This window comes from Corynebacterium sp. LK2537, from assembly GCF_040946485.1.
GTDB lineage: Bacteria > Actinomycetota > Actinomycetes > Mycobacteriales > Mycobacteriaceae > Corynebacterium.
Map to the genome: position 1 here is coordinate 1 of NZ_JAYWLQ010000002.1, position 54,707 is coordinate 54,707.

The 54,707-nt window shown below is 67.1% G+C and carries 55 protein-coding genes and 1 tRNA gene (1 of these 56 running past the window's edge); 31 read left to right on the forward strand and 25 right to left on the reverse strand.

What is annotated here, in order from left to right; translation table 11 throughout:
- The first annotated feature begins 109 nt into the window (after positions 1–109).
- From VVS03_RS02920 to VVS03_RS02935, 4 genes are all read left to right on the forward strand, one after another.
- Positions 110–973 (forward strand): aldo/keto reductase, encoded by an 864-nt coding sequence (locus VVS03_RS02920; RefSeq protein WP_368519453.1) that lies wholly within the window; start codon positions 110–112, stop codon positions 971–973.
- 358 nt (positions 974–1,331) lie between these two features.
- Positions 1,332–1,613, forward strand: coding sequence for a DUF485 domain-containing protein (locus tag VVS03_RS02925; RefSeq protein ID WP_368519781.1), 282 nt, complete (start codon positions 1,332–1,334; stop codon positions 1,611–1,613).
- A 15-nt stretch (positions 1,614–1,628) separates the two neighbouring features.
- On the forward strand, positions 1,629–3,263 hold the full coding sequence (locus tag VVS03_RS02930) for a cation acetate symporter (protein ID WP_368519782.1): 1,635 nt from the start codon (positions 1,629–1,631) through the stop codon (positions 3,261–3,263).
- A gap of 75 nt (positions 3,264–3,338) precedes the next feature.
- A complete protein-coding gene (locus VVS03_RS02935; RefSeq protein ID WP_368534595.1) occupies positions 3,339–4,799 on the forward strand; it encodes a hypothetical protein in 1,461 nt (486 codons plus the stop codon).
- 69 nt (positions 4,800–4,868) lie between these two features.
- Here VVS03_RS02935 and VVS03_RS02940 read toward each other — a convergent pair whose 3' ends face one another.
- The 3 genes from VVS03_RS02940 to VVS03_RS02950 all read right to left on the reverse strand — a co-directional run bounded on the left by VVS03_RS02940 (position 4,869) and on the right by VVS03_RS02950 (position 7,006).
- Positions 4,869–5,867, reverse strand: coding sequence for a DUF1906 domain-containing protein (locus VVS03_RS02940; RefSeq protein WP_368519455.1), 999 nt, complete (start codon positions 5,865–5,867; stop codon positions 4,869–4,871).
- Between the two features lie 86 nt (positions 5,868–5,953).
- Positions 5,954–6,859 carry an ornithine cyclodeaminase family protein gene (locus VVS03_RS02945; protein WP_368519456.1) on the reverse strand — a complete coding sequence of 302 codons (906 nt, stop codon included), beginning with the start codon at positions 6,857–6,859 and terminating at the stop codon, positions 5,954–5,956.
- 74 nt (positions 6,860–6,933) lie between these two features.
- Positions 6,934–7,006, reverse strand: a tRNA-Arg gene (locus tag VVS03_RS02950).
- A 59-nt stretch (positions 7,007–7,065) separates the two neighbouring features.
- On the opposite strand from VVS03_RS02950, the gene VVS03_RS02955 reads away from it, so the two are divergent.
- Positions 7,066–7,383 carry a hypothetical protein gene (locus tag VVS03_RS02955; RefSeq protein ID WP_368520956.1) on the forward strand — a complete coding sequence of 106 codons (318 nt, stop codon included), beginning with the start codon at positions 7,066–7,068 and terminating at the stop codon, positions 7,381–7,383.
- A 10-nt stretch (positions 7,384–7,393) separates the two neighbouring features.
- Here the strand turns inward: VVS03_RS02955 and VVS03_RS02960 are convergent, their stop codons facing one another.
- Genes VVS03_RS02960 through VVS03_RS02975 form a run of 4 tightly spaced genes read right to left on the reverse strand, consistent with a single transcriptional unit; the run spans position 7,394 to position 9,794 of the window.
- Entirely contained in the window at positions 7,394–7,681 is a 288-nt protein-coding gene (locus tag VVS03_RS02960) for a glutaredoxin domain-containing protein (RefSeq protein WP_368520957.1), read from the reverse strand.
- A 1-nt stretch (position 7,682) separates the two neighbouring features.
- Positions 7,683–8,228, reverse strand: coding sequence for a dihydrofolate reductase (locus VVS03_RS02965; protein ID WP_368520958.1), 546 nt, complete (start codon positions 8,226–8,228; stop codon positions 7,683–7,685).
- A complete protein-coding gene (locus VVS03_RS02970) occupies positions 8,229–9,026 on the reverse strand; it encodes a thymidylate synthase (RefSeq protein WP_368519460.1) in 798 nt (265 codons plus the stop codon).
- 9 nt (positions 9,027–9,035) lie between these two features.
- Positions 9,036–9,794, reverse strand: a complete 759-nt coding sequence (locus VVS03_RS02975) for a 3'(2'),5'-bisphosphate nucleotidase CysQ (RefSeq protein WP_368519461.1) — start codon at positions 9,792–9,794, stop codon at positions 9,036–9,038.
- 35 nt (positions 9,795–9,829) lie between these two features.
- Between VVS03_RS02975 and VVS03_RS02980 the strand changes: the two genes are divergently transcribed.
- The 3 genes from VVS03_RS02980 to VVS03_RS02990 are packed head-to-tail and all read left to right on the forward strand — an operon-like array spanning position 9,830 to position 15,914.
- A complete protein-coding gene (locus VVS03_RS02980; protein WP_368534143.1) occupies positions 9,830–14,605 on the forward strand; it encodes an ATP-dependent helicase in 4,776 nt (1,591 codons plus the stop codon).
- Between the two features lie 13 nt (positions 14,606–14,618).
- Complete coding sequence (locus VVS03_RS02985; RefSeq protein ID WP_368519463.1) at positions 14,619–15,440, forward strand: DNA-formamidopyrimidine glycosylase family protein; 822 nt, start codon at positions 14,619–14,621, stop codon at positions 15,438–15,440.
- A gap of 60 nt (positions 15,441–15,500) precedes the next feature.
- Positions 15,501–15,914 carry a YccF domain-containing protein gene (locus VVS03_RS02990; RefSeq protein WP_368534142.1) on the forward strand — a complete coding sequence of 138 codons (414 nt, stop codon included), beginning with the start codon at positions 15,501–15,503 and terminating at the stop codon, positions 15,912–15,914.
- Positions 15,915–15,922: 8 nt separating this feature from the next.
- Here the strand turns inward: VVS03_RS02990 and pgi are convergent, their stop codons facing one another.
- The 3 genes from pgi to VVS03_RS03005 form a co-directional block, all read right to left on the reverse strand.
- A complete protein-coding gene (gene pgi / locus VVS03_RS02995) occupies positions 15,923–17,593 on the reverse strand; it encodes a glucose-6-phosphate isomerase (protein ID WP_368534141.1) in 1,671 nt (556 codons plus the stop codon).
- Positions 17,594–17,682: 89 nt separating this feature from the next.
- Positions 17,683–19,035: a Na+/H+ antiporter family protein gene (locus VVS03_RS03000; RefSeq protein ID WP_368534140.1), complete on the reverse strand. Its 1,353-nt coding sequence runs from the start codon at positions 19,033–19,035 to the stop codon at positions 17,683–17,685.
- Positions 19,036–19,087: 52 nt separating this feature from the next.
- Positions 19,088–19,405 (reverse strand): chorismate mutase, encoded by a 318-nt coding sequence (locus VVS03_RS03005; RefSeq protein ID WP_368519467.1) that lies wholly within the window; start codon positions 19,403–19,405, stop codon positions 19,088–19,090.
- Positions 19,406–19,487: 82 nt separating this feature from the next.
- On the opposite strand from VVS03_RS03005, the gene pcrA reads away from it, so the two are divergent.
- Complete coding sequence (gene pcrA / locus VVS03_RS03010; protein ID WP_368534139.1) at positions 19,488–22,019, forward strand: DNA helicase PcrA; 2,532 nt, start codon at positions 19,488–19,490, stop codon at positions 22,017–22,019.
- Here pcrA and VVS03_RS03015 read toward each other — a convergent pair.
- Together VVS03_RS03015 and VVS03_RS03020 are read right to left on the reverse strand one after the other, a co-directional pair.
- Positions 22,016–22,777, reverse strand: a complete 762-nt coding sequence (locus tag VVS03_RS03015; RefSeq protein WP_368534138.1) for a M23 family metallopeptidase — start codon at positions 22,775–22,777, stop codon at positions 22,016–22,018. The two genes, pcrA and VVS03_RS03015, sit on opposite strands and share 4 nt — an antisense overlap.
- A 344-nt stretch (positions 22,778–23,121) precedes the next feature.
- A complete protein-coding gene (locus tag VVS03_RS03020; protein WP_368534137.1) occupies positions 23,122–23,880 on the reverse strand; it encodes a M23 family metallopeptidase in 759 nt (252 codons plus the stop codon).
- 524 nt (positions 23,881–24,404) lie between these two features.
- Between VVS03_RS03020 and VVS03_RS03025 the strand changes: the two genes are divergently transcribed.
- The 7 genes from VVS03_RS03025 (at position 24,405) to VVS03_RS03055 (ending at position 30,992) form a co-directional block, all read left to right on the forward strand.
- Entirely contained in the window at positions 24,405–26,105 is a 1,701-nt protein-coding gene (locus tag VVS03_RS03025) for a DUF6350 family protein (protein WP_368534136.1), read from the forward strand.
- 40 nt (positions 26,106–26,145) lie between these two features.
- Positions 26,146–26,817 (forward strand): phosphoribosylglycinamide formyltransferase, encoded by a 672-nt coding sequence (purN, locus tag VVS03_RS03030; RefSeq protein ID WP_409338390.1) that lies wholly within the window; start codon positions 26,146–26,148, stop codon positions 26,815–26,817.
- A gap of 42 nt (positions 26,818–26,859) precedes the next feature.
- Positions 26,860–28,401: a bifunctional phosphoribosylaminoimidazolecarboxamide formyltransferase/IMP cyclohydrolase gene (gene purH, locus VVS03_RS03035; protein WP_368534135.1), complete on the forward strand. Its 1,542-nt coding sequence runs from the start codon at positions 26,860–26,862 to the stop codon at positions 28,399–28,401.
- Between the two features lie 110 nt (positions 28,402–28,511).
- Positions 28,512–29,195 (forward strand): hypothetical protein, encoded by a 684-nt coding sequence (locus tag VVS03_RS03040; protein WP_368519473.1) that lies wholly within the window; start codon positions 28,512–28,514, stop codon positions 29,193–29,195.
- Positions 29,192–30,049, forward strand: coding sequence for a hypothetical protein (locus VVS03_RS03045; protein WP_368534134.1), 858 nt, complete (start codon positions 29,192–29,194; stop codon positions 30,047–30,049). The genes VVS03_RS03040 and VVS03_RS03045 overlap by 4 nt, the downstream gene beginning before the upstream one ends.
- Positions 30,050–30,136: 87 nt before the next feature.
- Positions 30,137–30,349, forward strand: a complete 213-nt coding sequence (locus VVS03_RS03050) for a hypothetical protein (RefSeq protein ID WP_368534133.1) — start codon at positions 30,137–30,139, stop codon at positions 30,347–30,349.
- 13 nt (positions 30,350–30,362) lie between these two features.
- On the forward strand, positions 30,363–30,992 hold the full coding sequence (locus VVS03_RS03055) for a hypothetical protein (RefSeq protein WP_368534132.1): 630 nt from the start codon (positions 30,363–30,365) through the stop codon (positions 30,990–30,992).
- On the opposite strand, the gene VVS03_RS03060 is transcribed toward VVS03_RS03055, so the two are convergent.
- The 6 genes from VVS03_RS03060 to rpmB all read right to left on the reverse strand — a co-directional run bounded on the left by VVS03_RS03060 (position 30,989) and on the right by rpmB (position 33,792).
- On the reverse strand, positions 30,989–31,714 hold the full coding sequence (locus VVS03_RS03060; protein WP_368519476.1) for a TetR/AcrR family transcriptional regulator: 726 nt from the start codon (positions 31,712–31,714) through the stop codon (positions 30,989–30,991). The genes VVS03_RS03055 and VVS03_RS03060 overlap by 4 nt on opposite strands.
- 87 nt (positions 31,715–31,801) lie before the next feature.
- The gene (locus VVS03_RS03065) at positions 31,802–32,575 is read right to left on the reverse strand and encodes a putative nucleotidyltransferase substrate binding domain-containing protein (protein ID WP_368534131.1); all 774 of its coding nucleotides are present in this window, start codon (positions 32,573–32,575) and stop codon (positions 31,802–31,804) included.
- A gap of 240 nt (positions 32,576–32,815) precedes the next feature.
- Positions 32,816–33,064 carry a 30S ribosomal protein S18 gene (gene rpsR / locus VVS03_RS03070; RefSeq protein WP_368534130.1) on the reverse strand — a complete coding sequence of 83 codons (249 nt, stop codon included), beginning with the start codon at positions 33,062–33,064 and terminating at the stop codon, positions 32,816–32,818.
- 15 nt (positions 33,065–33,079) lie between these two features.
- A complete protein-coding gene (gene rpsN / locus VVS03_RS03075; protein WP_070767893.1) occupies positions 33,080–33,385 on the reverse strand; it encodes a 30S ribosomal protein S14 in 306 nt (101 codons plus the stop codon).
- A gap of 3 nt (positions 33,386–33,388) precedes the next feature.
- Complete coding sequence (gene rpmG, locus VVS03_RS03080) at positions 33,389–33,553, reverse strand: 50S ribosomal protein L33 (RefSeq protein ID WP_005279910.1); 165 nt, start codon at positions 33,551–33,553, stop codon at positions 33,389–33,391.
- 2 nt (positions 33,554–33,555) lie between these two features.
- Positions 33,556–33,792 (reverse strand): 50S ribosomal protein L28, encoded by a 237-nt coding sequence (gene rpmB / locus VVS03_RS03085; RefSeq protein ID WP_070767892.1) that lies wholly within the window; start codon positions 33,790–33,792, stop codon positions 33,556–33,558.
- Between the two features lie 638 nt (positions 33,793–34,430).
- Here rpmB and VVS03_RS03090 point away from each other — a divergent pair.
- The 6 genes from VVS03_RS03090 to VVS03_RS03115 all read left to right on the forward strand — a co-directional run bounded on the left by VVS03_RS03090 (position 34,431) and on the right by VVS03_RS03115 (position 39,560).
- On the forward strand, positions 34,431–34,700 hold the full coding sequence (locus VVS03_RS03090) for a type B 50S ribosomal protein L31 (RefSeq protein WP_290225415.1): 270 nt from the start codon (positions 34,431–34,433) through the stop codon (positions 34,698–34,700).
- 15 nt (positions 34,701–34,715) lie between these two features.
- On the forward strand, positions 34,716–34,889 hold the full coding sequence (gene rpmF, locus VVS03_RS03095; protein WP_368534129.1) for a 50S ribosomal protein L32: 174 nt from the start codon (positions 34,716–34,718) through the stop codon (positions 34,887–34,889).
- 241 nt (positions 34,890–35,130) lie between these two features.
- A complete protein-coding gene (locus tag VVS03_RS03100) occupies positions 35,131–35,829 on the forward strand; it encodes a response regulator transcription factor (protein ID WP_368534128.1) in 699 nt (232 codons plus the stop codon).
- A complete protein-coding gene (locus VVS03_RS03105) occupies positions 35,826–37,376 on the forward strand; it encodes an ATP-binding protein (RefSeq protein WP_368534127.1) in 1,551 nt (516 codons plus the stop codon). The genes VVS03_RS03100 and VVS03_RS03105 overlap by 4 nt, the downstream gene beginning before the upstream one ends.
- Before the next feature lie 179 nt (positions 37,377–37,555).
- Positions 37,556–38,905 carry a S1C family serine protease gene (locus VVS03_RS03110; protein ID WP_368519480.1) on the forward strand — a complete coding sequence of 450 codons (1,350 nt, stop codon included), beginning with the start codon at positions 37,556–37,558 and terminating at the stop codon, positions 38,903–38,905.
- A gap of 37 nt (positions 38,906–38,942) precedes the next feature.
- Positions 38,943–39,560, forward strand: a complete 618-nt coding sequence (locus tag VVS03_RS03115; RefSeq protein WP_368519481.1) for a molybdenum cofactor biosynthesis protein B — start codon at positions 38,943–38,945, stop codon at positions 39,558–39,560.
- 262 nt (positions 39,561–39,822) lie between these two features.
- On the opposite strand, the gene mscL is transcribed toward VVS03_RS03115, so the two are convergent.
- From mscL to VVS03_RS03130, 3 genes are read right to left on the reverse strand one after another with little or no spacing between them, the layout of a single operon-like run.
- A complete protein-coding gene (gene mscL, locus VVS03_RS03120) occupies positions 39,823–40,326 on the reverse strand; it encodes a large-conductance mechanosensitive channel protein MscL (RefSeq protein WP_368519482.1) in 504 nt (167 codons plus the stop codon).
- A gap of 19 nt (positions 40,327–40,345) precedes the next feature.
- A complete protein-coding gene (locus VVS03_RS03125) occupies positions 40,346–41,035 on the reverse strand; it encodes an SAF domain-containing protein (protein WP_368519483.1) in 690 nt (229 codons plus the stop codon).
- Positions 41,036–41,091: 56 nt separating this feature from the next.
- Positions 41,092–41,661, reverse strand: coding sequence for a 5-formyltetrahydrofolate cyclo-ligase (locus VVS03_RS03130; RefSeq protein ID WP_368519484.1), 570 nt, complete (start codon positions 41,659–41,661; stop codon positions 41,092–41,094).
- A gap of 66 nt (positions 41,662–41,727) precedes the next feature.
- Between VVS03_RS03130 and VVS03_RS03135 the strand changes: the two genes are divergently transcribed.
- The 4 genes from VVS03_RS03135 (at position 41,728) to glpR (ending at position 45,857) form a co-directional block, all read left to right on the forward strand.
- Positions 41,728–42,660, forward strand: a complete 933-nt coding sequence (locus tag VVS03_RS03135) for a UTP--glucose-1-phosphate uridylyltransferase (protein WP_368519485.1) — start codon at positions 41,728–41,730, stop codon at positions 42,658–42,660.
- Between the two features lie 23 nt (positions 42,661–42,683).
- Complete coding sequence (gene glp / locus VVS03_RS03140; protein WP_368519486.1) at positions 42,684–43,961, forward strand: gephyrin-like molybdotransferase Glp; 1,278 nt, start codon at positions 42,684–42,686, stop codon at positions 43,959–43,961.
- The gene (locus VVS03_RS03145; protein WP_368519487.1) at positions 43,958–44,674 is read left to right on the forward strand and encodes a GNAT family N-acetyltransferase; all 717 of its coding nucleotides are present in this window, start codon (positions 43,958–43,960) and stop codon (positions 44,672–44,674) included. The genes glp and VVS03_RS03145 overlap by 4 nt, the downstream gene beginning before the upstream one ends.
- 94 nt (positions 44,675–44,768) lie before the next feature.
- Entirely contained in the window at positions 44,769–45,857 is a 1,089-nt protein-coding gene (gene glpR / locus VVS03_RS03150) for a gephyrin-like molybdotransferase receptor GlpR (protein ID WP_368519488.1), read from the forward strand.
- Between the two features lie 61 nt (positions 45,858–45,918).
- On the opposite strand, the gene VVS03_RS03155 is transcribed toward glpR, so the two are convergent.
- Together VVS03_RS03155 and VVS03_RS03160 are read right to left on the reverse strand one after the other, a co-directional pair.
- The gene (locus VVS03_RS03155) at positions 45,919–46,527 is read right to left on the reverse strand and encodes a DNA-3-methyladenine glycosylase I (protein ID WP_368520977.1); all 609 of its coding nucleotides are present in this window, start codon (positions 46,525–46,527) and stop codon (positions 45,919–45,921) included.
- 43 nt (positions 46,528–46,570) lie between these two features.
- The gene (locus VVS03_RS03160; RefSeq protein ID WP_368519490.1) at positions 46,571–47,065 is read right to left on the reverse strand and encodes a methylated-DNA--[protein]-cysteine S-methyltransferase; all 495 of its coding nucleotides are present in this window, start codon (positions 47,063–47,065) and stop codon (positions 46,571–46,573) included.
- A 50-nt stretch (positions 47,066–47,115) separates the two neighbouring features.
- Between VVS03_RS03160 and VVS03_RS03165 the strand changes: the two genes are divergently transcribed.
- Positions 47,116–47,529, forward strand: coding sequence for a DoxX family protein (locus VVS03_RS03165; protein ID WP_368519491.1), 414 nt, complete (start codon positions 47,116–47,118; stop codon positions 47,527–47,529).
- Entirely contained in the window at positions 47,516–48,211 is a 696-nt protein-coding gene (locus VVS03_RS03170; RefSeq protein ID WP_368519492.1) for a zf-HC2 domain-containing protein, read from the forward strand. The genes VVS03_RS03165 and VVS03_RS03170 overlap by 14 nt, the downstream gene beginning before the upstream one ends.
- Before the next feature lie 43 nt (positions 48,212–48,254).
- Here the strand turns inward: VVS03_RS03170 and VVS03_RS03175 are convergent, their stop codons facing one another.
- On the reverse strand, positions 48,255–49,730 hold the full coding sequence (locus VVS03_RS03175) for a dolichyl-phosphate-mannose--protein mannosyltransferase (RefSeq protein WP_368519784.1): 1,476 nt from the start codon (positions 49,728–49,730) through the stop codon (positions 48,255–48,257).
- Between the two features lie 135 nt (positions 49,731–49,865).
- Here VVS03_RS03175 and rsmI point away from each other — a divergent pair, with 135 nt between their 5' ends.
- Both rsmI and VVS03_RS03185 read left to right on the forward strand, forming a co-directional pair.
- The gene (gene rsmI, locus VVS03_RS03180; protein ID WP_368519493.1) at positions 49,866–50,720 is read left to right on the forward strand and encodes a 16S rRNA (cytidine(1402)-2'-O)-methyltransferase; all 855 of its coding nucleotides are present in this window, start codon (positions 49,866–49,868) and stop codon (positions 50,718–50,720) included.
- Between the two features lie 357 nt (positions 50,721–51,077).
- Complete coding sequence (locus VVS03_RS03185; protein WP_368534126.1) at positions 51,078–52,901, forward strand: BCCT family transporter; 1,824 nt, start codon at positions 51,078–51,080, stop codon at positions 52,899–52,901.
- Between the two features lie 218 nt (positions 52,902–53,119).
- Here VVS03_RS03185 and VVS03_RS03190 read toward each other — a convergent pair whose 3' ends face one another.
- Entirely contained in the window at positions 53,120–54,124 is a 1,005-nt protein-coding gene (locus VVS03_RS03190; protein ID WP_368534125.1) for an HNH endonuclease signature motif containing protein, read from the reverse strand.
- Positions 54,125–54,354: 230 nt separating this feature from the next.
- On the opposite strand from VVS03_RS03190, the gene metG reads away from it, so the two are divergent.
- A protein-coding gene (gene metG / locus VVS03_RS03195) for a methionine--tRNA ligase (RefSeq protein WP_368519496.1) crosses the window boundary here: on the forward strand, positions 54,355–54,707 show its 5' end (the start). It continues 1,480 nt past the right edge of the window; 353 of the gene's 1,833 nt are visible here — the first part of the coding sequence; it begins with the start codon at positions 54,355–54,357; its stop codon lies off the right edge, out of view.

A 54,707-nucleotide genomic window follows, 5' to 3' on the forward strand; every position in this document is an offset into this window, starting at 1 on the left:
TTAAGACGCCCGCGGCCTACCGCGTATTCTGTGCATTCCCCCTCCCGGAAATCCGGGAGGGGGAATTTTCTTCTACTTAGCCCACACGGGTGCGGGGTTTCGAGGCACAATGGAGACTATGACAGTTCCATCAGTTAACTTCCACGACGACCGCTCTATGCCGCAGCTGGGCCTGGGCACCTACAAGCTCTACAGCGAGGAGTGCATCTCCGTGGTGCGCGAGGCCATCGAGCTGGGCTACCGTCACTTCGACACCGCCACCCTCTACGAAAACGAAGAAGCGCTGGGCAAGGCGCTCAACGACGCTATCAGCGCTGGCGACGTCACCCGCGATGAGCTGTTCGTGACCTCGAAGGCATGGCACGATCACCACGGCGCGGAGAAGGTGCAGGAGGCTTTTAGTGAGTCGCTGCGGAAGCTGGGCCTGGACTACCTGGACCTGTACATGATCCACTGGCCGTGGCCGCAGGGCGGGCTGTTCGTGGAGACCTTCGAGTCCATTGCCCGCCTGCAGGGCATGGGGCAGATCGCCTCCGTGGGCGTGGCGAACTTCTACGAGGAGCCGCTGCAGGAGATCATCGACCAGACCGGCGTGGTGCCGGTGGTCAACCAGGTGGAGCTGCACCCGGGCTTTACCCAGCCGGAGCTGCGCCGCTTCCACGCCGAGCACGACATCATCACCGAGGCCTGGTCGCCCCTGGCCCGTGGCGTCGTGCTGAGCAACCCGGTCATCGAGGAGGTCGCCCACAAGCACTCCGCCACCCCGGGCCAGGTCGCCTTGGCCTACCTTATGGACAAGGGGATTTCGGTCATCCCGAAGTCGGCGAAGTCCGAGCGTCTCAAGGAGAACCTGGGCACGGTCGACGTCGAGCTGGAGGCGGCAGATGTCGAGGCCATCGATGGCCTGGAGGGCCAGCAGGGCTTCGGCCGCATGTTTAAGGACCCGCGCGAGTTCCCGGGGGAGAACGCTTAAGTCCAAAACCCCTGCCATAACCCCCGTTTGCAACCTTTGCAAGCGGGGGCTTTCGTGTATCTGGGGGTAATTTGCTAAGCAATACTGACGCAGGTCAGGTGGGGGAGTGGGGGTAGCTAATTTCTGCTAAGGCGAAAAACTTGGCCGATTTCACAACCTTGCAGTGTGACTAAGGTAACTTACCTGGCAACGCAGATGTGATGGGTAACTCATTGTCGGTTATCTGTGAAGCGTGTGCGAAATGTTCGCGGCTGCGACCGCGGACGAGGAAGTACGTTTAGTGAAGGAGAAAGCAGTGTCTGAAGTAGGTACTCCGCCGACCCAACGGCGCGAACCCACAGCGGAAGACTTTATAGAGATGCAAAAGTCGCCGCAGTTTTCTGAACTGCGCGGCTCTTACCGGAAGTTCGCCTTCCCCTTGACGGTGGCGTTTTTCGTGTGGTACGTCCTCTATGTGGTGATGGCCGTGTTCATGCCGGACTTTATGGGGCAATCCCTGGGCGGCAACTGGAACGTCGGCCTGGTCTTTGGTCTGTTGCAGTTCGCGACCACGTTCTTGATCACGTGGATTTACGTCAAATACGCAAATAAGAACATCGAGCCGCGTGCGGCCGCGATTCGCAAAGAACTGGAGGGCTAGACCGTGAACTCGACGATGATTGTGGCCCAGGAAACCTCGGCCGGTAATCCGCTCCTCAATATCGCCATCTTCCTCGCCTTCTTGGTGGTGACCATGTGGCTGGTGCTGCGCGCCGGCAAGTCCACCAAGGAAGCCTCCGATTTCTACACCGGCGGCGGCAGCTTCTCTGGGCGCCAGAACGGCCTGGCCATCTCCGGCGACTACCTGTCCGCGGCGTCCTTTTTGGGCATCGTGGGCGCAGTCGCCCTGACCGGCTACGACGGCTTCTTGTACTCCGTCGGCTTCTTCGTGGCCTGGCTGGTGGCCCTGATGCTGGTGGCCGAGCCCCTGCGTAACGTGGGCCGGTTCACCATGGCCGACGTGCTGTCCTTCCGCCTGCGGCAGAAGCCCGTGCGCGTCGCCGCGGCCATCGCGACGCTGTTCGTGTCCCTGTTCTACCTGGTCGCGCAGATGGCCGGCGCCGGCTCCCTGGTGGCCGTGCTCCTGGACATCCACGAATTCGTCTGGCAGGCCGTCGTGGTCGGCGTCGTGGGCATCATCATGATTGTCTACGTCCTGATCGGCGGCATGAAGGGCACGACCTACGTGCAGATGATCAAGGCCGTGCTCCTGGTCGTCGGCGTGGTCATCATGTGCGCGCTGGTGTTCATCTCCATCCGCGGTGGCTTCAACACCCTCTTCCAGGACGCCATCGACATGCACGCCGGCTCGGAGAACCTCGCTAAGGAGGGCTACCAGGCCGAGCAGATCCTGGAGCCGGGCCTGAAGTACGGCGCGACCCTGACCACCAAGCTGGACTTCATCTCCCTGGGTATCTCCCTGGTGCTGGGCGTGGGCGGCCTGCCGCACGTGCTCATGCGCTTCTACACCGTCCCGACCGCCACTGAGGCCCGCCGCTCGGTGACCTGGGCGATCGTCATCATCGGTGCCTTCTATCTGATGACTCTCATCCTGGGCTACGGTGCGGCCGCCCTGGTGGGCCCGGACCGGATCCTCAACGCGCCGGGTGGCGCGAACTCGGCGGCCCCGCTGCTCGCCCTGGAGCTGGGCGGTTCCATCTTCATGGCGATCATCTCCGCGGTGGCGTTCGCGACCGTGCTGGCCGTGGTCGCCGGCCTGGCCATCACGGCCTCGGCTTCCATCGCCCACGACGTCTACGACGCCGTGCTGCGCGACGGCCAGGCCAGCGAGGAAGAGCAGGTGCGCGTCTCCCAGATCACCGTCGTGGTCCTGGGTATTGCCTCCATCATCCTGGGTATTCTGGCCATGACCCAGAACGTGGCCTTCCTGGTCTCCCTGGCGTTCGCGATGGCCGCCTCCGCCAACCTGCCGACCATCCTGTACTCGCTGTACTGGCGCCGCTTCAACACCACCGGCGCGGTGGCATCCATCTACACCGGCGTGGTCTCCTGCCTGGTGCTCATCTTCTTCTCGCCGGCCGTCTCCGGCACTGAGACCTCCATGTTCCCGGGCGCGGACTGGGCCATCTTCCCGCTGAGCTCCCCGGGCTTGGTCTCCATCCCGCTGGCCTTCCTGGCTGGCTACATCGGCACCCTGGTGGGCAAGCCGGATCACCTGGAAGCACTCGCCGCCGAGATGGAAGTTCGCTCCCTGACCGGCGTGGGCGTGGAAGCTCCCGTGGATCACTAAAGATAGGCGGACAACTCGTTAGAAAGAGGCGCCGTGGGCAATACCCCCACGGTGCCTCTTTGTATTATGTAATCCGTGAACCCTAAATCCTCCTCGCGCCACCTGTTGCTGCCTGCCATCGCTGTGCTGGTCATCGCCGCTTTGGCGGCAGCCGCGTGGGGACTCGGGCGCTTCGACGGGCAGAACACGCCCGCCCAGGCCAGCGTTAATAAAGACAAAATCCCGCAGCTGGAAGCCTGGCACGAGACCCGCATCCTCGGCGACAGCGACCGCCCCGACCTCGTCTTCGCCGCAGACTCCGAAACCACCGAGTCCGCGGAGAGCACTGAGGCCGCTACGACCACCGAAGCCACTACAGACAGTAAGAGCAGCAAGGACGGCAAGGACAGCAAAGACTCTCCGCGCTCGAAAGAAAAGCGCTCCGAGACCGCCAAGTCCGCGACCGCAGAATCCACAGCCAGGGACTCCAAGGACTCCAAGGATGTAAAGGGCGAAAAGGACGAAAAAGACAAGGGTAGTGCTGGCAAAGACTCCAGCAAGGCTGAGAGGACCTCGGAGGAGGAGACCTCGACGGAGGAGACCACGACCTCGGGCGCTGCGGGTACCGCAGGCTCCGCCGCCGAGACCTTCCCGGACCAGCCCGGCCAGCTGACCTACGTGCGCCTGAGCGATGGCATGCACATGGCCACCGCCAATGAGCGGGAGTCGCGGCCGGCGCTGAGCCTGATCAAGCTCTACATCGCCGAATACGTGGTGGAAAACGGCAAGCCCGAAGAGCAGTTTGAGGCCCTGGACATGGTGGCCAATTCCTCGGACGAAAGCGCTGAGGAGCTCTACGAGAAATACCCGGACTCCATCGAAGACGTTGCGGAGCGCTACTCCCTCAAGTCCACCCAGCCGGATAAGCGCTGGGGATACTCGACGACCTCGACCTTTGACGTGGCCAGCTTCGTCGCCCAGCTGATGGACAAGGATCCGCTGCACCCGGTGCTGGTGGCGATGTCGCACAGCGACCGCTTTGCCGAGGACGGCTACGCCCAGGACTACGGGACGTCGCAGCTCGACGACGTGGTGGGCACGAAGTTCGGCTGGTCCAACGAGCACGACATGCACTCGACCGTCTCCTTCGGGCACGACTTCGTGGTCGCGGCCAACTACTACGGCGACGCCGACGACCTGACCGATTTTGTCACCGCTCACGTCACCGACGACTACCTGGAGCAAGCCAGCGCCGCCGCCCGGAAGTCCGCGCCGGTGACCGTGACCGAAGACCCGCAGGACGCCGAGCAGCAGTCCGAGTCCACGGCGAAGGACAGTGGCAAGGCGGACAAGGACGACAAGAAGGACCGGAAGAAGGACAAAGAAAAATCCGACAAGTCCGGTGAGTCCAAGTCGCGGGACAAGGAGCCGAAGGACGAGGACTCGAAGGACAAGAAAAGCAGCCGGAGCGAAACGCGCGGCAAGGATGCCAAGTCCGGCGACGACGGCTCCCGGGACAAGGGGAAGAAGGCAAGCGACGATAAGGACGGCAAGTAGGCCGTCTGGGGCCAGGGATAGAAAAAAGGGGCAGAAGGTTTTCTTCTGCCCCTGATTGGCTGGTGAGTTTTAGCGGCCGCTAAAGCGCTTGGCCAGGTCCGCGGCCTGCTGGACTTGGTCCATGGAGATCGAGGAACCGTTGTAGCTGATGCTGTTGCCGTCCACGCGCGGCAGGTTCGGCATGTTCGGCACCGTCTCGTTCAGGCGGGAGCTCAGGTGGTTGATGGCGTCGGTCGTGGAATTGCCTGCCGGGGCCTGCGGCGCCGGGGCAGCGGGGCGGTTCTGGGCAGGCCGCTTGCCGGCCGCCTGGCCCGGGGTCCACTGGCCCCAGTCCTTGGCGTAGACGTGGTTGATGTCCACGACCACGCCGCCGACGGTGCGCTGCTGGGCCTTGGGCAGCTGGTGGATGGTGGTGCGCGGGTGGATCTTTCCGCCCGAGCCCCAGTCGTGCATCCAGAAGAAGCTGCCGATGCCGTCCTTGCTAGCCCAGTCGATCACGTTGTAGTTGCCGTAGACGCCGGTCTGGTAGCCGGCGGCCTTGAGCGCGGCGGAAAAGGCCTGCAGGTAGGGCTTGATCTGGTTGGTGTACTGGGCGCGGGTCGGGTTGTCATCGATGGCGATGTAGATGGGGCGACCGGTCGGCCCGCCGGCCGCCTTGTGCAGGGCGATGGCCTGCGGGGCGTGGGTGGCGGCGCCGGCGGCGCCGGCCAGCCAGTCGGCGTTGCCGGCCCGGCCGAACTGGTAGACCGAGGCGGTGGCCAGCCCGTGGGCGGCGAAGTCCTTGGTTTCCTTCAGGCTGACCGGCTTGCCCAGCATCCAGTTCGCGCCGGGGCGGCGCTGCGAGACGTAGCGCACCGCGCCGAGGTGGCCGGCGGCCTTGACCGCGGCGGCGGAGGGCACGCCGGCGGAATAGTCCAGCACGGTGCCCAGGATGGGGCCCAGGGCCTGGGCCTGCGGGGCGGCCTGCAGGTTGTAGGCGCCGAAAACGCCGAAGGCGGCGGTCAGAGCGCCGGCCTTAAAGAGGCCGCGCCGGGACAGGGAACGGTTGCCGATGGATGGGGTGGACATAGGAGACCTCGCAAGAATTAGAATTGACCACAATAGTCACATCTGTAACAGGGGTACCATATCACGCCCGCCCAGTTCCGTCGAGGCTAACGCGCGCTGGCGACGGCCTCCGCCAGGACCAAATCCTCCCAGGGCATGCCCGTGAACTTGAAGACCACCGGCCGGGTCCTATCCAGGTGCGCCTCGCCGCGCACGACGTCCCGGAAGGTGACCAGGCGCTCGCGCTCGAGGGCGCCTTCGTCCACGGCCTGGATGACGTCGCCGGCCTCCCGGAAGCAGGTATCCGGGTCCTCGATGATGACCTGGGAACGTCCCAGCAGCGCGCCGGGCAGCTCCCGCGCGGACGGGGAGTGGGAGCCGACCGCGACGACGACGGCGTCGTCGCGCACCGCGGAATCGTCCAGCACCGGCTCCGCCGCCGTGGTGGTCGTGATGATGAGCTCCGCGCCGCGAAGCACCATGTCGGCCTGCTCGGTACCGGCCTGGGCCCACGGCTCCAGATCCTCCGGCTGGCTGCGGCTAAGGAAGGTCACCTCGACCTCGCGGCTGGAGTAGACCTCGCGCACCGCCGCGGCGTGGGCGCGCGCCTGCGGTCCGGTACCGAAGATGGCGACGGACAGGGGGCCGGTGGACTCTGGATCTAACACGTCCGCAATACCGGCCAGGGAGACCGCCGGCGTGCGCAGGTTGGTCAGCGCGATGCCGTCGATGGTTGCCTTGGGCGCGAACGTTTGCTGGTCGAAGAGCACGTAGGTGCCCTGGATGCGCGGGTCGTTGCCGCGGGCCTCGGCGTTGACCGACAGCAACTTAATCCCGAACCCGGCCGGGGTGGCCGAGGGCATGAGCAACAACTCCCCACCGGGGACGTCGATGGCCTGGCGTGCGAGATCCTCGGCCGGGTTGAAGCCGTCCTGCAGCGTACCCCGCAAGGCGGCCACCGCAGACGGGTAGTCGAGACGGGCAAAGACGGTGTCATAATCGAGGAAATCCATGCCTCAATGATGGCAAAGAATGGCCTCTGTCGGGGCCTTTATCGCAGCGAAAGCCCTCAGCGCCGCGAAAAGAGTGCCCCAGAGTGGATTCGAACCACCGACACCGGCTTTAGGAGAGCCGTGCTCTATCCCCTGAGCTACTGGGGCCTAGGAAGCTAGGTTACCCGAGGGCGCGTAAGGCGCGGAAATCGGCTAGCGTGGGCGGTATGGAACACCGAGGCAGTGAGGTTGGCGGCGCGCAGCGTAGGGCGGACGCGGAATTCGTGGATGTCCAGCGCCGGGAGATTTTCACCCAGATCATCCAGCGCGATGGGGTGGAGGTCCTCGCCGTGGACAAGGCCATGCCGGGCGGGGAGCGCAAGCGCGTGCTGCTGCTCAATAAGTATGATGCGCAGCGCCTGCGCGCGGTGCTAGAGACCTACCTCAACACCATCTACAGCAAGGAGCTGGCCGGGATGGCCGGCACCTTGTCCCCGGCGGATATGGTGGAGCTCTTCGGGGAGGAAGAGGACGTCGAGGATTAGGCGACGAAGACTAGGCTTCCTCGCCGGTCAGCTCGCGCAGCTTGGCACGCACGGCGGAGGCCTCCGGGTTGGTCTCGTGGGCGCCGTCGGAGTAGAGGACGGTCGGCACGATCCGGTTGCCGTCGTTGACGGACTTGATCCACTCGTTGATGTCCTCGGTGCCCTCGGCCTCCGCGTCGACCAGGGTGTAGGGGGTCTCCGTGCGGTCCAGGCGCTTAATCAGGCGGGAAGAAAACGGGCACCAGTCCGCGTAGAAGATGGTGACGTGATCGTGGGTTTCCGGGGTCTTAACGCTCATGTTAAGCAGCGTCCTTTCTTTCGTAGGTTAAAAAGCGGTACTTCATGGGAAGATCGCTGGGCGGGGTGCCCGGGATGGTCAGCCGGCCCTTGTCGGAGGTGAGCCAGTCGCTGTCGCGGCTGAGCCCGAAGTGGGCAGGCACCGCGGGGGCAAAGACCGCCTCGTCGCCGTAGGTACTACCGATGTTAACGCCCATCAAGGTGATTTCGATGACGTCGACGTCGTCGATCGTGGCGGCGTAGAGCTGCCCGCCGCCCATCACCCAGGCGGTGTCGAGCTCCGGCAGCTTATCGATGCCGGTCAGCACCTCACCGCCGGCGGACCACTCGCCGGGGGCGCGGGAGGAGATGATGAAATTCTCCCGGCCCGGCAGGGGGCGGAACTTCGGGTTCAGCGACTCCCAGGTCTTGCGGCCCATGACCACCGGGCTGCCCAGGGTGGTCTGCTTGAAATGTGCCAGGTCCTCCGGCACGTGCCACGGCATGTCCGTGCCGTCGCCGATGATGCCGTCTAAGGACTGCGCCCAGATGGCGCCCAGGCTAGCCATCTACACCGCCACCGGGGCCTTGATGGTCGGGTGCGGGTCGTAGCCGATGACCTCGAAGTCGTCGAAGTCGTAGTCGAACATGGACGCCGCCTTGTGCAGCTTGAGCTGCGGGTAGTCCCGAGGAGTGCGCGAGAGCTGCTCTTCGACCTGGGCGCGGTGGTTGTCGTAGATGTGGCAATCCCCGCCGGTCCAGACTAGCTCGCCGACCTCGAGACCGGCCTGCTGGGCGAACATGTGGGTCAGGGCGGCGTAGGAGGCCAGGTTGAACGGCACGCCCAGGAACATATCGGCGGAGCGCTGGTAGACCTGCAGCGAGAGCTTGCCATCCGCCACGTAGAGCTGGAAGAGCAGGTGGCAGGGCATCAGCGCCATCTTGTCGAGCTCCGCGACGTTCCAGGCGGAGACCAGGTTGCGGCGCGAATCCGGGTTGGACTTGAGGGTTTCCAGCGCCTGCGAGATCTGGTCGATGTGGGAGCCGTCCGGGGTGGGCCAGGAACGCCACTGCACGCCGTAGACCGGGCCCAGGTCGCCGTTCTCGTCCGCCCACTCGTTCCAGATGCGCACGCGGTTGTCCTGCAGCCACTTCACGTTGGAGTCGCCGCGCAGGAACCACAGCAGCTCACCGATGACCCCGTGGAAATAGACCTTCTTGGTGGTCAGCAGGGGGAAGGACTCGGATAAGTCGTAGCGCAGCTGCCGGCCGAATAACGAGGTCGTGCCCGTGCCGGTGCGGTCGCCCTTGGGGGAGCCGTGGTCGAGGATGTCGCGAAGCAGGTCTTCGTACGGGGTGTATGCCATAGCGCTAGTTTAAAACCCTCCGTTTTCTTTGGCGTAGTCCGCCGCGTGGGCCAGGATATCGTCGGCCAGCTCCGGGCGGCAGACCAGCAGGTCCGGGATGAACGTGTCCTCGTTGTTGAAGGTGATCGGGCTGCCGTCCAGGCGGGAGGCGTGCAGGCCGGCGGCCAGCGCCACGCCCACGGGGGCGGCCTGGTCCCACTCGTACTGCCCGCCGGAGTGGATATAGCCGTCGTAGTCGCCCAGCAGCACGTGCATGGCCTTCGCCCCGGCCGAGCCCACGCCGATGGTCTCGAAGCCCATCTTCTCGGAGATGTAGTCCGCCACCTTCGGCGGGCGGTTGCGAGAGACCACGAACTTGTGGGACAGCGGCCCGGTGACCGCGCGGACGTCGGAGGACTTGAACGTCACGCCCAGGTCCGGCAGGCCCACCGCGGCGTGCGCGGGGCGGCCGTCGATGGTCAGGGCGATGTGCACGGCCCAGTCCTGGCGGCCCGTGGCGAATTCCTTCGTGCCGTCGAGCGGATCGACCACCCAGACGCGGTCCTTGGAGAGGCGATCCGGGTTGTCGGTGGCCTCCTCCGACAAGAATCCGTCGTCGGGGCGGTGCTGGGCCAGCACCCGGGAGATCCACTCCTGGGCGAGCTCGTCGCCGGCGTCGCCCAGGGCGCGGCTGCGCAGCAGGCCTCCCTTGCGGACTCCTTTGAGGATCTCGCCGCAGCCTTCGGCGATCATGTTGGTCAGGCGGGCATCATCTAGCTGGACGGTCATACCCGTAGAGTCTAGCCGCCGCGTTAAAGTAAGGCATGGCCGAAAACATCCTGTCGCGCTTCAGCCCGCCGGTGCGGGACTGGTTTACCGAGGTCTTCGCGCAGCCCACCGAGGTGCAGCAGGAGGCATGGTCGGCTATTTCACAGGGCGACCACGCGCTGGTCGTCGCGCCGACCGGCTCCGGTAAGACCCTAGCGGCGTTCCTCTGGGCGCTCAACGGGCTGGTCGAGCGCGACGGCCAGACCAGCCTGCCCATCGGGCAGGAGGCCAGCCGCACCTCCACCCATGGTGGGGTGAAAGTGCTCTATATTTCCCCGCTCAAGGCCCTCGGCGTGGACGTCGAGCACAACCTGCGCGCGCCACTGGCCGGCATCGCCCGCGTGGCCGAGCGGCTAGGCCTAGACCACCCGGACATCTCCGTGGGCGTGCGCTCCGGGGATACCCCGCAGGCCGAGCGCAACCGCCAGGTCCGCCGCCCGCCGGACATCCTTATCACCACGCCCGAGTCGGCCTACCTCATGCTGACCTCCAAGGCCGCGGGCATCTTGAGCTCGGTCGAGACCGTCGTGGTGGATGAGATCCATGCCCTGGCCGGCTCCAAGCGCGGCGTGCACCTGGCGCTGAGCCTGGAGCGGCTGGCGCTGCTGGCCGGCGACTTCCAGCGCATCGGGCTCTCCGCCACCGTGCGCCCGCTGGAAACCGTGGCGCATTTTTTGGGCGGGTCCCGCCCAGTAGAAATCATCGCCCCGCCGGCCAGCAAGCGCTGGGACCTGGCCGTGCACTGCCCGGTGGAGGACATGGCGGACCTGCCCACCCCGGAGCAGGGCTCGCCCATCGGGGAGCTGACGGTGGATGATTCCATCGGCATTACCAGCGGGGACGACCTGCTGGAAGAATCCGCGCTGCCGACGGCGAAGTCCATCTGGCCGTTTATCGGGCAGGACGTCTACGCCGAGGTCATGGGGCACCGCTCGACCCTGGTCTTCGTCAACTCGCGCCGCACCGCGGAACGGCTGACCAGCCGGCTCAACGAGCTCTACGCGCAGGAGCACGACCCGGAGTCTTTGTCCGCGCCCACGCGCCGGGACCCGGCCCAGCTGATGAAGCAGGTCGACGTCGCGGGCCAGGCCCCGGCGGTTATCGCCCGCGCCCACCACGGCTCCGTGTCCAAGGACGAGCGCGCTATGACCGAGACCATGCTCAAGGAGGGCACGCTCAAGGCGGTGGTGGCGACCAGCTCGCTGGAACTAGGCATCGACATGGGCGCGGTCGACCTGGTCATCCAGGTCGAATCCCCGCCGTCGGTGGCCTCCGGGCTGCAGCGCGTCGGCCGCGCCGGGCACACCGTGGGCGCGGTATCGGCCGGCTCCTTCTACCCGAAGCACCGCGCCGACCTGGTCCAAGCCAGCCTGACCACCAAGCGCATGCGCGAAGGCCTCATCGAGCGCCTGCACACCCCGTCCAACCCCTTGGACGTGCTCGCGCAGCAGACCGTGGCCGCCGTCGCCGCCGCCCCGGACGGGCTCGGGGTGGAGGATTGGTACGACACGGTCCGGCGGGCCTGGCCCTACCGGGACCTGCCGCGCGAGGTCTTCGACGCCGTGCTCGACCTGGTCAGCGGCGTCTACCCCTCGACGGATTTCTCGGAGCTAAAACCCCGGGTGGTCTACGACCGCGTCGGCGGCGTGCTCACCCCGCGCCCGGGCGCGCAGCGCGTGGCGGTGACCAATGCCGGCACCATCCCGGACCGCGGCATGTTCGGTGTCTTTTTGGTCTCCGGCGCCGAAAACCAGGCCCCGCGCCGAGTGGGCGAGCTCGACGAGGAGATGGTCTACGAGTCCCGCGTGGGCGACATCATCACCCTGGGCGCTAGCTCCTGGCGGATCGAGGACATCACCCGGGACCAGGTGCGCGTTAGCCCCGCACCGGGGCACACCGGGCGGTTGCCCTTCTGGAACGGGGACGCCGCCGGCCGCCCCTATGAGCTCGGCCGGGCGCTGGGCGCCTGGCGCCGGGACGTCCACCAGGACCCGGGAATCCTCGCCGACGTCGACGCCCGCGCGCGGGACAATATCGTTTCCTACCTGGGCGAGCAGTACGAGGCCACCGGTCTCATCCCGGATGACACGACCCTGTTGCTCGAGCGCTTCCGCGACGAGCTAGGCGACTGGCGCGTGCTGTTGCACACCCCGTTCGGCCGCGGGGTCAACGCCGCCTGGGCGCTGGCGGTCGGCGCCCGCGTGGCGGAGAACACCGGCATGGACGCCCAGGCCGTGGCCGGCGACGACGGCATCGTCCTGCGCCTGCCGGAGGCCGACCGGGAGCCGGACGCCAGCCTGTTTAACTTCGACGCCGACGAGATCACCGACATCGTCACCGAGCAGGTCGGTGGCTCTGCGCTCTTTGCCTCCCGCTTCCGCGAGTGCGCCGCCCGCGCGCTGCTGCTGCCGCGCCACAACCCCGGCAAGCGCGCCCCGCTCTGGCAGCAGCGCCAGCGCGCCGAGCAGCTGCTGGACGTGGCCCGGAAGTACCCGTCTTTCCCCATCATCCTGGAGACCGTGCGCGAGTGCCTCCAGGACGTCTACGACCTGCCCGCCCTGCAGGAGGTCATGCGGGAGCTGGGCCACCGGCGCATCCGGATCGCCGAAATCACCACGGACAACCCCTCGCCGTTCGCCTCGACCCTGCTGTTCAACTACACCGGCGCCTTCATGTACGAGGGCGACTCGCCGCTGGCGGAAAAGCGCGCCGCGGCGCTGGCCCTGGACCCGTCCCTGCTGGCCAAGCTGTTGGGCACGGTGGAGCTGCGCGAGCTGCTGGATGCCGACATTATCGACCAGGTCCACGCCCAGCTCCAGCGCACCGCCCCCGACCGCCGGGCCCGCACCACCGAGGAGGTCGCCGACCTGCTGCGCACCCTGGGCCCGGTGGCCACCACAGACCTGCCGGCGCACACGGACGTTCCGTTAAGCGCTATCGATGCCGCCCTGGCCGGCCGCGTGATGCGCGTGCGCATCGCCGGGACCGAGCACCTAGCCCAGGTCAACGACGCCGCGCTGCTGCGCGACGGCCTGGGAATCCCGGTCCCGCCCGGGGTGCCGGCCCAGGTGGACACGGTCACCGACGCGTTGCCGCAGCTGCTCAGCCGCTGGGCGCGCACCCGCGGGCCATTCGTCATCAGCGAGGCCGCGGCCGCCTTCGGGCTGTCGGTGTCCGCGGCCTACGGGGTCATCACCGGCCTGGACAAGGTGGTCGAGGGCCACTACCGCGCCGGGGTGGAGGAGACCGAGTACTGTGCGGCTGAGGTCCTCAAGGTAATCCGCAGCCGCTCGCTGGCCGCCGCCCGCGCGGCGACCGAGCCGGTCAGCGCCACCGCCTACGCCCGCTTCCTGCCCGCCTGGCAGCAGGTCGCCCCGGCCGGCACCCGCCCGGCGCTGCGCGGGGCCGACGGGGTGCTGGCGGTCATCGAGCAGCTCGCTGGCGTCAAGGCCCCCGCCTCGGCCTGGGAGAGCCTCATCCTGCCCGCCCGGGTGGGGGATTATTCGCCCGCCCACCTGGACGAGCTCACACTGTCCGGCGAGGTCCTCATCGTCGGCGCGGGCAAGGCCGGCTCGGCAGATCCCTGGATCATGCTGCTGCCGGCGGACTACGCCGCCCAGCTGCTGCCGCAGACCGAGCCGGAGGGCTATTCCATCCTCGAGCGTGCGCTCCTGGAGCACCTGGGCACGGGCGGGGCCTTCCACTTCGGGGAGCTGGCCGCCGACGCGCCGGGCACCGAGGAAGAGGTCCGCCAGGCGCTGTGGCAGCTGGTGGAGGCCGGCGCGGTCTCCCCGGATTCCTTCGCCCCGGTGCGCGCCCGCCTGGCCGGCAAGACCGGCGGCAAGGCCGCCCACCGCGCCAAGCGGCGTCCGAACCGCTCGCGCCTGCGGATGGGGCGGACCTCCTTTGCACAGGCGCAGCGGGTGAGCACCCCGCCGGACGTGGGCGGGCGCTGGGCGCTCACTCCGCCGGCGGCGCAGGACCCGACGGCGCGCTCGGTCGCGCACGGCGAAGCCTGGCTGGACCGTTACGGGGTGGTCACCCGCGGCAGCGTCGTGGCCGAGGACGTGCTGGGCGGTTTCGCCCTGGCCTACAAGGTCCTGTCCGGCTTCGAGGAATCCGGAAAGGCCATGCGCGGCTACGTCATCGAGGGCCTGGGCGCGGCCCAGTTTTCCGTGCCCGCGGTCATCGATCGCCTGCGCGGGGAGCAGGACAGCCCCGACGTCACCGGCTGGCCGTCGGGCCACGAGCCGGACACCGTGGTGCTCGCCGCCTGCGACCCGGCCAACCCCTATGGCGCGGCCCTGGCCTGGCCGGAGACCCCCGGCAAGCCCAACCGCGCCGCCGGCGCCCTCGTGGCGCTGGTCGACGGGCTGCCCATCGTGCACTTAAGCCGCGGCGGCAAGTCCCTGACCACCTTCCCGCACGTGCTGCCGGAGGGCGTCGACCCGGCCGAGGCAGTGCAGCGGGCGTTAGGTGGGCTGCGCGAGCTCATCGCCGCCGGCCGCCTGCAGCCCCTGGTCGTGGAAAAGATCAACGGCGTCGCCGCTTTCCATGCCCCCGAGGCCGAGGCGCTGCGGGCCGCCGGAGCAGGGCTGAGCCCCCGCGGCCTGCGGATCGCCGCCACCGCCGCCGCACCCCGCACCGGTGCAGCCCGCGGCAGCCGCCGAGCCCAGCAGGGCCCGCAGACAGGGTCGGTGCCGTCGCGGCGGGGCCGGCGGGTGACCGACCTGATCGCCAGCTTCGACGATGACGCTTTCGAGGATTTTTAGTTAAGGAGGCGTAATGCCCGAGGGCGATTCCGTCCTGCAGCTATCCAACCGCTTGCAGTTCATGCGCGGCCGGGAGGTCACGCGCAGCTCCCTGCGGGTGCCGCGCTATGCCACCGTGCGCTTTGACGGGGAGACCTGCGAGCGCGTGTGGCCCTACGGCAAGCACCTGTTCATGCAGTTCGGGCAGCGCCTGCTGCACACGCACCTGAAGATGGAGGGGCAGTGGGCCATCCATTATGCGGGGCAGCGCTGGCGCAAACCGGGCCACAGCGCGCGGGTGGTCCTGCAGCTGGCGCACCACCCGCGCGATATCGAACTCGTCGGCCACTGGCTGGGCCTGGTCGAGGTGATGGCCGCCGACGACTACGCCGGCTGGGTCGCCGGCCTGGGCCCGGACATCTTGGACCCGGATTGGGAAGGACCCGGCGGGCGCGAGGAGGCACTGCGCCGGCTGGCGGCCCGCCCGGAGCGATCCATCGGGACCGCGCTGCTGGACCAGACCAACGTGGCCGGCATCGGCAACGAATACCGCGCCGAAATCTGCTTCCTGGCCGGCCTCCACCCGGCCACGCCCGTGGGACGGGTGGACCTGGAGGCGGTTATCGACATTGCCCGGCGCATCATGTGGGCCAACCGCGACAGCCCCATCCGCGTGACCACCGGCGTGCGCCGGGCAGGGGAGACCACCTACGTCTTCGGCCGCAACCGGGCGCGCTGCCGGCGGTGCGGCACCCGCATCGAGAAGGGATTTTTGGGCGGGCCGGACCAGGGCGGCGACGAAGGGGAACTGGAGCGGGTCATCTGGTTCTGCCCGCACTGCCAGCCCAAATACTAGGACGTCCAGGGTCTCACAAGAGGCAGACGCATTAGCCGCGGGCACGCTAGGATCGGGGCTATGCGTTTGTTGCTTAATATCATCTGGTTCTTGTTCGGCGGGCTGTGGCTGGCGCTGGCCTATTTCATCTTCGGCATCCTGGCCTGCATCTTCATCATCACCATCCCGGCTGGCGTGGCCAGCTTCCGCATGGCGGCCTACGCGATCTGGCCGTTCGGCCGGGCCGTGGTCCAGCCGGTGGGCGGGTCCAGCGGCATGTCGACGTTTTCCAACGTCGTCTGGTTCATCGTCGCCGGCGTGTGGCTGGCACTCAGCCACCTGACCACGGCCGCGGCCCAGGCGATCACCATCATCGGCATCCCGCTGGCTATCGCCAACCTCAAGCTCATCCCGATCACCTGCTTCCCGTTCGGCAAGCAGATCGTGCCGAACGACCGCATCCCCGCCGGCTTCGAGCCGATGATCCGGATGTAGTTACCGGGCTAGCCGCGGTGGGCGCGGTACCACTGAATGAGCGCGTCGGTGGACGCGTCGCCCGAGGCGGCGGTGTCCTCGCCGCACACGGCGGCGGCCAGGTCGTTGGCCTGTTGCTTGCCAAGCTCCACGCCCCACTGGTCGAAGGAATTCAGTCCTAGGATGACGCCCTGGGTAAAGACGATGTGCTCGTAGAGCGCGATGAGCGCGCCGAGCGCCTGCGGGGTGAGCTTCTCGGCCAGGATGGTGGTGCTTGGGCGGTTGCCGGGCATGACCTTGTGGGGGACAAGTTCCTCCGCGACGCCCTCCGTAGTCAGCTCCTCGGCGGTCTTGCCGAAGGCCAGCACCTTGGTCTGGGCGAAGAAGTTGCTCATCAGCAGATCGTGCATGGAGCCGGTGCCGTCAGCCGTCGGGAAGTCCCGGTGCGGCTGGGCGAAGCCGATGAAGTCGGCCGGGACCAGGTGGGTGCCCTGGTGGAGCAGCTGGAAGAAGGCGTGCTGGCCGTTGGTGCCCGGCTCGCCCCAGTAGATCTCTGAGGTGGCTGTGTCCACCGCCGAGCCGTCGCGGCGCACCGACTTGCCGTTGGATTCCATGGTCAGCTGCTGGAGGTAGGCCGGGAAGCGGGAGAGATCCTCCGAATAGGGCAGTACCGCGTGCGACTCGGCTCCCAGGAAGTTGGTGTACCAGATGCCCAGCAGTGCCATCAGCACCGGGACGTTGCTGCTCAGCGGTGCCTGCGCAAAGTGCTCGTCCATGGCCCGGAAGCCGTCGACAAAGCGCATGAAGTCCAGCGGCCCGATGGTGCACATCAAAGACAGGCCGATGGCTGAGTCCACGGAGTAGCGCCCGCCGACCCATTCCCAGAAGCCGAACATGTTCTCCGTGTCGATGCTGAACTCGGCGACCTTCTCCGCGTTGGTGGACACAGCCACGAAGTGCTTGCGGATAGCCGACTCGTCGCCGTCGAACTGCTCCAGCAGCCAGCGCCGGGCCGCGTGGGCATTGGCCAGGGTCTCCTGGGTGGTAAAGGTCTTCGAGGCGACGATGAACAGCGTCGATTCCGGATCGAGGCGGTCCAGGACCGCGTCCAGGTCGGCTGGGTCGACGTTGGAGACGAACTCCGCGCTAATCCCGGCTACCTCGTAGGAGCGCAGCGCGCGGGCCGCCATGGCCGGGCCCAGATCGGAGCCGCCGATGCCGATGTTGACGACCTTCTTGATGGTGTGCCCGGTGTGCCCCAGCCACTTGCCGGAGCGCAGTGCGGTGGCGAAGTCGCGCATCCGGCCCAGCACCTCGTGGACATCGGCGGCGACGTCCTGGCCGTCGACCGTGAGGTCTTCTTCGGCCGGCAGGCGCAGCGCGGTGTGCAGCACCGCGCGGTCCTCCGTGTTGTTGATGTGGGCGCCGGCGAACATGGCGTCGCGCACCTGCTCCACGCCGGCGGCCTCCGCCAGGGCGATGAGGGCGCCGAGGATTTCCTGGTCCACCAGGTTCTTCGACAAATCGACGTGCAGGCCCGCGGCCTCGAAAGAGAGGTTGTCCGCGCGGGATTCTTCCGCCCGGAAGAGCTCGCGGAGGTTGAGCGCGGTCTCCCCGTCGGCCAGCTGCTTAAGTGCCTTCCACTCGGCAGTGCTGGTGATGGTCGAACCAGTGGCGTAGGCGGTGTTGGAATAATCCATGACGATTGGCTTCTGCGGCCTTTCTTCCGGTGTCTAAACGCGTGCTAAGTGCTAACCACAACCGTAGTCGAAGACTTCTGCGGGCGTGGTTAGAGGACGATGGCGGCCGTCCAGCCCGCCACGAGCAGCGGGATGTTGAAGTGGAGGAAGGTCGGGATGACCGAATCCCGAATGTGGTCGTGCTGCCCGTCGGCGTTGAGCCCCGCGGTTGGGCCGAGGGTCGAGTCGGAGGCCGGGGAGCCGGCGTCGCCCAGCGCGCCGGCGGTGCCGATGATGGCAACGGTCGCGGCGGGGCTGAAGCCCAGCGACATGCACAGCGGGACGTAGATAACGGAGATGATGGGCAGAGTAGAGAAGGAGGAACCGATGCCCAGGGTGACCACCAGGCCCACCAGGAGCATGCCGCCGGCGGCCCAGAACTGGTGCTCGCCGAAGATCTCTGCGGTGGCGTCGACCAGGGTCTCGACCTCGCCGGTGGCGGTCATGACCGAGGCGAAGCCCTGGGCGGTAATCATGATGAAGCCGATGAGCGCCATCATCTTCATGCCTTGGGAGAAGACGTCGTCGGCCTGGCGCCAGTTGACCGTGCCGGAAATGAGCAGGATGCCCAGGCCGATCAGGGAGCCGACCAGCAGCCCGTCGGCCTCGAAGTCGAGCGCCTGCATGATGACCTGCACGGCGAAGGTCGCGATGATCGCGATGACGGAGACGGTCACCCGGTAGGGCGAGATCTCCGTGGAGGCCGGGGCGTCGTCCGAAATCGGGGTATCGGCGTAGTCGCGCGGCTTCCGGTAGGAAATAAAGATGGCGATGAGCAGGCCGACCAGCATGCCCGCGGCCGGGATGGCCATGATGGGCATGATGGACAGGTCGCTGGTGTCCAGGCCAGCCTCGGAGATGTTAAACAGCAGGATGTCGTTGAGGTAGATGGAGCCGAAGCCCACCGGCACGAAGAAATAGGTAGTCACCAGGCCGAAGGTCAGGCAGCAGGTGATCAGGCGGCGGTCGAGGCGCAGCTTGTTCATGACGGTCAGCAGCGGCGGGACCAAAAGCGGGATGAAGGCGATGTGGACCGGGATGAGGTTCTGGCTCATCACGGCCATGGCGATAAGGCCCAGCACCAGGATCCACTTGGTGGTGGCCACGGCGGCCTTGTTGAGCTCGCCGTCCTGGTTGCCCAGGCGCTTGACCAGGAAGTTAGCCAGTAGGTGGGGGAGCCCGGCCGAGGCCACGCCCATGGCGAAGGCACCCAGCAGGGCGTAGCTTAGGGCGATCTTGGCGCCGCCGCCGAGCCCGTCCTGGAAGGCGAGCATGGTGTCGTCCAGCCCCATGCCGGCCATAAGACCGCCGGTGAGGGCCCCGAGGAACAGCGCAACGACCACATGGACTCGCAGGAGCGCGAGGACGAGCATGACGAGGACGGCTATTAAGACGGCATTCATGCGTATAGATTACTGTACGGATAGCCCAAATCGGGCGCGGGGGTAGGCAGAATCATCCCAGGCGGCCGCGGCCCATGCGCAGCAGCGCGGAAGCGATGGCGGGGCCTTCTTCGCCCAGCTCGTCGCGGAACTGGTTGAGGATGGCGATTTCCCGCGTGTGCACCAACCGGGTGCCGCCGGAGCCCATACGGGTCCGGCCGATGGCCTGAGAGACCGCGGTGCGGTGCTTGATGGCCTCCAGGATGATCTGGTCCATGCGGTTGATCTCTTCCCGGTATTTCTGGATCTCCTGATCCGAGAGGGGATCGTCCGTGCCGGAGGGCGTCCGGACCTCAATGTTGGCTAGCTCGTTGTGTACCGCGTCTGACATAACCCAATTGTGCCACCTGGGCAGCCAAAAAGTAACTCCGCTCGGCTGTGTGTCGGGGCCGGCTAGTAGGTTGGTAGTCATCATGAATGAGACCTCGCCTTTTTCCCAGCCCGCAGACCGCAACCCTTTTGGCCGGCCCGCCGCGCCCGCGGCCGCTTCCCCGGACGGCCAAGCCCCGCAGCCTGCCGTAGACCCGCTCGTCGAGGGCCTGAACCCGCAGCAGGCCGCGGCGGTGACTCATACCGGCTCGCCGCTGCTTATCGTCGCGGGCGCCGGTTCCGGCAAGACCGCGGTCCTGACCCGCCGGATCGCCTTCCTGATGCGCTCGCGGAACGTGGCGCCGTGGGAGATTTTGGCCATTACCTTTACCAACAAGGCCGCCGCGGAGATGAAGGAGCGCGTCGGCCAGCTGGTCGGGCCCGTCGCGGAGCGGATGTGGGTGGCCACCTTCCACTCCATTTGCGTGCGGATCCTGCGCGCCCAGGCGCAGCTGGTGCCGGGGCTGAATACCAACTTCACCATCTACGACGGGGATGATTCCCGCCGCCTGCTGTCCATGATCGCCAAGGACCAGCAGCTGGATATTAAGAAGTTCACCCCGCGGGTACTGGCCAACCAGATTTCGAATTACAAGAACGAGCTCATCGGCCCGCAGCGCGCCGCGGAGCAGGCCGCGGCCACCAAGAACCCCTTCGACACGACCGTCGTCGGGGTCTACGCGGAATACCAGCGCCGCCTGCGCGCGGCGAACGCGGTCGACTTCGATGATCTCATCGGGGAGGTCGTGCGGATCTTCCAGCAGCACCCGCAGGTGGTGCAGTTCTACCGCCGCCGCTTCCGGCACGTGCTCATTGATGAGTACCAGGACACCAACCACGCCCAGTACGCGCTCGTCGCCGCGTTGGTAGGGCAGGGCAACGGCGCCGCCGCGGGCGACGGGCAGGATACCCCGGAGCAGGCGGTCCCGGCGCCGGAGCTGTGCGTGGTCGGTGACTCGGACCAGTCCATTTACGCCTTCCGTGGGGCCACCATCCGCAACATCCAGGAATTCGAGCGGGACTACCCGCAGGCTAGGACCATTCTGCTGGAGCAGAACTACCGGTCGACGCAGACCATCCTGAACGCGGCGAACGCGGTCATCGCCAAGAACGAAAACCGGCGGGAGAAGAACCTGTGGACTGCCCACGGTGAGGGCGAGAAGATCATCGGCTACGTCGCGGACAACGAGCACGACGAGGCGCGCTTCATCGCCGCGGAGATCGACAAGCTGGTCGACGGCGGCCGCAACCTCAACGACATCGCCATCATGTACCGCACCAACAACGCCTCCCGCGCGCTGGAGGATATCTTCATCCGCTCCGGGATCGCCTACCGCGTGGTGGGCGGCACGCGCTTCTACGAGCGCAAGGAGATCCGTGACATCGTGGCCTACCTGCGCATCCTGGACAACCCGGACGACACGGTAAGCCTGCGGCGCATCATCAATGTGCCCAAGCGCGCTATCGGGGACAAGGCCCAGGCCCAGATCGCGCTGCACGCGGAGAACCTCGGGGTCAGCTTCGGCAAGGCCCTGCTCGACGGGGCGGCCGGCCAAGTAAACGGCCTGGGCACCCGCGCGGTCAACGCGGTGGGTAAGTTCACCGAGATGATGGACGGCATCCAGGCCCAGCTGCCGGGCATGACCAACCAGGTCACCGGACAGCCCGACTTGGGCGAGCTGATTTCCTTGCTGCTCGATGCCACGGGCTACCGGGCTGAGCTGGAAAACTCCAACGACCCGCAGGACGGCGCGCGCCTGGACAACCTCAACGAGTTGGTTTCCGTGGCGCGGGAGTTTTCCTCGGAAGCGGCCAACCAGATGGCCTTCGACGGCTCCGATGCCGCGCCGGAGGCCGACCCGGCCGACGACGGGCAGGCCGCGCCGGGTTCCCTGCAGGCGTTTTTGGAAAAGGTCTCCCTGGTCGCCGACGCCGACCAGATCCCGGACGAAGACACCGGCGTGGTCACGTTGATGACTCTGCACACGGCCAAGGGCCTGGAATTCCCAGTCGTCTTCCTCACCGGCTGGGAGGACGGGCAGTTCCCGCACATGCGCTCGCTGGGCGATCCGAAGGAGCTGAGCGAAGAGCGGCGCTTGGCCTACGTGGGCATTACCCGCGCGCGGGAGCAGCTCTACGTCACCCGCGCCATCATCCGTTCCTCGTGGGGCAACCCGATGACCAACCCCGCCAGTCGCTTCCTCGCCGAGATCCCGGAGGATCTCATCGACTGGCGGCGGGAGGAAAACGATAGCTCCCTCAACTCCGCGTGGGGTGATGATAGCTATCAGTACGGGCGCAATTTCGGTTCGTCCTGGTCCGGCTGGTCGCGCAAGTCCGGCTCCGCTGCGTCTTCCCCATCGCAACGGAAAAAGCCGGCGGCTGCTACGTCCATGCCGAAGAACAAGAACCTGAATTTGGCCGTGGGCGACCGCGTCAACCACGCCAAGTATGGCCTGGGAACGGTCATTAGTTCCGACGGTTCGGGCGCGCGGGCGACCGTCACCGTGGATTTCGGCTCTGCCGGGAAAGTCCGCCTGATGCTGATTGGCGGACTTCCCATGGAAAAGCTCTAGACGGAAATACCGCGCTCCGCGAACCAGGTAATCGGGTCCACGGGGGCGCCGCCGCCCGGATGCACCTCGAAGTGCAGGTGCGGGCCGGTGGACACGCCTTCGTTACCGATGGAGGCGATCTGCTGGCCGGCGGTGACGCGCTCGCCGACGCCCACCAGCAGGGAGCTGGCGGCCATGTGGCCGTAGACGCTCACGGTGCCGTCGTCGTGCTGGATGCGGATCCAGTTGCCGAAGCCCTGCGCCGGGCCGGAGGAAATCACCGTGCCGTCCATGACAGCGTAAATCGGGGTGCCGACCGGGTTGGCGATGTCGATGCCGTTGTGCATAGCGCCCCAGCGGGAGCCGAAGCCAGACGTCAGGGTGCCGGTGGTCGGGAACACGACGGTGTTGCCGTTGGCGTCCTGCGAGTGAGTGGCGCTCAGGCCGGAGTGGTCGCCCTCGGGGGTGAAGGCGTCCTCGAGGCCCGGTACGGCCGCGGGGTCGAGGACGATGTTGAGCCCTGCCTCGGTCTGGTTGACGGACGGGGTGATCGTGCCGTTGAACAACTGGGTAGTGGATTTAGCGAGGCCGAAGAGAGCATCGGTGAGGGCGTCGTGGTTGACGTCGCTAACGGTCGGTTCGGAGGAACCGTCCGACACGTTCACCGTCGCCGCAGGAGCGGCGTTGGCGGCCGTGGCACCAAGCGTGGCAGCCAGGCCGGTGGTCAGTGCCAGGGCACCGGCCACAGCCGCCCGGCGGGCGCGATGAGTGCACTTCATAGACTACGTCCTTTAACAACATGAGGGTAAGTGGTGGCAAGCCAGTCAGCGGGCAGTACCGCTAGGGCCCGCCCGGCGCTTGAGGCCGGCGCGGTCGCCGAATGGCAACGAAGTAAAAGTTAGCCCGGTTGGCGGGGGAGCGCAACGCCAAAAAGAGCAGGTAGAAGGCCAACTCTGTTCGAAAATAGTCGAACATGCCAGCGTGTTACGCGTGTTGTAATCGGGACTAAAGTTGCAAATGTTTTTAATGTGGCGAACGTGGGGGTGGTGCCTGGGGGTAGCGCAAAGGCCCCTCGCTGCGCGTTGCAGCGAGGGGCCTCGGGTTGGAAAGAAGTTAGCGGCTTTTAGGAGATGTTGATGCCGTGCTCAGCGAACCACGGGATCGGGTCGACCGGGGTGTTGCCGTCCGGGTGGATCTCGAAGTGCAGGTGGGAGCCGGTGGAGAAGCCGCGGGAACCCATGCCGGCGATCTTCTGGCCGGCGTGGACCTGGTCGCCGACGGCGACGTCGAGGGTTTCCATGTGGCCGTAGACAGCGATGGAGCCGTCCTCGTGCTTGATGCGAATCCAGTTGCCGAAGCCGGAGGCCGGACCGGAGTCGATGACGATGCCGTCCATAGCTGCGACGATCGGGGTACCGATGGCGTTGGCCAGGTCGATGCCGTTGTGCATGGCGCCCCAGCGGGCGCCGAAGCCGGAGGTGTAGGCACCTTCGGCCGGCTTCACGATGGACGGGGCGCGGGAGGCGGCGTCCGCGGCGATGCGGGCGTCGGCGGCCTCGATGGCCTTGTTGAGCTGCTCCGACAGGTTGTCGACCGGCTTGGACTCGGCGATAGCCAGGATCTGCGGGGCGGCGTTTTCCACGGCGGCTGCGCCGTTTTCGGCCAGCTCGTTGGAATCCGTGGTCAGGTCGTAGTCGACGCTCTGCGCCTTGGTCTCCTGATCGGCGTTAGCCTGCAGCTGGGCAGCTGCGGCGCCACCTACGCCCGCAGTGGAGGCCGCACCGGCAGCCACGGTCACCAGGGCGATACGGCCCTTGGCAGTCTGCGAGGTAGTGGTCTTGCGGTGGCGTCCCACGCCAGCTCGCTGGGTCTTGCTTCGCATTAAACTTCTTCCCGTACTTGTCTTAAATCGCGCAACGCTGCTCCCGCGTTACTTAATCTCGCTCAAGGTTACACGATTGTGACCTTCTTGTTACCAACGTCTGGTAACAATAGCGGTTCGTTCAAGGCCAAGCAAGCTAAATCGATGTTATAAAACCGCCGTGAGGGGGTTTTCACACGTCAGTGCAGTAAATTTCTAGGTCACACTGGCGGGGGTGCGTTCTTGGCGCAGATGACTTCCGTCCCTCCCGTAACACTACCGGTGCCGTCAGGCGCACGGAAACTGGGGCGGTATTTAGCTTTCCTTCCCACCTTTTCAGGAACGCGGGGAAACCTGATAGATACGGAAATCTCTAAAGTTCAACATGAGGGTTAATACAGTATATAAATACAGTATATATAGGAACCCCGCGGCATCCTCCGGTGCGGGCTCGCCGGGGTAGGGGATTCGCCGGGGCGGGTGATTCGCCAGCGGTGGGCCGTGCCAACCCGAAAAGGCGCCGGTGGCGTGGCAAGGTAGAGGCGATGAATAAGAACACCAGCCCCCACTCGCGGTCGTCGTCGGGCCCGCGCAGCCAGGCCCGCGGACGCACCAGCCCCTCCAGCGCCACCCAGCCGGCTGCCCGCGTGGCTTCCCGCGCTGGTGCGCAAGCTCGGTCCCGCCCCGCGCCCAAGGCGACGGGCACCAAGGCCCGCCTCATCCGCATGCTGCTAACCGTCGGCGTGCCGAACCTGGCCGTGGTCGGCACCATCGTGGTCATCGCGCTGGCCGCGGTCCTGCTCTCGAGCGCGCCGCTGGCCTGGTTGCCCTCCATCATCGGCGAGGCCTGGATGGTCATTAACCTCGTGCCGGTACACGCCGGCGGCAACACCATCTCCGTGCTGCCCTTCCTGCCCACCATCGGCCTGGTGTGGTTGCTGGCCGGGCGCATCCACCGCGCGGTTAAACACAAGGTCAGCGTCAACGACCTATTGCTGCTGCTGGCCTGCGCCGTGGGCGTGCCGGTCCTAATAACGCTCGTGGCCTGGTTCATGCTCTGGGACGCGAGCAAGGTCTACGACCTGTCCGCCCCGAACGTGGCCGTCGCGGTGCTGCGGGTCGCGGTCATCCACCTGGTAGCGCTCGCACTCGGCATGGGCCCGCGCCTGTGGACCGCGCTGCTCAAGCGCTACGGCCTGCCGGTCACGGTGGTGGCTAGCGCCCAGGTCGCCTTCCGTTTTATCGGGGCGCTGCTCGTGGCCGGCCTGGCCGTGCTGCTGGTCGTCGGCCTGTTCGGCTGGCAGCGCCAGGGGGAAATCCTAAACTCCTACCCGGATCTGCCCGCTGCCGGTGCGGCCGCCCTCTACGGCCTGAGCCTGCTCTACCTGCCCAACGCCGCCCTGGCGGCCGGGGCAAACCTGCTGGGCGCGGAGTTCCACATGGGCCAGGCCAGCGTTTCGCTGTTTAGCATCCACCTGGTGCCGTTGCCGCCGCTGCCGCTGCTGGGTGTTATCCCGGGCAGCGCGCCCGCCTGGGCCCTGGTTTTGCCGGTCCTGGCCGGCGGAGCTGCCGCGTGGGCGTGGCGGGGCAAGACCCCCAGCCCGCGGACCGCGGTGGAGGCCTCCGTCCTGGCCGGCCTTGCCGTGGCCCTGCTCGCCGCGTTTAGCACCGGCGAAGTCGGCGTCTACGGCTCCACCGGCATCATGGTCGCCATGGCCGGCGCCCTGGCCGTCGTCTGGGTCCTGGCCATCGGCCTGGCCGCCTGGGGCATCGCGCTGTGGCAAAACCGCCGCGCCACCGCCGGCCCGGCTAGCGCACCGGCTGCCACGCCGGCTGCCGATGCCGCCGCCACCCCGGACGCAGACGCTGTCGACGTGGAACCTGCCGACGCGGACGCTGTGGACGCTGCCGGGGCGGACGACGCTGAAGAGCCTGCCGCCACGGCCGAGGTTGCCGGGGAGGACGAAGAAGCCGAGGTAGTCGAAGCCTCCGAGGCGGCCGAGGAGGACGGCGACGTCGAAGACGCAGCGGCCGCGGCGGACCCGGCCCAGCTCGACGATGCCGTCGAGGTCATCGACGCCGAGGACCCGGGTGCCGGGCAGGTTGAGTCCGGGCAGGATGCGGACGAGCAGGTTGCGGAACCGGTTGAGGCGGCCGAGGCTGGGGAAGAAGAGGCCGCGGGCTCGCAGGATACGGCCGCCGAGTCCGTTGATGGGGTGACGCGCGGGGGAAGTCAAAAGGACTGAAAGTTCCGCGAGCCTACCCTTTGGGGCTAGTCTGTTAGGCGTGACTTCACCCGCAGATGCTTCTGTTGATTTCATTGACTCCGACAATCGGGCCCAGCCGGCGGGCGTGACTGACGCCGCGGCATCGGGGCCCCTGCGCGTCGTGGTGCTGGTCTCCGGTACCGGTTCTTTGCTCCAGGCGATTCTGGACTCCCAGGACGAGTCCTGCCGCGTGGACAAGGTTGTCGCTGACAAGCCCTGTCCGGGCCTGGAACGCGCGGAGGCGGCCGGCATCGCTAGCGAGGTTGTCTCGCTGGGCGAGGACCGCGCGGCCTGGAACGAGGCGCTCGCCGCGGCGGTGGGCCAGCCCGACGTGGTGGTCTCCGCCGGCTTCATGAAGATTCTGGGGAAGGAATTCCTCGACCAGTTTGCCGGCCGCATTATTAATACGCATCCCGCACTCTTGCCCGCCTTCCCAGGCGCGCACGGTGTTAGGGATGCGTTGGCGTATGGGGTGAAAGTCACCGGCTCCACCGTTCACTACGTTGATGCTGGCGTGGACACCGGCCCGATCATCGCCCAGGAGCCCGTGCGGGTGCTGGCCGACGATGACGAGGCTAGCCTCCACGAGAGGATCAAGGTCGTGGAACGGCAGCTGATCGTCCGCGTGCTGCGCGCTGCGGTGCGTGACGCGGACGCCGCCGCCGGCGGCGGCATAACCTTTGATTGCTAGATTTTGGTGTCTATTTTTCTGTCAGGAAGGCAAGACTAATCCATGAGCGATGAACGCAAGCCCATCAAACGCGCGCTGATTAGCGTCTACGACAAGACCGGGCTGGAAGACCTGGCTCGCGCCCTAGCCGACGCCGGCGTGGAGATTGTCTCCACCGGCTCCACCGCCAGCCGGATCGCGGACCTGGGCATCGACGTGACCCCGGTCGAGAAGCTGACCGGCTTCCCGGAGTGCCTGGAAGGTCGCGTGAAGACGCTGCACCCGCGCGTGCACGCCGGCATCCTGGCCGACACCCGCAAGGAAGACCACCTCGCCCAGATCAAGGACCTGGACATCGAGCCCTTCCAGCTGGTCGTGGTGAACCTGTACCCGTTCGCGGAGACGGTGGCCTCCGGCGCGGATTACGACGCCTGCGTCGAAAAAATCGACATCGGCGGCCCGTCCATGGTGCGCGCCGCGGCGAAGAACCACGCCTCGGTCGCCGTCGTGGTCAACCCGAACCGCTACGACTCCGTCATCGACGCGCTGTCCAACGGCGGCTTCGATCAGCAGGAGCGCTTCCAGCTCGCCGCCGAGGCCTTCTCCCACACCGCCCAGTACGACGCGGACGTTTCCGGCTGGTTCCGCGCCCAGGGCGCGGACGCGGATTCCGGCACGACCGCCCTGCGCTACGGCGAGAACCCGCACCAGGCCGCCCGCGTGGTGCGCAACCGCGACGGCAAGGGCCTGGCCAACGCCGAGCAGCTCGGCGGCAAGGAGATGAGCTACAACAACTACCAGGACGCCAACGCCGCCTGGCGCGCCGCCTGGGACCACGATCGCCCGTGCGTGGCCATCATCAAGCACGCCAACCCCTGCGGCATCGGCGCCGACGATGAGAACATCGCCGCCGCGCACAAGGCCGCCCACGCCTGCGACCCGATGTCCGCCTACGGTGGGGTCATCGCCGCCAACCGCGAGGTCACCCTGGAGATGGCAGAGCAGATCAAGCCGGTCTTCACCGAGGTCGTCATCGCCCCCAGCTACGCGGACGATGCCCTGGAGCTGCTGCAGACCAAGAAGAACCTGCGCATCCTGCGCGCCGAGCGCGACGAGGCCGCCGAGGAGGAGCGCCCGATTTCCGGCGGCGTGCTCGTCCAAGACGTCGACGCCTACCAAGCCGAGGGCGACCAGGCCGAGAACTGGACCCTGGCCGCCGGTGAGGAGCTCGACTCCGAGGCCCTGTCCCAGCTGGAGTTCGCCTGGCGCAGCGTTCGCGCGGTCAAGTCGAACGCCATCCTGCTGGCTCGCGACAACGCCACCGTCGGCGTGGGCATGGGCCAGGTCAACCGCGTGGACTCGGCCAAGCTGGCCGTCGAGCGCGCCAACACCTTGAGCGAGGACGGGGAGGAGCGCGCCCGCGGTTCCTTCGCTGCCTCCGATGCCTTCTTCCCGTTCGCCGACGGCCTGCAGGTGCTCATCGATGCCGGCGTGACCGCCGTGGTCCAGCCGGGCGGCTCCATCCGCGACGAGGAAGTCATCGCCGCCGCCCAGGAGGCCGGCGTGACGATGTACTTCACCGGCACCCGCCACTTCGCCCACTAGGCCGCGCCGCCTACTCCCACCGCGCCCGCGGCCTGTTGTGTCGACAAGCCAGGCCCGGGCGCTAGGTACGTGTTAGATTTACTAATCGCAGACCTAGACAAGGGAGAAACATGGCGCACACGCAAGGCGCGGGGCCGGGCGCGGGGAATAACCCCGCCGAGCCGGTCACCGCGGAGCTACCGGTGGTCGGCGCGGAGGACAAGCCGCGCCGCACCCCGGGCCGGGGCGCCCTTGTCGGCGCCTTCGGCATACTCGCGGTCATCATCGCGGTGGCGGTCGTGGCCGCGCTGAGCCTCCAGCGCGGGTGGCTGGGCATGTCCTCCACCGACGAGGACGAGCCCGCCCCCGCGCCCGCGGCCAGCTCATCGACTGAGGCAGAGGATTCCGCGGAAACGAGCAGCTCGGCGTCGTCGACGAAGTCCGCGACCTCGTCCGCCAGCTCTTCTGCTAGCTCCTCGGCGCGCTCCTCCGCGCAGTCGGAGCCTTCCTCTAGCCGCTCCAGCACGCGGGCGGCCGCGGCGGACCCGACTCCCCGTGACAGTGAACCGACCCAGGAGGTGCCGGCGCCGCGGCAGTACAGCTCTGCCGCGCCCGGCAGTGAGGAGACCTCCGCCGCCTTCGCGGATTCCGTCTATTCCGCTTTCACCTCTGCCTACTCCCAGTCCGGCAACCCGAACACCCCGGTGGAGGCCTACAGCCCGGTCACGGGGCAGTGGTACAAGATGCAGTGCACGGGCAACTCAAACGCGGTGACCTGCCGCGGCGGTAACGGCGCGGTGGTGAATATCTCATGACCAAGCACTGGGCCGTTCCCGTCTGCGCGCTCGTCGCCAGCGCCCTGCTGGGCGGCTGCAGCAGCACCGGCGGGGGAGAAAACTCGGCCCCGCCGACGAAGACGCGGGTCACGACGACGGCCCGCGTCGAGAAATTCCCGGACGGCATCAACCAGAAGGCACTGAAGCGCGCGGTGGCCTCCGCCACCAAGAAATACGGCGGCGACGCCGGGGTCGCCGTGGCTACCCGCAAAGAGGTCATCAGCGCCGGCACGACCACGGGCTTTCCGGCCTGGTCGACGGCCAAGGTACCCATCGCCATCGCCGCCTGCCAGGCCGGCACCGCGGATCCGGCCCTGGTGGAGGCGGCCATTACGTTTTCCGACAATGACTCCGCGCAGGCGCTCTGGGTCAGCCTGGGCGTCGCCGAGACCGCCGTGGACAGCACCCAGGCGGTGCTGCGCGAGGGCGGCGACACCGTCACGGAGGTCCAGGGCAAGATGACTAAGGAGGGGTTCACGCCCTTCGGCCAGACCGAGTGGGGGCTCAAGCAGCAGGCCGCCTTCGCGGCGCAGCTGCCGCGCCTGGACGATGCCGACGCGGTCATCGAGGCCATGGAAACCCCGGACCCGCTGCAGGACTACGGGCTGCGCGCCCTCCCGGGCGCGGCCATCAAAGGCGGATGGGGCCCGGACGATGACGGCTTCTACAGCGTCGTGCAGCTCGGCCACGTGAAGGTGGACGGGCAGGAGCTGGGCATGGCGATCTTCTCGCGGCCCGAGGACGGCACCTATGAAACCGCCCAGCAGCAGCTCGACCATCTGATCTACGAGCTGACCGGTGAGAAGACCGACTCGGCCGCCCAAGCTTCCTAGGCCTGGCACGGCCCGGGTTAGGGCGGCGGAGGGTAGCACCCTTAGTCTGGACTAAGAACTACCGCTAGGGAAGGACGCACCACGAGCATGACGCAGCATTACAATTTTTACGAAAGCCTGGGTCTGAACAACACCGAGTCCTCGGACCAGCTGGCCGCCGAGCTCAGCGCCGCGCTGCAGGCGCTCGAGGAGCAGGGCGCCGGCATGTCCGATCCCCGCTATCACGAGGCCGCCACCGACCGGACCATTCTGGGCCAGGAGCGCCTGCGCGCCAAGTACGACGCCGCAGCTCGCGGATAGCGCGGCCCAGCCCATGCGCATCGGCGACCTTATCTACCTCGCGCAGCACGGCGAGTTCCCGCAGCCGCAGCATCCCGCACCGCGGCTGGCGACCTTCGCCATCGAGACCCGCAAGGTCGAAGAACTCGAGCCCACGGGCCGTCCGCTGGCCCGCCTCAAGCTGGCGCCGGGCGTGGTGAAGATCGTGCTGGGGATAGCTGCCGTGGTGCCGGCGGTGATGACGCTGGGCTTTGTGCTGATGGCGATTGTCTCGGCCGTCGATAGCGCCCGCAGCAGCGCCTATTCCGGCGGCGGTTTCTTGGACGAGTTCGCGACGGTCCTAGACAGCTCCTTGACCAGCTTCTACCTGCTGGTGCTGGCCGTCTTCGTGCTGGTCAACATCCTGTGGTCTCTGCGCGTTATCCAGGACGTACTCTACCCGCAGCGCGGCGGACAGAACGTCGTGCTGGCAGTGGCCGCCCTCGGCTTCGCGGTGGTGGAGCTTTTCGTGATGGTCGGTGTCGGCGCCGCGGACTGGGTGATGTTCACCCTGCCGTTCCTGGCGCACACCGCGGTGGGCAGTTTGCTGTTGTCCGGCGCCGTGGCCCGCTGGTTCCAGGGCGAGATCCAAACCCGCCGGGTCGTCGAGGGGCCTGCGGCCTAGCGCTTCTTTTTCTTCTTGCGGCGGTCGGCTGCAGCCGCGGCGGCCGCGGAGATGGAGTCCGAGCGGGACTCGAGCAGTTTGAGGGTGGCTGCGACGCGGTCGTCGGGGAGGGCGGCGTCGAGGACGGCCAGGGAGGCATCGGCGAGCATGACGGCGGTGTCCGGGATGGTCTGGTCGGAGGCCAAAAACGGGGGAGTGCCGTCGTTGCCGCGCATCTCAATAACCGAGAGCGCGATGTGGAACGGCAAGGTGGTGCGCGGGTCGTCGTCGCCGACCAGCGCCGCAGCAAAGGTCTGGAAATGGTGCTCCAGGCGGGCGCGGGACTGGTGGTACTCGGCGAATTCCTCCGAGTTTGCCACCGGCAGCTGGTAGAGCCGGCCGACGTTCCAGCCGCTGGTGAGCAGCAGGCGGGACTCCGCGGCCACCAGCGCCCACAGGCGCAGCTCCGGAGTGGTCTCCAGCTGCGCGAGGTCGTCGGCCAGGTCGAGGGAAGGCTCGATGGTCGAGTTCAGCAACGTCAAAAAGATTTCGGTCTTCGACGGGAAGTGGTAGTAGAGCGAGGCCTGGCGGATGCCCACGGCCTCGGCGATCTGGTGCGTCGAGGTCGTGGCGAAGCCCTGGGTGGTAAACAGCTCGGAGGAGGCATCCAGGATCTCTTCGCGCGCGGTGCTACCCCGACGACGCGGAGAATTCTTCCGCGGCCTGCCAACTGCACCAGCCATAGACCTACCACACCTTCCTGTTCGCCTGAGGGTCGGACATCAAAGAACCAAAGAACATATCAACCTTATATCTTAGAGGCCAACGCGCTAAGTCGCGCGGGCGGCGATGCCCTGTAATATTGCCGACACCGTGCGGCACGCCGAACCGTAGGCCGTGCGGTCCAACGGCGGCAGGTCCGCCAGGCGCTGCTGTGCGGTGCCCGCGTGGTTGAGCCAGGCCCGCAGGTAGAGTTCCAGGCCGGTGCGCCACGCCAGCGACAGCGCCTCGCCCTCGGCGGGAGTAATCAGCTGCTTTTCCGCGCCGATGGCCAGCCGGTCCGCCGTCGGCCGGGGCGCGGGGGCGGCCCAGCGGGCGAGGGAGGCGATGGGCACGAGCAGGAAGTTATGAATGTCCACGGCGGCATCCGGGTCCGGCAGCCCGTTGACCAACTGCAGCGCCGGCGGCTGCGTGCCCAGTGCTTGGCGCAGGAGTGCTGCCGATGCCTCCTCCGGCAACGGCAGGCCCGCGTCGGCGCGGTAGATAGCCGCGTCCTCCACGGCACGCGGCTCGATGCCTACGGAAGACAGCAGGTCGTCCAAGTCCGCGTTGGCGGGGCCCAGGTAGTCCACCGGCAGGCCGGGCAGGCCATCGCCGCGGGCGATGGGGCCGGTCAGCCGCACCGGGGAATCGACCGCGGGGGAGTAGACCACGCCGTGGACGACGCGGGAATACCACGCTGCCAGCTCCTGGCCGTCCTCGCGGTGGTGGAGGGCGTTGCGGGCCAGCTCATGGGACTCCGCCAGGATGCCGCGGGCGGCGGGCAGTGACTCGCAGCGTCCCGCCTCTTCGGCGAGCTCGGTAAGTGAGGGGTGCAAGGCCATAAGCAACGCGCCTTCCTTCGCAGGGACTGTCTCTAGTGTGGGCAGGGTCAATTACCCTCCAGTCTAACGGTTAGCGGGGCCGGCCCGGCGTTGGCTCGGGGCTGGAGAAAACCAAACGCCGCCGCGGCGACCCCAGGCCCACGAGTGGCGGGGTGCCGGCGACGGCGTTGGTTAGATTCTTTTACCGTGTCACACTTGCCAGCGGCAAAAGTGCGCTGTTGAAACCCTGCTACTTAGTGTTTAGCGGGTGGTGAACGGCAGGAGAGCCATTTCGCGAGCGTTCTTGACCGCGGTAGCAACCTGACGCTGCTGCTGCGGGGTCAGACCGGTGACGCGACGCGAACGAATCTTGTGGCGGTCAGAGATGAACAGACGGAGGATCTTGGTGTCCTTGTAGTCCACCTTCTCGATGCCCTCTGCCTTCAACGGGTTCTTCTTCGGACGGCGGGTCTGCTCCATCCGGAACTTCTTGTGGTTATTGCGCTTCATTGTTGCAATTCCCCTTTACCAGCTGGACTTACGAACGCCCGGCAGCTCACCGCGGTGAGCCATGCCGCGCATGCGGACACGGGACAGGCCGAACTTGCGGAGGTAACCGCGCGGACGACCATCGTGGGCGTCGCGGTTACGGATGCGGGACTTGGAAGCGTCGCGCGGCTGACGGTTCAGCTCGAACTGTGCCTCCAAACGGTCCTCGTCCGAGGTGTTCGGGTTCTTGATGATTGCCTTGAGCTCAGCGCGACGCTCCGCGTAGCGGGCGACGATTTCCTTGCGCTGCTCGTTCTTAGCGATCTTGGACTTCTTAGCCATTGATTATCGCTCCTCGCGGAATTCGACGTGCTTGCGGGCGATCGGATCGAACTTCTTCAGAGTGATGCGATCCGGGTTGTTGCGCTTGTTCTTACGGGTCACGTAGGTGTAACCGGTGCCCGCGGTGGACTTAAGCTTGATGATCGGGCGAATATCGTTACGTGCCATCTTTAGATCTTCTCCCCACGTGCTCGGATCTTGGCGACGACGGACTCGATGCCGTCGCGGTCGATGATCTTCATGCCCTTGGTAGAGACATTCAGGGTGATGGTACGGCCCTCAGAGGGCAGGTAGTACCGACGACGCTGCACGTTGGGGTTCCAACGGCGCGAGGTGCGGCGGTGCGAGTGTGAGACCTGCTTGCCGAATTGCGGCTTGCGGCCCGTTACCTGGCAAATAGCCGACATGGGTCTTCTTTCTCCTAGCCGCCCACATCTTGGCTAATTAAAACCACGTGATCGAGTGCCTAGAAGGCTTACTCCGCTCGGAATGTGAGGATGAGCGATTAAAAAATCACGCCGTTTCATTGCAGTAGACGGGGCGTAAACGTACATTGTGACAACAGCAAGGGAAAACCTTACCTTCTCGCGCCCGAATTTCCTAATCGCCTCGTGCGAGCCATACTTGGCGCCCCGCGTGGGGCCTTGCGCGGTTCCGGGCAGTAGGGGAGTGCGGGGACAGTGGGGGCGCTATACCTCTATATCTCCGCCTATATTTTCGCCCTGTCTGGGGACGCCCGGCGTGCTGGGAATAATCTTAAGCCCTCGGCACGGAATTCGCGTGGCGAAGCCCGCTTTCCGGGCGTGGTTGCCGGGGTGGCTGTGGCTGCTGTGGCCACCCGTAGCGTTGGCGCGGGCGAGATTTGGGAAAAGGGCAGGTCGGCTGTAATATAGTCCGAGTTGCTATCGCTCGGGTGCTGCTCGACGGTAGCTGTTTGTCCGTTAGAAAACCCAACTCGGGCACGATCTCCGCCGCCTAGGCCTAGTTTTATGGGCCCGGTGAAAGTGGAGAACCGACCCGAAGTTTCAACCCTGAGGGAATTCGCATGAAGAAAGATATCCACCCGGATTACCACCCGGTGGTCTTCCAGGACGCCGGTACCGGTACCCGCTTCCTGACCAAGTCCACCGCCTCCTCCGATCGCACCGTTGAGTGGGAGGACGGCAACGAGTACCCGCTCATCGTGGTCGACGTTACCGCCGAGTCGCACCCGTTCTGGACCGGTGCACAGCGCGTGATGGACACCGCCGGCCGTGTCGAGCGCTTCAACCAGCGCTTCGGTGGCATGGCTCGCCGCAAGAAGAAGAACGCGTAAGGAGGATAGAAGAAAATGGCAACTCCTAAGTTCAAGATGTCCCGCGCGAACACCCGCTCGCGCCGCTCCCAGTGGAAGGCCGACAATGTCGACCTCCAGGAGGTCACCATCGACGGCCAGGCCGTGCGCATCCCGCGCCGTCTGGTCAAGGCCGCCAAGCTCGGTCTGGTTGACGTGGAGCAGTTCTAAGAGTTTTTAGGACGACATAGCTGGGCCGCTAACTGGCCGGCCCCTCGCGCCCCGAGTTACCCCGAATAAGGGTAGCCGGGGCGCTTTTCTTATTAAGATTCCCTAAGGGCTACTGACGCGTTGCGTTGTTTTTGCAGCTGAGTGTACCCCTGTTCGATCCTTAATCGGGCCCCAAACCTTAATAAAATTACTTTTACTTTCTGGGTTTCTGGAAAGACTCATCTTAGGACATAATTGAGATATGAAAATTCTCGTGGTGGACGACGAACAGCCGGTGCGTGAATCGCTTCGCCGTTCGCTGAGCTTTAACGGCTACCAGGTCGCCTTGGCTGGGGACGGCGTCGAAGCTGTCGAGACGGTGCACCGGGAATCCCCGGATCTGATGATCCTCGATGTGATGATGCCCAACATGGACGGCCTCGAGGTATGCCGCTCCCTGCGCAGCGAGGGCTGGAAGCGGCCCATTCTCGTGCTGACCGCCCGGGACGGTGTCGCCGACCGGGTGGCGGGGCTGGACGCAGGTGCCGATGACTACCTGCCCAAGCCCTTCGCGCTCGAGGAGCTGCTGGCCCGCGTGCGTTCGCTGGCGCGGCGCGCGGCAGCCGATCCTATCCAGGCCACGCCGGAAAAGGAATCCAAGCTGGCCTTCGAGGATCTTTACCTCAACGCGGATACCCGCGAGGTCTGGCGCGGCAAGCGCATGATCTCGCTGACCCGCACCGAGTTCGCGCTGCTGCAGCTGCTGCTGGAAAACCCCCGCAAGGTGCTCGCCCGCGACGTGATCCTAGAAAGCGTGTGGGGTTACGATTTCCCGACCTCGGGCAACGCGCTGGAAGTCTACATCGGCTACCTGCGTAAGAAGACCGAGGCCGAAGGTGAGCCCCGGCTTATCCATACCGTCCGTGGCGTCGGCTACGTGTTGCGAGAGAACACCCCGTGATTTTTCGGAAGCCGGTGTCTCGGGCGCAGGCTTCCGCTCCGCCCGACGAGTTTTCAGACGAACCGACGGTTTACACGGGAAGCTCCCGTCCGTGGGTCTCGCGCACGTCGCTGCGCTGGCGTCTGGCTATTCTCACCGGCCTGATCGTGGCCGTTACCTCGGCTATTATCTGCGCCGGTTCCTACGGGGCCGTGGCGGCCTGCCTGCGCGCCGCCGACAACGAGGCCTTGGAGTCGCACGCGCAGGCGATGCTCGTGCGCACCCAGGCCAACCAGGACCCGGACTACCTGCTCAACGAGATTGAGCACTTTAAGACCGTGCACCCCGAGGCCCGGCTCACCGTCTCCCCGGCCGGCGACGCCGCCACCTACGGCGACGACCAGGTCCCACCCGAGGACGGCCTCTCCATGGAGCAGGAGGGGGATCTCCACACGATCTCGCTGCGCGCTAACGACGGCTCCTGGGTCGTGCTAACCGACAGCCGGGCCGAGACCGAGAACGTCATCGACATCGTCGGCACGGTGCTGCTGGCCGTCTTCGCTCTGGGGATCCTGCTGGCCATCGCCGGCGGCGTGTGGGTCTCCCAGACCGGCCTGCACCCCATCCAGCGGCTCAAGCGCGCCATCGACCACGTCGCCAGCACCGGCGATCTGCGCCCCATCTCCGTCGTGGGCACCGACGACATGGCCCAGCTGGCCGTGGCGTTCAACCGCATGCTGGACGCGCTGCAGGAATCCCGGATCAAGCAATCGCAGTTCGTCGCGGACGCCGGCCACGAGCTCAAGACCCCGTTGACGTCTATGCGCACCAATATCGAGCTGCTGATGATGCTCAACAAGTCCAACACCGCGGACAGCCTGAGCGAGCAGGACCGCGCCGAGCTGGAGGCGGACGTCCTAGCCCAGATGCAGGAGCTTTCCGTGCTCATCGGCGATCTGGTGGACCTGGCCCGCGAGGACGCCGTCGACAAGGAGATGGAGCCGGTCGCGCTGGACAAGGTCGTGGCCTCCTCGCTCAAGCGCGCCCGCCGGCGCCGGCCCGACGTCGAATTCCAGGTCCACCTCGAGCCCTGGGTGATGGTCGGCGATCCCTTCGCCCTCGGCCGGGCGGTGCTTAACCTGCTGGACAACGCCGCCAAGTGGTCGCCGGCCGCCGGCATGGTGCGCGTGCGCCTGCAGCGCCTGGACGAGCACACCGCGCGCCTGCGCGTCGACGACTCCGGCGTGGGCATCCCGGAGGCGGAGCGCGAGAAGATCTTCGAGCGTTTCTACCGCTCCGCCGAGGCCCGGAAGATGCCCGGCTCCGGCCTGGGCCTGGCCATCGTGCGCCAGGTCGTGGAGCGCCACAAGGGCACCATCACCGTCGGTGACTCCGACGACCACGGCACGCGCATGGAAATCATCTTCCCGGGCAGCGCCCCCAACACGGACTGGGACACCGAGGACGCTGCGCTCAACCCCGGGGAGACGACCGCCGGGCTGGACGGGTCCTCGGCCTCCGAGCGGCGCGGGCGCGAGTTCGCCAAGCGCTGGTTCAACCAGCGCTAGCCGTGCGCCCGGTAAACGGTTTCGGGGCAAGCCCAACCAACAGTCTCGTGCCCGGGCGGTTGGCCGAATTGTGGACTTGTCACTAAGATCGAAATCCATACAGCAACCTGCCAGATACTCCTAAGCTGTTTGCAGTCGGGTATCAGAGGCACCAAAGGTCAGGGAGGGATACTACGGCTATGAACAACAACAATCCCCATAACGCCGAGCCCACCGGCTCGTCGAGCCCCTACGGTCGCCAGGGGCAGCCCCAGTCGCAGTCGCAGGGCTGGAACCAGCCGCGGACCCCCGACGCGCAGGACACCCAGACGTGGCAGTCTGCCGACGCGCAGTGGGGCCAGCCCCAAGCGCAGGCCAATCCGCAAGCCCCGCAGCAGCCACAGGCTCAACCGCAAGGCCAGCCGGAGGCACCGACCGCCGTCGCCGAGGCGCCGCAGAAGAAGCGCTCCGTCGGCCTGGGCACCGCGCTGGCCATGATGCTGGTCGTCGCCGTGGGCGCGGGCGGTATCACCGGCGCCGTCGTGGGCGGGTCCGGCAGCAACGACTCGACCTCCACCGTCAACGAGGTCCTCAACCGCCCCGCCAACAACGACTCCGCCCCGGCGCCGGCCGAGGGCTCCATCGAGGAGGTCTCCCAGAAGGTCCTGCCCGCGGTCGTGGCGATCCAGGTCGTCACCCGCGGCGGCGCGGCCGAGGGCTCGGGCTCGATCATCTCCCCGGACGGCTACGTGCTGACCAACCACCACGTCGTCGAGGGCGCGGAGCGCTCCTCGGTCGGCGGCATCCAGGTCACCATGAACGACGGCACCCGCAAGGAGGCCGAGCTGGTGGCCTCCGATGCCAACACCGACGTCGCCGTCATCAAAATCAAGGACGCCGAGAACCTGCCCTACCTGGAGTTCGCGGACTCCGATCACCTCAACGTCGGCCAGCAGGTCGTGGCCGTCGGCTCGCCGCTGGGGCTGAACGCGACGGTGACCTCCGGCATCGTCTCGGCCGTCAACCGCCCCGTGCGCGCCTCCCAGGCCGGCGGGGAGCCCTCGCTTATCGATGCCGTCCAGACCGACGCCGCCGTCAACCCCGGCAACTCGGGCGGCCCGCTGGTGGACATGAACGGCAACATCGTCGGCATGAACTCCGTCATCGCCTCCTTGTCCTCCTCGTCGGGGCAGGAGGCCGGCTCCATCGGCCTGGGCTTTGCCATCCCGTCCAACTTCGCCAAGCGCATGGCGGATCAGCTCATCAACAACGGCGAGGTCAAGCACCCGATGCTGGGCGTGCAGGTCGACGGGCGCAACCTCACCCAGGGTGCGCCGGTGGTCAACGTCGAAGAGGGCAGCCCGGCCGCGGAAGCCGGCATCAAGGCCGGCGACGTCATCACCCGCCTGGGTGATCGCCTCATCGAGGACTCGGACACGCTCATCGCGGCGACCCGTTCCCAGGAATTCGGCGAGACCGTGACCTTGGAAGTCGCGGATCCCGACAGCGAGGAGACGCGACAGGTAGAGGTAACGCTGTCGAACGAGTAGATTAAAGCGCAAAGCCGCACCACCGTTAAGGAGAACCATGCCTGTAGACGCCAGCGATTCCGATCGCACAGCCACGCTCGCCGACGCCCCGCGGGGCGGCAACCGCGACAGCCTCCGCGACATCGCGGGGCCGGACGATGCCTACCTGTTGGCCCAGGAGCGCGAACAGTCCATGAACGCGCAGCGCCGCGCCCTGATCGTCATCGTGACGGACCACCCCGAGCAGCATGCCGAAGACAACCGGCGCCTGTGCTCGGAGCTGCTGGCCGAGGCCAATTTCCGCGTCGATGGGGCAGTGGTGGTGCGCTCCAAGAAGTCGAAGATTCGCCAGGCGATTGAGACCGCCGTGGTCGGCGGCGTGGATCTGGTGCTGACCGTCGGCGGCACGGGCGTGGGCCCGCGCGACAAGACCCCGGAGGCCACCCGCACGGTGCTGGACCAGCTGGTCCCGGGCATCGCCCAGGCCCTGCGGTCTTCCGGCCAGGCCTGCGGCGCTGTCGATGCCTGCACCTCCCGCGGCATCGCCGGCGTGTCTGGGTCCACGGTGGTGGTCAACGTGGCGGCCTCCCGTGCGGCCATCCGCGACGGCATGGCGACCCTGACCCCGCTGGTGCACCACCTGGTCGACCAGCTGCAGAAGTACTCGGTGGACTAAGCAGCAGCCAGCCATGACGAATTCCCACTCCCGGCGCGGCAAGCGGCGGCGCGCGGTGCGCCCGAGCGACAGCCCCGACTACGACCGGACGGCGGACCGGCCCCCGTTCGTGTCCGCGTTCGGCTCCGCAGATGCAGAAAGGGCCGTCGAAGTAGACGACGGCCCTCAAAGCTTAGAAGGTCCTGATGGGGACGGGGCGCGCGGGGAAGCGTTCTACCGCGAGCAAATCCCGCCGCACTATTAGAACTTGTAGTGCCGATCCTTAGGCGCGGTGCTTGCCGGCGGCATCATCACCGGTGATTGACTTGCCCGGACCCTCGGTCGATTCTTCGGCCAGGTCGCTGGTCTGGCCGGTGACCTTGTCGCCGACGTTGTTCTGGGCGGCGAGCAGGTCGCGGATTTCGATGAGCAGGTCGTCAGTGGTGGGGGTGGCTTCCTCCGGGTCGATGCCCTTGCGGCGCTTGGCGGCCTCGGCCAGCTTGTTCATCGGCATGACGATGAGGAAGTAGACCACGGCGGCGATGATCAGGAAGTTGATGGCCGCGGTGATGACGGCACCCAGGTCAATGCGGGTGGTCGGGTCATCGGCCTTGATCTGGAACGCCAGCCCGCCGACCTCGGCGGAACCGAAGGAGTTGATGAGCGGCTGGATCAGGGAATCGGTCACGGCCGTGACGATGGCGGTGAAAGCGGAGCCGATGATGACGGCGATTGCCAGTTCAATCACGTTACCGCGGAGGATGAAGTCTTTGAAGCCCTTCAACATGGCGAAGTCCTTTCGATGTTTAGCCTGCTCGGTCTCCGGTGACCACCACGGTGAGCGGAAAACTCAGCGAGGCGGCCGCCACTTTCTTCGCGGCGGGGGCCGGCAGTGCAATTAGAATAGTAGCCGCTTGGGAGCCCGTGGTCTCTCCCGCGGCGGCCGTGGAGACGATTTTTCCCTCCTGCGCCACGACGGTTTCCGCCTCCCCGGCGTCGGCCGGCGGCGCGCCCTGACCTGTCCCACCGTTGCTGACCACGCTGACCGTATCCCCGTGCGCGAGCAGCGCGGCGATGTCCGGCTCCGCGAGCTTAATCGGCACCAAATGATAGTCCTGACCCGTCGATTCCCCCAACGCGTGGGTAAGCTCCTCGCCCAACAGGCGGGACTCGGTGACCACCTCGCCGGCCGATCCGGCCGCCACGACCACCCGCCCCGCTAAATCCTCCGGCCCCGCCTGGTCGGCCACGCCCGCCGGGATGGCGTCGCGCGGCAGGGAACGCCACTCGACGTCCTCGGCCGCCAGCTCCTGGCCGGCCGCGACCTCGCGGGCGAAGACCGGCACCCGCGGGTTGTCCTTCCACCCGCTCAGCCCCACCAAGCCGGCCGCGACCACCAGCGCGCCGGCCGCCAGCTTTTTCAGAAGGCTCGCGCGCGGGTGCCCCGGGGTGGCCAGGGTGTGCCGCAGGGAAGAAAAACCAGTAAAACTCCGCATGTCTATATAGACTGCGCCCGGACCACCGCCGGTTCCCAGGCAGAGGAACTTAGTGCCTAGAACAGCTCCACGCCGGCGTCGGTGAGCGCGCCGTCGCAGGGCACGTCGTGGGCATCGGCCGGCAACTCGTCCACGACCTCGCTGGAGTGCACCACGGCCAGCTTCAGCGGCCCGCCCGCCGGCAGGCCGGCCAGCGCGCGGTCGTAATAGCCCGCGCCCTTGCCTAGCCGAAACCCGCGCCGGTCCACGGCCATCGCCGGCACCAGCAGGACGTCGAGGCCTGCCAGCACCGTGGAATTAAACCGCGGGCCCTCCGGCTCCGCGATGCCCAGCGCCCCCGCCCGCGTGGCCTTCTCGCCGTGGTAGCTGGCCCACAGCAGTGTGCCGCCGGGCATCGACAGCGGCAGCCACACCTGCTGGCTGGCCGCCGCGACCGCCGCCAGCCACTCCTTGCCGCCCGGCTCGCTGGCCAGCGGGGCATAGGCCGCCACGCGCGGGTGCTCAAAGGCGCGCAGGAAGCGGTCGGTGTGGGCGATTAAGGAGGCATCGTCGGCCGGGGCGCGGCGGGCGTTGCGGAAATGCTCGCGCAGTTGCTGCTTATCGGCGTCGGGGGAGGGCAAATTCATAACTTAAATACTAATAGGGCGTATCGGTGCCCGAAACGGATTAGGCGAGCAGGTAAGGTCAGATCCATGTCTAACGAGCGCGAGAATACCCCGCACGGGGTGAAAACCGTAGTGGTTCCGGCCGCCGGCATGGGGACGCGTTTCCTCCCGGCCACCAAGACCGTGCCCAAGGAGCTGCTGCCAGTAGTCGATACACCTGGCATCGAGCTCATCGCCGAGGAAGCCGCCTCCGTCGGCGCCCAGCGACTGGCGGTTATCACCGCCCCGAACAAGCAAGAGGTCATGCGCCACTTCGAGCGCTTCCCCGACCTGACCGAGACCCTGGCCGAGCGGGGCAAGGACGAGCAGGTCGCCAAGGTGCAGCGCGCCGCGGACCTCATCCACCCCATCGCCGTCGAGCAGGCCGAGCCGCTGGGCCTCGGCCACGCCGTCGGCCTGGCCGAGTCCGTCCTGGACGAGGACGAGGACTTCTTCGCCGTCATGCTGCCGGACGACATCGTCCTGCCCGCCACCGTCATGGAGGACATGGCGCGCGTGCGCGCGGCCCTAGGCGGGTCCGTCCTGTGTGCCTTCGAGGTCGACCGCGAGGAGACCTACAACTACGGCGTCTTCGACGTCGAGGACACTAACGCGCCGGGCGTGAAGAAGGTCGTCGGCATGGTCGAAAAGCCCGATCCTGCCGATGCCCCCTCCAACCTCGTGGCCACCGGCCGCTACCTGCTGGACCGCAAGATCTTCGACGCCCTGCGGCGCATCGGCCCGGGCAAGGGCGGCGAGCTGCAGCTGACCGACGCCATCGAGCTGCTCATCCAGGAAGGCGAGCCCGTGCACGTGGTGGTCCACCGCGGAAAGCGCCACGACCTGGGCAACCCCGGCGGCTACATCCCCGCCAACGTCGACTTCGGACTGCGCGACGAGAAATACGGCCCGGCGCTGTATAAGGCGATCAAGCATATTATTGCGGAGTACGAGCAAGAGAACGGGTTGGCGGAGAACTAACCGGGGAAAGGCGGCGCGTTGCTATGCGTTCTGTGGAAGAGCAACTGGAGTTTGTCACCGATGCGGCGGTCACGCCCGAGCCGGTGCGGATCGCCATCGCCAACGCTTTGGGGCTGAAGTGTGCCGAGGAGGTCCAGGCGCACCAGCCGCTGCCGGGCTTCCCGCAGGCGGCCATCGATGGCTACGCCGTCCGCGCGGTTGATATCGGCGGCGAGCGCGGCCTCGGCCTGCGCGACCCGGACGCGGAGGAGGCCCCGGAGCCGGAGACCGAGCGTTCCCTGCCGGTGGTGGGGGAGGTCCCGGCCGGTTCCCGGCAGCCGCTGCGCCTCCAGCCGAAGCAGGCCGTGCGCGTCTACACGGGCGCGCCCCTGCCCACGCTTGCCGATGCCGTCCTTCCCCTCGAGTGGACCGACCGCGGGCGCAAGCGCATGGTCGCCCACCGCCCGGTGCGCTCCGGCGATTTCGTGCGCCGCGTCGGCGACGACATCCAGCCCGGCGACGTCGCCGTGTCTGCCGGCACCATCCTGGGCCCGGCCCAGATCGGGCTGCTGGCCGCGGTGGGGCGCTCGAAGGTGCTGGCCTACCCTCGCCCCCGCGTGACCGTGATTTCCTTCGGCCGCGAGCTGGTCGACATCGACCGCGAGCCGGGCCTGGGCCAGGTCTTCGACGTCAACTCCTACGCGCTGGCGGCCGCCGCCCGCGAGGCCGGCGCCGAGGTCACCCGCGTGGGTATCGCCGAGGGCGAGCCGCGGCGCATCCGGGAAAACCTGGAGACCCAGATCGCGCGCAGCGAGGTCATCGTGATTTCCGGGGCCGTCGGCGGCGCCGGCTCCGCCGCCATCCGCGAGGTGTTGGACCAGCTCGGCGACATCGACACCACGCGGGTGGCCATGCACCCGGGCTCCGTGCAGGGCTTCGGGCTGCTGGGCGACGAGCGCATCCCGACGTTTTTGCTTTCGTCCAACCCGGTCTCCGCCCTGGTGGTCTTCGAGGTCTTCGTTCGCCCGCTCATCCGGCTGGCGCTGGGCAAGCGCAACGCCGCGCGCCGGGTGGTGCGCGCCCGCGCCGTCAACCACATCGACTCCCGCCTGGGCCGCCGCGGCTATATCCGCGCCCGCCTGATGCGCGACGCCGACACCGCCGACTACCTGGTCGAGGGCCTGTCCGGCGCGGGCGGGGCGCCGGCCCACCTGCTGGCCGGCCTGGCCGAGGCCAACGCTCTTATCCGCGTGCCGGAGTCCGTGACGGATATCCGCCCCGGCGACGTCGTCGACGTCATGTTCATCACCCAGCGCTCATGATCGACCCCTTCGGCTGGGCGCGGCACAGCTGGCAGCGCCACACCGGGGCGCGGGAATCGCGCGCCATCGAGCACCCCGGATGGCCGGAGGTCACCGAGACCGTGCGCATCCGCCCGAACGCCCGCTTCCCGCGCGGGGCCGAGGTGCGCCTGCGGCCGTTGCACCGCACGGACGGGGCGGACTGGCGCACGCAGCGCCTCCACGACGAGGCCCACCTGCGGCACGTCGAGCCGACGATGCCCACCAGCTGGGCCGCCGCCCACAGCTCCCAGGCCTGGTGGAATCACCTGTGGTACCTGGGCGCGGCGGCGCGCCAGGGGGTGGTGGTGCCCTTTGCCATCGAGTGCAACGGGCGTTTCGCCGGGCAGCTCACGCTGGGCAATATCCAGCACGGCAGCGTGAGCGAATGCTGGATCGGCTACTGGGTCTTTTCGGAGATGACCGGCGGGCACCTGGCCACCGTGGCCTGCGCTTTGGGCACCGACCACGCCTTCCGGCGCGTGGGCATGCACCGCGTGACGGCCACGTTCCTGCCCAACAACGCCGCCTCCGGGCGGGTCTTATTCAACAACGGCTTCCGCGAGGAGGGCATCGCCCGCCGCAGCCTGCACATCGATGGCGAGTGGCGCGATCACCATTTCGTCGCCTTGGTCCGCGACGACTTCCCGGATAGCTGCGTCGCGCGGCTGCGGGCGGCCGGCGTGCTGGATTAGCTCGCCGGATTGGGCGTGGCGCAGGCCGGTTGAGGGTCAAGCGCGAAGTACTGTGGTTGTGACAATCGTCAAACTATGAAAGAGGTAGCGCGTAGTGTCTCCTGGCCTCATTCTCATCCTGATCCTGGTGGTCTGGCTCTTCGTCCTGGCGCCGTGGCTGCTGCGGGGCCAGCGCCCGGTCAGCCACACCGGCGACGGCTTCGAGGACACCCGGGTGCTCTTCGAAGGCGACCAGGGCAAGGTCGCCGGCCGCCGCAAGCCGCGGGTGACCGCGCAGGACGTGCACCGCACTGATGCCGACGACGACTACGAAATCGTCGACGCCGAGCCGGCCAGCCTGGCCGTGCCGGTCTCCGCGCAGGAAGAGACCATCGACGGCGAGGTCGTCGACTCGCCCCTGCTCGACGATGCCCCCGCCGCGGACGCCGAGACCGGCGAGGACGTTCCGGCCGAGGACAGCGAGGGCGCTGAGGATTTAACTGCGGAGGAGGCCCCCGAATACTTCGACCCGCCGCAGGTCGACGAGGTCGCCGCCGACGCCTACCCGCTGGACGCGTCCTACACCTCCCCGGTGGATCTCATGTACCCCGGCGCAGTCGACGCCGATGCCGCCGCCACCGCCAGCGCCGCCGAGGAGACCGCGGAGGCTGCGGAAGCTACGGAGGAGGCCGAGATCAGCGGCGATGACGAGCTTTCTGCCGAGGAGCTGGAATTCGCCAAGCGCCGGCTAGGCCGCGGCGGCTGGGATCCGGAGGCCGATAAGGCCGCGTCCACCGACCGCTACCAGCGCCGCCAGCGCACGCTGCTGGGCCTGGCCGTCGCCGTGGTGGCCACGGTCGCCCTGGGCATCATCCTCGGCGGCTGGGGCTGGCTGCCCGCCGCCGTGGTCGCCGTGCTCTCCGTGGTCTACCTGGTGGCCCTGCGCACCCAGGTGCGCCAGGAGCAGGCCCTGCGCCACCGCCGCGTCCGCCAGCTGCGGCGCGCCCGCCTGGGCGTGCGCAACGCCGCCGACGAGGAGCTGGCCATCCCGCGCAGCCTCCGCCGCCCCGGCGCGGTAGTCCTCGAGGTCGACGACGATAGCCCCGACTTCGACCACCTGCCGGTCTACTACCACGACGACGACTCCACCGGCGACCGCGCCCCGGTCCGCCGGGACGACCTGGCCGCCCGCCGCGTCGGCTAGCCCCAAGACCTTGCCTCAGAGCCTGGCGTCGAAGCCGTGCCCTTGAGCTTGGTCCCGAGGCCTAGTCCCAGAGCCCCGAGCACCCGCGCCGGTGCGAGCCCACCAGGTGGGTATCGACCATCCCGATGGCCTCCATCAGCGCGAAACAGGTGGTCGGCCCCACGAACTTAAATCCCCGCTTCTTCAGCGCCTTCGACATCTGCGTCGATTCCTCTGAGGTGGTGGGGATTTCTTTTGCCACCTCCGGCCGCGGCGTATCCGCCGGCCGGAAGGACCACAGGAATTCGCTCAGGCCGCCCTCGGCGCGCAGGGCGACGGTGGCGCGGGCGTTGTCGATGGCGGCCTGGATTTTGCGGCGGTTGCGGATGATGGTGGCATCGTTAGCCAGGCGCTCGACGTCGTCCGCCCCGAAGGCGGCCACGGTGTCGGGGTCGAAGTCGGCGAAGGCTAGGCGGAAGGCGGGCCGCCGGCTCAAGATGAGTCGCCAGGACAGGCCCGCCTGGAAGCCCTCCAACACGAGCCTTTCGTAGAGGCCCGCCTCCGAGTAGACGGGCAGGCCCCATTCGGTGTCGTAATACTCGCGCAAAAGCTCGTCCCCAGCCGCCCACGGGGTGCGCGCGAGCCCGTCGGGGCCGGTTACTGGTCCGGTGTCAGTGCTAGTGCTATCCATCGGTAGTTGCTCCTCAAAGGTAAATGTGCGTGATTGCTACCGTTTAGACTGCCGCCGGGCCCGTTTGGGTTCCCCGGCCCGCCTCCAGCTCCAGCAGCCAGCGCTTGGCGGCCAGGCCGCCGCGGTAGTTGCCCAGGGAGCCGTCGGAGCGCACCACGCGGTGGCAGGGCACGAACAGCGGCAGAGGGTTGCGCGCGCAGGCGTTGCCCACCGCGCGCACGGCCGCCGGCTGGCCGGCTCGGGCGGCCAGCTGCCCGTAGCTAAGTTTCTCGCCGTAGCCCACGCGGGCCAGCTCGCGCAGCACCGCCGCGGTAAACGGCGGCTGGCTGGTATAGTCCAACGGCACGTCGAAGGGCTTTGGCGAGCCCGCAAAATAGGCCCGCAGCTGCCGCGCGGCCTCCTCTAGGAGTGGCGTGGTGCCGGGGGTGGCATCGGCCGGCAGTTCGTCGCTGGGCAGGGCGAGCTGCGTTAAGGCCTGGTCGGTGCCCGCCAACCCGAGGTGGCCCAGCGGGCTATCGAGCAGATACACGTGAGTCATCGCGGCGCCTTTCTTTAGCAAAGTGGGGCTACCAAGGTAGTCTAATGCTCATGAACAAACCCGCCGTTAGAGATGCCGCGCTGCTTGTGCTGCGGCTGATTCTCGGCCTCGTCTTTTTGTGCCACGGGGTGACCAAGCTGTTTATCGACGGCATGGACGAGACGGTCGGGCAGTTCTCCGCCCTGGGCGTGCCCCAGCCGCAGATTTTCGCCTGGCTGACTGCGGTCGGGGAGCTGGCCGGCGGCGCGCTTCTGGTCATCGGCCTGCTGACGACGGCCGCCGCCGCGGTGCTGATGGTCCTGGTCAGCGGGGCCTTCTACTTCGCGCACTGGGGCAACGGCTTCTTCGCCACCGAGGGCGGGATCGAATACGTCAGCGTCTTGTTCGTTTCCCTGCTGATGGTCGTCGTCTTCGGCGCGGGGCGGGCCAGCCTGGATGAGGTGCTCAACCGTGTTGACGCATGAGCAAGTCCAGGCCGCCATTTCCGCGCGCCTGGACGGGGAACTCCACGGGCTGGACGAGAACGTCGTCGACGCCCACATCGCCGAGTGCGCCGAGTGCCGCGCCTTCCAGGACAAGGCGGCCCGGCTGAGCCGCTCGCTGAGCTTCGCGGAGCCGGCCGGGGAGGGCATGGCCCCGCCGCAGGACCTGTCCGAATTCATCCTGGGCGGGGTGGAATCCGAATGGCAGCGCACCGCCGGGCGCCGCCACGCGGGGCTGGCGATGGCGCGCATCGCCCTGGTCGTCATCGCGGTCCTCAGCGCCGCGTGGGCCGTGGCCATGGTCGCGCAGTCCTCCGGCATGGTGCCGGGCACCGGCGAGGTCCTCGACCCGACGGCGGATCCGGACGGCGCCTCCGCGCTCATCGAGGGTGCGGCGCTGCGCCTGGGGCTGGCTTCCGGCCTTCTTTTCGCCGCCTGGCGCCCCCGCCTGGCCCCGGGGCTCATGCCGCTGACCTGCACGCTGTTCGCCTTCCTGTGCGGCTTCGCGATGCGCGACATCGCCCTGGGCAACCTCGTCCTGGACCAGGTCTACGCGCTGCTGGCCACGGGGCTGGCCACCGCGGCGCTGGGCTGGGCCTGGGCTGCCGACCGCGGCTTCAGCCTGCGCGGGGCCTGGCGCGTTTTGGGCGCGGACCCGAACTAGGCCGACAGCACGGCTGGCCCTGGCTAACCCCGGTCAGCCCCAGCTAGGTCCAGCTGGGCAGCCACATCATCGACTGGTACCAACTCTCCGGGACGGTGAACCCGTAGAGGATGGGCGCGAAGTAGAAAAACATCGCCACGACGGCGGCCACGTAGCCGACCACGGCCACCGAGCCCCACCGCAGCGGGCGGGCCCACCGGGCGACCGGGCCGCGCCCCGCCAGCTGCCCGGCTATCAGCGCCAGGCCGACGATGACGAAGGGGATGAGCGCGGCGGCGTAGAAGAAATACATCTGCCGGTCGTAGGCGGCCAGCCACGGCAGGAAGCCGGCGGCGAAACCGATGAGCACGGGCGCGAAGCGGCGGTCGCGGCGGACAAACCAGCTCCACGCCGACCACAGCAGCACCGGCACGATGAGCCACCAGATGATCGGCGTGCCGAACAGGAAGAGCATCCGCCGGCACTCGATGCCGCCCGTGCACGTCATCTCCGTCTGCGAGTGGTAGAGAATCGGGCGGGCGGCGACCAGCCACGCCCACGGCTTGGAATCCCACGGGTGGGAATGCCCGCCGGAAGTGGTCAGGGAGGCGTGGAACTCCAGCACCGAGAAGTGGTAGTAGAGCCAGCTGGCGAGGGCATCGGGAAGCAGATGCAGCCAGGAGCCGGCCTCGATGGTGCCGTCGGTGGCCGCGTGGCGGTAGACGGCGGTCTCGCTGGTAAACCAGGCCCGCCACGACCACACGTACAGCGCGGCCGGCACCGCCACGAGCGAGGCCAGCGCGGCCGGGGTATCGCGCAGCAGGGTGCCTAGCACGTAGCGGCGGACCCCGTAGCGGCGCCGCAGCCACAGGTCGGCGAACACACTGGCCAGGCCGAAGAACATGATGTAGTACAGCCCGGACCACTTGACCGCCAGCGCCAAGCCCAGGAAGACGCCGGCGCTGAAGCGCCACCAGCGGAAGCCGAAGCGGGGGCCGAAGGCGGCATCGTTGAGCAGGCCGGTGCGCCAGGCGTCATCGAGGCGCTGGTGGACCTGCTTGTGGTCGTGGACCAGGGCCCAGGCCGCGGCGACGATGAAAAAGACCTGGAAGATGTCCAGCATGCCGAAGCGGGAGGAGACCAACAGCACGCCGTCGCAGACCGCGATGAGGCCGGCGATGGTCGCCACCACCGTCGAGTTCGACAGCTGGCGGGCCAGTGCCATAATCAGCAGGACGGTGCCGACGCCGAAGAGCGCGGCCATCGTGCGCCAGCCTAGCGGCGTGTAGCCGAAGACCTGCTCCGAGATCGCGATGAGCTGCTTGGCCAGCGGCGGGTGCACCACCAGCCCGTAGCCGGGGTTCGACTCGATGCCGCCGACGAACAGGTTGTCCCAGCTGCGCACCATGTCCCAGGCCTGCGGCACGTAGTGCTTCTCGTCGAAAATCGGGGTCTCGTCGCTGGTGGGGTATTGGAGGCCGACGAAGCGGCTAACGAGCGCCAGCGCCGCGATGACGAGCGTGGTCACCGTGTCCGCCATAGTCCACGTCACGGGCCGGGGGCCGGCGGCAGGCCGAGTGTGGGCGCCGCGCGGGACGGCGGCGGGCTGGGCGGAGGTAGTGCGGATACTCACCCCAGATAGTTTAGGGTACGGCCCTGTGCCATGCTGTTAGGTATGAGCTTTGAGTTTTCGTTGGAGCCTCTCCCGCGCGGCGTCGTGCTGGCCGCCACCCCGCTGGGCAACCCGGGGGACGCGAGCGCGCGCCTGCTGCAGGCGCTGGGGCAGGCCGACGTCGTCGCGGCGGAGGACACCCGCCGCGTGCGCGCCCTGGCCCAGGCCCTGGGCGTGGAGATCCGGGGCAAGGTGGTCTCCAACTTCGACCACAACGAAGAAGCCCGCGCCGCCGGGCTTATCGATGCCGCCCGCTCCGGCACCGTCCTCGTCGTCACCGACGCCGGCATGCCGATAGTCTCCGACCCGGGGCACTCCCTGGTGGTCGCCGCCGCCGAGGCCGGCGTGCCGGTGACGTGCCTGCCGGGGCCGTCGGCGGTAACCACCGCGCTGGCGCTGTCCGGGCTGGGCGTGGGGCACTTCATCTTCGACGGCTTCGCCCCACGCAAGGGCGGGCCGCGGCGCAAGTGGCTCGAGTCGCTGCGCGGCCAGGAGCGCGCCGTGGTCTTTTTCGAGTCGCCGCACCGGCTGGCCGAGACGCTCTCGCTGGCCGCCGAGGTGCTGGGGGAGGACCGGCCCGCGGCGGTCTGTCGCGAGCTGACCAAGACCTACGAGGAGGTCAAGCGCGGCCCGTTGGGGCAGCTGGCCGAGTGGGCGGGCGAGAACGCGCGCGGTGAGATCACCGTCGTCATCGAGGGCGGTGCGGCCGCCGCCGTGGGCGTGGACGAGCTGGTGCCTAAGGCCCAGGAGCTGGCCGCTGCCGGGTTGCGGCTCAAGGCGGCCTGCAAGCAGGTCGCTGGCGAGGCGGGGGTCTCCAGCCGCGAGCTTTACGATGCCGTCTTAGCCGCCCGGGACTAGCGGCCCGAGGCTAGCCGCCCGGGAATCGCTGCCCGCGACTTGCCTCCGCGGCCCGTCTCGCCGCCCGGGCCGGGCCTTGTGAGGCCCGCTGCCGTGGCTGGCAGTTCCCTGAGACCGGTGGGTGGGAAACAGCGTATTTTTGGTCTACTTGCAGGGAAAATAACCGTTCACAGCAATTCTTAACCCAATTGTTATAGGAACGTGTTGTGTCACCGTCGGAAAACTTAAAGACTAGCGGTTATGCCGAAGCCTGCAGAGGTCACGGCGCGGCGAAAATCGGGGATAAACCCCGGAGATTAAGGAAAAAACGCGGTCGGCAATTTGAAAGACTTTCCGGTTTCGAACAACCTAGATTGCATGACAAATTCGGAAAACAACGTGCCTGAAGGGGCGGATCCGCACGATCCGGACGTGCTGGATTCCAAACCGGTAGATCAAAAATACGAAACCGTTGATGAGGCGCTGGACGGCCAGTCGGCGACGAGCCAGCTGGCTTCCATGCTGGACAACGAGGGCCTTTCCTCCGAAAAGCACGAGGAAGAGCCCGTCGAGATGGCCGCCGACGGCGACGCCAAGATCGACTGGACCGTGACCGGCGTTGCCGGGGCGTTGGTTCTGGCTATCGTCATCTGGGGTCTGGCTGGCGCCGACAGCTTCGCTGAGTTCTCCGGCAAGGCCCTGAACCTGGTCGTCGATAACTTCGGCTGGGCCTACGTGCTGTTTACCACTATCTTCGTGGTCTTCGTTCTCGCTATCGCGGTCTCCAAGTTCGGTACCATCCGGCTGGGGCATATCGACGAGGAGCCGGAGTTCTCCACGCCGTCGTGGATCGCGATGATGTTCGCGGCCGGCATGGGCATCGGCCTGATGTTCTACGGCGCTTCCGAGCCGCTGGCCTTCTACCGTGACGGGGTTCCGGATCACAACCCGCACGAGGTCGATACCGCCATGGCAACCGCCATGTTCCACTGGACGCTCCACCCGTGGGGCATCTACGCCATCGTGGGCCTGGCTATTGCGTACTCCACCTTCCGTATTGGTCGTAAGCAGTTGCTGTCCTCGGCCTTCGTGCCGCTCATCGGCGAGAAGGGCGCTGCCGGCCCGGTCGGCAAGCTGATTGATATCCTGTCGATTTTCGCCACCGTTTTCGGTACCGCCTGCTCCCTGGGCCTGGGTGCCCTGCAGATTCAGGCCGGCCTGTCCGCCTCCGGCATCATCGAGGATCCGGGCAACGGCGTGGTCATCGGCATCGTTCTGGTTTTGACCCTGGCCTTTATCCTGTCCGCCCTGTCGGGCGTGGGCCGCGGCATCCAGTACCTGTCCAACGCCAACATGGTCATGGCCGCGCTGCTGGCCATCTTCGTGTTCATCGTTGGCCCGACCGTCAACATCCTGAACCTGGTGCCGGGCTCCATCGGTGCCTACCTGGATAACTTCACCGAGATGATCGGCCGCACCGCCGAGTCCGCCAACGGCGAGGCCGGCGAGTGGCTCAGCGGCTACACCATCTTCTACTGGGCATGGTGGGTCTCCTGGTCGCCGTTCGTCGGTATGTTCCTGGCGCGCATTTCCCGCGGCCGTTCCGTCCGCGAGTTCTGCGTCGGCGTCCTGCTGGTCCCGGCCGGCGTGTCCACCCTGTGGTTCGCCATCTTCGGTGGCTCGGCCATCCACGCCGAGCAGACCGGTAACTCGATTGCCGGCGAGAGCGCCGAGGAAGAGCTGTTCAACCTGCTCAACGCCATGCCGCTCGGGGCGATTGCTTCCATCGTCGCCATGATTTTGCTGGCCACGTTCTTCATTACCTCCGCGGACTCCGCGTCGACGGTGATGGGTTCGATGTCGCAGAACGGCAAGTCCGACGCCCAGCCGTGGCTGTCCGCCATCTGGGGTGTGCTGACCGCCGCGGTTGGCCTGACCCTGCTGCTGGTCAACGAGGACTCGCTGAACAACCTGCAGAACGTCACCATCGTGGCCGCCGCGCCGTTCCTGGTGATTGTGGTTCTGCTGATGTTCGCCATCGTCAAGGATCTGCGCAACGACGTCATTTACCTTGAGTACCGCGAATCCCAGGCCTTCCAGCGCAAGCTGGCCCGCGAGCGCCGCCTGCACCGCGAGTACCAGCGCGCGCAGGAGAACAAGCGTCGCCGCGCCGAGCGTCTCAAGCTCAAGCGCAAGCACTAAGCCTCTCGCGCACATGCCAAAGCGCACCGACCCTTTTGTGGGCGGTGCGCTTTTTGCTGGTTGAGGCACGCCGAGTAGGCGCTACGGACGTGGTCCGTGGCGCCTTTTGCGTGTTTCGGCTGGGGAGTGTTCCTTGGGGTGTCCCATCGCAGCCTGGTCTCAAGGTTTTGCTCTTGCGGCTGACCCCGTGTCAGCCGTCAACCGTCAGCTATCAGCCGTCAGGTCCCGCCGCCCCAGGGCGGTTCCCACGTGACTTTGCCGTGTCTTCGATTGACCCTTCCGTGTCTGGGGTAGGCCGGGTCGTCGTCGTTCCAGGAATTATGGAACTCGCACAACAAGGTGAGGTTTTCTTGGTTGGTTTCTCCGCCGTCTACCCAGGGGTAGATGTGGTGCACTTGGCACTCATCGGCCGGCTTGCGGCAGTTTGGCCACGCGCAGGTGGTTGTCTCGGCCTTGGCCATGTCTTTCTGCTTGGGTGAGGCGTGGCGTTGGTAGCGGTATTGGTTGACCGGACCCCGCCTAGGATCCACCAACGTGGCCAGGCCCGCATCCAACAAGCATTGGCGGACGTATTCGGCCCCGGTCATGGTGGTGCCGTTGGTTAGCTGCAGGGTGATTTCGTCCCCGTCACCGGCAAGGATGCGTACCCAGTCCGGCAGGGAGATAACCACGTGCGTGGCCTTGGGCTGCTTCTCCAGTCCGCCGCTAAACAGGGCCTCGACGTCGGGGATGGTCTTAATTGACGCCCAGAGGTTTTCCACCAACTCCGGATCACCGGTAACAGAAAAAGTGCTGGGCCCATCCTTGCGGCGGGTGACCCGCACGCCTTCGGCTGGCGGTGCCGGGCGGTTGAGCTCCAAGACCTTTTGGTTGGCCAGTCGGCGCAGCTGCTTGGTGGTGCCAGGAGTGTTGCACAGTTCGATGAGCATCGCCCAGGCCTCGCCCTGGTTGCGCACCCGGCGGAAGGCATTGTCCAACACCAGCAAAGTATCCAGGTGGTGTCCGGATTCTGCGGCACCCCGGCGGGCGGCGGCTTGCTTGCGCGTATAGGTCGTGTGCCCGAAGAAGGTCTGGCACGCGCGGTAGTGCGCGGCCGCGGCAACGTCCGACATGACAGCCTTCAAAGCGGGCAGGCTCAACTCGCGGCACAGGCCCAAGTAGGAAATCCCGTCCGCGAAGATAGAGTGTGCTGATTTCAAAGTGTCCATGGCTGTCGTCGTCATGCCCCACACGCTAGAAGCGCCTGGCAACCCCTACAAGGCCCGCAAACCCGATCTGTGGATAACTCGGAGCAAAGTAACCACCCTGCGCAAACTATCCACAGGCCGAAAACGGCCGTTTTTGCGCCGCGGCCTGCCCAAAGGACGAAAAATGGAGCAATGTGCCCAGGTAGGCATCGTTAAGCGTGGGACTGAAGTAGGAGGCCCGGGTGGAATTCGATAGGCTAGTAGGCATGACTGAGTCGGTAGTTGTAAACGTTGCCTGGCCGTATGCCAACGGCCCCCGCCATATCGGACACGTGGCGGGGTTCGGCGTCCCCTCGGATGTGTTCGCGCGCTACCAGCGAATGCGCGGCCGCAACGTGCTGATGGTCTCCGGTACGGACGAGCACGGCACCCCGCTGCTGGTGCAGGCCGACAAGGAGGGCATCTCCGTCCGCGAGCTGGCCGATCGCTACAACCGGCAGATTGCGGAAGACCTCGCGGGCCTGGGCCTGTCCTACGACCTATTCACTCGCACCACCACCCGCAACCACTACGCGGTGGTCCAGGAGCTGTTCAAGGGCCTCTACGCCAACGGCTACAT

Excerpts from the sequence above, each read along its gene's own strand:
- VVS03_RS02920 (WP_368519453.1), top strand. The coding sequence starts at position 110 with ATGGAGACTATGACAGTTCCATCAGTTAACTTCCACGACGACCGCTCT.
- VVS03_RS02925 (WP_368519781.1), top strand. The coding sequence starts at position 1,332 with ATGCAAAAGTCGCCGCAGTTTTCTGAACTGCGCGGCTCTTACCGGAAG.
- VVS03_RS02930 (WP_368519782.1), top strand. The coding sequence starts at position 1,629 with ATGATTGTGGCCCAGGAAACCTCGGCCGGTAATCCGCTCCTCAATATC.
- VVS03_RS02940 (WP_368519455.1), bottom strand. The coding sequence starts at position 5,867 with ATGTCCACCCCATCCATCGGCAACCGTTCCCTGTCCCGGCGCGGCCTC.
- VVS03_RS02945 (WP_368519456.1), bottom strand. The coding sequence starts at position 6,859 with ATGGATTTCCTCGATTATGACACCGTCTTTGCCCGTCTCGACTACCCG.
- VVS03_RS02955 (WP_368520956.1), top strand. The coding sequence starts at position 7,066 with ATGGAACACCGAGGCAGTGAGGTTGGCGGCGCGCAGCGTAGGGCGGAC.
- VVS03_RS02960 (WP_368520957.1), bottom strand. The coding sequence starts at position 7,681 with ATGAGCGTTAAGACCCCGGAAACCCACGATCACGTCACCATCTTCTAC.
- VVS03_RS02965 (WP_368520958.1), bottom strand. The coding sequence starts at position 8,228 with ATGGCTAGCCTGGGCGCCATCTGGGCGCAGTCCTTAGACGGCATCATC.
- VVS03_RS02970 (WP_368519460.1), bottom strand. The coding sequence starts at position 9,026 with ATGGCATACACCCCGTACGAAGACCTGCTTCGCGACATCCTCGACCAC.
- VVS03_RS02975 (WP_368519461.1), bottom strand. The coding sequence starts at position 9,794 with ATGACCGTCCAGCTAGATGATGCCCGCCTGACCAACATGATCGCCGAA.
- VVS03_RS02980 (WP_368534143.1), top strand. The coding sequence starts at position 9,830 with ATGGCCGAAAACATCCTGTCGCGCTTCAGCCCGCCGGTGCGGGACTGG.
- VVS03_RS02985 (WP_368519463.1), top strand. The coding sequence starts at position 14,619 with ATGCCCGAGGGCGATTCCGTCCTGCAGCTATCCAACCGCTTGCAGTTC.
- VVS03_RS02990 (WP_368534142.1), top strand. The coding sequence starts at position 15,501 with ATGCGTTTGTTGCTTAATATCATCTGGTTCTTGTTCGGCGGGCTGTGG.
- pgi (WP_368534141.1), bottom strand. The coding sequence starts at position 17,593 with ATGGATTATTCCAACACCGCCTACGCCACTGGTTCGACCATCACCAGC.
- VVS03_RS03000 (WP_368534140.1), bottom strand. The coding sequence starts at position 19,035 with ATGAATGCCGTCTTAATAGCCGTCCTCGTCATGCTCGTCCTCGCGCTC.
- VVS03_RS03005 (WP_368519467.1), bottom strand. The coding sequence starts at position 19,405 with ATGTCAGACGCGGTACACAACGAGCTAGCCAACATTGAGGTCCGGACG.
- pcrA (WP_368534139.1), top strand. The coding sequence starts at position 19,488 with ATGAATGAGACCTCGCCTTTTTCCCAGCCCGCAGACCGCAACCCTTTT.
- VVS03_RS03015 (WP_368534138.1), bottom strand. The coding sequence starts at position 22,777 with ATGAAGTGCACTCATCGCGCCCGCCGGGCGGCTGTGGCCGGTGCCCTG.
- VVS03_RS03020 (WP_368534137.1), bottom strand. The coding sequence starts at position 23,880 with ATGCGAAGCAAGACCCAGCGAGCTGGCGTGGGACGCCACCGCAAGACC.
- VVS03_RS03025 (WP_368534136.1), top strand. The coding sequence starts at position 24,405 with ATGAATAAGAACACCAGCCCCCACTCGCGGTCGTCGTCGGGCCCGCGC.
- purH (WP_368534135.1), top strand. The coding sequence starts at position 26,860 with ATGAGCGATGAACGCAAGCCCATCAAACGCGCGCTGATTAGCGTCTAC.
- VVS03_RS03040 (WP_368519473.1), top strand. The coding sequence starts at position 28,512 with ATGGCGCACACGCAAGGCGCGGGGCCGGGCGCGGGGAATAACCCCGCC.
- VVS03_RS03045 (WP_368534134.1), top strand. The coding sequence starts at position 29,192 with ATGACCAAGCACTGGGCCGTTCCCGTCTGCGCGCTCGTCGCCAGCGCC.
- VVS03_RS03050 (WP_368534133.1), top strand. The coding sequence starts at position 30,137 with ATGACGCAGCATTACAATTTTTACGAAAGCCTGGGTCTGAACAACACC.
- VVS03_RS03055 (WP_368534132.1), top strand. The coding sequence starts at position 30,363 with ATGCGCATCGGCGACCTTATCTACCTCGCGCAGCACGGCGAGTTCCCG.
- VVS03_RS03060 (WP_368519476.1), bottom strand. The coding sequence starts at position 31,714 with ATGGCTGGTGCAGTTGGCAGGCCGCGGAAGAATTCTCCGCGTCGTCGG.
- VVS03_RS03065 (WP_368534131.1), bottom strand. The coding sequence starts at position 32,575 with ATGGCCTTGCACCCCTCACTTACCGAGCTCGCCGAAGAGGCGGGACGC.
- rpsR (WP_368534130.1), bottom strand. The coding sequence starts at position 33,064 with ATGAAGCGCAATAACCACAAGAAGTTCCGGATGGAGCAGACCCGCCGT.
- rpsN (WP_070767893.1), bottom strand. The coding sequence starts at position 33,385 with ATGGCTAAGAAGTCCAAGATCGCTAAGAACGAGCAGCGCAAGGAAATC.
- rpmG (WP_005279910.1), bottom strand. The coding sequence starts at position 33,553 with ATGGCACGTAACGATATTCGCCCGATCATCAAGCTTAAGTCCACCGCG.
- rpmB (WP_070767892.1), bottom strand. The coding sequence starts at position 33,792 with ATGTCGGCTATTTGCCAGGTAACGGGCCGCAAGCCGCAATTCGGCAAG.
- VVS03_RS03090 (WP_290225415.1), top strand. The coding sequence starts at position 34,431 with ATGAAGAAAGATATCCACCCGGATTACCACCCGGTGGTCTTCCAGGAC.
- rpmF (WP_368534129.1), top strand. The coding sequence starts at position 34,716 with ATGGCAACTCCTAAGTTCAAGATGTCCCGCGCGAACACCCGCTCGCGC.
- VVS03_RS03100 (WP_368534128.1), top strand. The coding sequence starts at position 35,131 with ATGAAAATTCTCGTGGTGGACGACGAACAGCCGGTGCGTGAATCGCTT.
- VVS03_RS03110 (WP_368519480.1), top strand. The coding sequence starts at position 37,556 with ATGAACAACAACAATCCCCATAACGCCGAGCCCACCGGCTCGTCGAGC.
- VVS03_RS03115 (WP_368519481.1), top strand. The coding sequence starts at position 38,943 with ATGCCTGTAGACGCCAGCGATTCCGATCGCACAGCCACGCTCGCCGAC.
- mscL (WP_368519482.1), bottom strand. The coding sequence starts at position 40,326 with ATGTTGAAGGGCTTCAAAGACTTCATCCTCCGCGGTAACGTGATTGAA.
- VVS03_RS03125 (WP_368519483.1), bottom strand. The coding sequence starts at position 41,035 with ATGCGGAGTTTTACTGGTTTTTCTTCCCTGCGGCACACCCTGGCCACC.
- VVS03_RS03130 (WP_368519484.1), bottom strand. The coding sequence starts at position 41,661 with ATGAATTTGCCCTCCCCCGACGCCGATAAGCAGCAACTGCGCGAGCAT.
- VVS03_RS03135 (WP_368519485.1), top strand. The coding sequence starts at position 41,728 with ATGTCTAACGAGCGCGAGAATACCCCGCACGGGGTGAAAACCGTAGTG.
- glp (WP_368519486.1), top strand. The coding sequence starts at position 42,684 with ATGCGTTCTGTGGAAGAGCAACTGGAGTTTGTCACCGATGCGGCGGTC.
- VVS03_RS03145 (WP_368519487.1), top strand. The coding sequence starts at position 43,958 with ATGATCGACCCCTTCGGCTGGGCGCGGCACAGCTGGCAGCGCCACACC.
- VVS03_RS03155 (WP_368520977.1), bottom strand. The coding sequence starts at position 46,527 with ATGGATAGCACTAGCACTGACACCGGACCAGTAACCGGCCCCGACGGG.
- VVS03_RS03160 (WP_368519490.1), bottom strand. The coding sequence starts at position 47,065 with ATGACTCACGTGTATCTGCTCGATAGCCCGCTGGGCCACCTCGGGTTG.
- VVS03_RS03165 (WP_368519491.1), top strand. The coding sequence starts at position 47,116 with ATGAACAAACCCGCCGTTAGAGATGCCGCGCTGCTTGTGCTGCGGCTG.
- VVS03_RS03175 (WP_368519784.1), bottom strand. The coding sequence starts at position 49,730 with ATGGCGGACACGGTGACCACGCTCGTCATCGCGGCGCTGGCGCTCGTT.
- rsmI (WP_368519493.1), top strand. The coding sequence starts at position 49,866 with ATGAGCTTTGAGTTTTCGTTGGAGCCTCTCCCGCGCGGCGTCGTGCTG.
- VVS03_RS03185 (WP_368534126.1), top strand. The coding sequence starts at position 51,078 with ATGACAAATTCGGAAAACAACGTGCCTGAAGGGGCGGATCCGCACGAT.
- VVS03_RS03190 (WP_368534125.1), bottom strand. The coding sequence starts at position 54,124 with ATGACGACGACAGCCATGGACACTTTGAAATCAGCACACTCTATCTTC.